Here is a 57,671-nt window from a genome sequence, read left to right as displayed (position 1 = left end):
ACGCCGATTGTCAGCGCCGTGGGCCATGAAACCGACGTGTCGATCAGCGACTTCGTGGCTGACGTGCGCGCGCCCACACCGTCTGCTGCCGCCGAGCTGCTGGCCCCTGACAACAGCGGCCTTCGGCAACGCCTGGATGGCCTGCAACGGCGCCTTCTGCTGCGCATCCAGAACCGCCTGACCCACGACCGCCTGCGCCTGGAGTCACTCACCCGGCGCCTGCGCCACCCAGGCGAGCGTTTGCGCCAGCAGGCTCAACGCCTGGACGACCTGGACATGCGCCTGCGTCGTGCGTTCATGCTCAACCTCAATCAGCGCCGCGAACGACTGGCACGCCTGGACGCCCGCCTGGCCGCACAGCATCCAGGGCGTAACCTGAAACTGCTGAACCAGCGCCTGGACAGCCTGGCCGAGCGCCTGCCACGGGCCATGCGCGAGGTGCTAAAGGACCGTCGCCAGCGGTTCCAGGCCCAGTTGCAGACACTGCAGGTGGTCAGTCCGCTGGCCACCCTGGCCCGCGGATACAGCATTTTGCTGGATGAACAAGGCCAGGCCATTCGCAGCGCCGAACAGACCCGCAACGGCCAACGCCTGACCGCCCGCCTGAACGAAGGCGAGCTGCTGGTGCGGGTCGAAGACAACCACCTGACCCCGGTCACCCTCTCACTACTGGACTGACACATGCCCCGCGTGCTCGCGCCCCTGCTTGCCCTTTCCCTGCTGCTGTTGGCCGGCGGCGCCCAGGCCAGCTACATCACCCGCACACTGAACAAACCGGTACCCGGCGGTGTGGCAGTCGTCGACCTGGGCCCCGCCACCAGCGCACCCAGCGCCCGTTTCGACGGCAAACCGGTGCTGGTGGTGAAGGAGCAGGACAACTGGCTGGCCATCGTCGGCATCCCGCTGACCCAGAAGCCCGGCACCGCAGTGCTGAACCAGGGCGGGCGCACCCTGCCTTTCAGCGTAGGCAGCAAGAAGTACCCTGAGCAGCGCATCACCCTGAAGAACACGCGCCAGGTCAACCCGAACCCCGCCGACCTCAAACGCATCGACCGCGAACTGGCCGAGCAGATCAAGGCCTACCGCAGCTTCAGCCCGAACCTGCCGAGCAACCTGATTCTCGATAAGCCAGTCAACGGCCCGCTTTCGAGCAAGTTCGGCGTGCGCCGCTTCTTCAACGGCGAAGAACGCAACCCGCATGCAGGGCTGGATTTTGCGGTGCCGGCAGGCACGCCGATCAAGACACCCGCCAATGGCAAAGTGATTCTGGTGGGGGATTATTTCTTCAACGGCCGCACGGTGTTCGTCGACCATGGGCAGGGCTTTATCAGCATGTTCTGCCACATGTCGAAAATCGATGTGCAGGTCGGCCAGCAACTGCGTCGTGGCGAGGTGGTCGGACGCGTGGGCTCGACCGGGCGGGCTACCGGGCCGCACATGCACTGGAACGTCAGCCTGAACGATGCGCGGGTGGACCCGGCGATTTTCATTGGCGCGTTCCAGCCCTGAAACTGCGGCGCCTGCTTCGCGGGCACGCCCGCTCCCACAGGTACAGCGAAGCCTTCAGACACAGCACAATACTTGTGGGAGCGGGCATGCCCGCGAAGAGGCCAGCACAGTCGACAGCAGTTCAACTGTGTTGCGCCATCGAAAAATACTGCGCAAACATCAATAAGCGCCCAGCAGATCCAAGCCATAAAATCTCGCCTAATCACTTTTTTTAAGCATTCCTCTCAATTTTTCCCGAACGCTTGCCATCCCCCACCCCACTGGTTAAGTTTGAAGGCATGAAAACCTTCAGCACCCTCATCCTGCTCCGACAACATCGCAGCCTCTGCCTGGTCAGCGCCCGACTACCAGACTGAATCGCGTCGCCTCGCCTCTTTATATCGTTATCGCTCGGCAGGCCCGATCTCGGCCGCACACAAAAGGATTGCTTCCATGACCATGCTCAAAGACCCTTCGAAGAAATACCGCGCTTTCCCGACCATCGACCTGCCTGACCGTACCTGGCCGTCGAAGACCATCACCCAGGCACCTATCTGGTGCAGTTCCGACCTGCGTGACGGCAACCAGTCGCTGATAGAGCCGATGGACTCGGAGAAGAAACTGCGCTTCTGGAAGACCTTGGTGCAGGTTGGCGTGAAGGAGATCGAAGCCTCGTTCCCGTCTGCCTCACAAACCGATTTCGACTTCGTGCGCACCCTGATCGAGGACGGCCACATCCCGGATGACACCACCATCCAGGTGCTCACCCAGGCACGTGAAGACCTGATTGCCCGTACTTTCGAATCGCTGCGCGGTGCAAAGAAGGCCATCGTCCACCTGTACAACGCCACCAGCCCGTCGTTCCGCCGCATCGTCTTCAATCAGGACAAGCAAGGCGTGAAGGAAATCGCGGTGAACGCGGCCAAGCTGTTCGTCAAGTACGCCGCCCAGCAGCCAGAAACCCAGTGGACCTTCCAGTACTCGCCAGAAACCTTCAGCGCCACTGAAATGGAGTTCGCCAAGGAGGTCTGCGACGCGGTCATCGAGGTGTGGAACCCTACCCCTGAACACAAGATCATCCTCAACCTGCCGGCCACCGTGGAAGTGTCCACGCCAAATATCTACGCCGACCAGATCGAGTGGTTCTGCCGCAATGTCAGCCGCCGCGACAGCGTGATCATCAGCCTGCACTGCCACAACGACCGTGGCACCGGCATCGCTGCCACCGAACTGGGCCTCATGGCCGGCGCCGACCGTGCCGAAGGCTGCCTGTTCGGCAACGGCGAGCGTACCGGTAACGTCGACCTGGTGACCTTGGCACTGAACCTCTACACCCAAGGCATCGACCCGTTGCTGGACTTCTCCGACATCGACGGCGTGCGCAAGGTGGTCGAAGAATGCAACCAGTTGCCGGTACATCCACGTCACCCGTATGTGGGCGACCTGGTCCATACCGCGTTCTCCGGCTCGCACCAGGACGCCATCCGCAAGGGCTTCGCCAAGCAGCAGGAAGGCGAATTGTGGGAAGTGCCATACCTGCCGATCGACCCGGCCGACATCGGCCGTAGCTACGAGGCGGTGATCCGCGTCAACAGCCAGTCGGGCAAAGGCGGCATTACCTACCTGCTCGAGCAGGAATACGGCATCAGCCTGCCGCGCCGCATGCAGATCGAATTCAGCCAGGTGGTGCAGGGTGAAACCGACCGTCTGGGCCTGGAAATGACCGCCCAGCAAATCTACAGCCTGTTGCACAAGGAATACCTCCAGGCCAACGCGCCATACGCACTGGTCAGCCATCGCCTGCAGGAAGAAAACGGCCACAGCGCCGTGGAAGTTGAGGTTGCCGGGGAAGGCGAAACCACCCTGCACTGGCGCGGCAAGGGCAACGGCGCCCTGGAAGCACTGGTGGCCGGCCTGCCGATTGCCGTGGAGATCATGGACTACAACGAGCATGCGATTGGCGCCGGCACCAACGCCAAGGCAGCTGCCTACATCGAGCTGCGCGTGGCCGGTGGCCGCCCGGTACATGGCGTGGGTATCGATGAGAACATCACCACGGCCAGCTTCAAGGCCCTGTTCAGTGCGCTGAACCGCTCGCTGAGCCAGCAGGAAGCCAAGGCGGCCTGAAGCCTGGAATGAGGGATGAGAAAGCCTGCATCGTTTGATGCGGGCTTTTTTGTGGGCCTGGACTGGCCTTTTCGCGGGTAAACCCGCTCCTACAACGGCCTTCGCCCAATCACCAATGTGTGTGTCCACCACCGCTCCTACGACGGCCTGTGTCCAACCTCCGGTGTATGTCCACCGCAGATCGGTGCGTAGGAGCGGGTTTACCCGCGAAAAGGCCAGCACAACCACTGCAAATACCCCAGGCAAAAAAAAGGGGCGCCGACCAAGCGCCCCACAAGCCGTAAAGCACACAACTGTTTCAGATGGCGTCCAGCAGCGCCATCGCCTCGGCACTGCACGCTTCGATACGCGCCCAGTCACCGTTCTTGATCCAGCTGCTATCGAGCATCCAGGTTCCCCCCACGCACATCACGTTTGGCAGAGCCATGTAGTTGCGCACGTTGGCCGGGTTCACACCGCCGGTGGGACAAAAACGAATATCGCCGAACGGGCCACCAAAGGCCTTGATCGCCGCTACGCCGCCGCTGATTTCCGCCGGGAACAACTTGAACCGGCGGTAGCCCAGGGCATAGCCCATCATGATTTCGGACGGCGTGCTGATACCCGGCAACAGCGGAATTTCACTGTCCACGCCAGCCTCGAGAATGTCCTGGGTAATGCCAGGGGTAACGACGAACTGCGCGCCCGCAGCTTCAACCGCCGCGAACATGCTGCGGTCGAGCACGGTACCGGCGCCGACACACAGCTCCGGGCGCTGCTCACGCAGCACCTGAATGGCCTTGAGGCCATGCTGTGAGCGCAGGGTCACTTCCAGGGTACGGATACCGCCAGCGGCCAGGGCGTCAGCCAGCGGCAGAATGTCTTCCTCACGAGCAATGGTGATTACCGGCAGGATGCGCGCCTTTTTGCAAATGGCGTCGATCCGCGCGGCTTTATCAGCCATCGAGAGCTTGGGCTGTGGGCGTTCAAGGGTGGTCATGACTGTGGATCCTTGGCTCATGGGCACCAGTAGATGTCCAGGGGGTCGTGAAGAAAAGCGCGAATCGGCATTTCAGTAAGGTCGTTGCCCGCCAGCGCGGCGCGCAGGGTAGCGAGTTTGCCCTGGCCTTGCACGGCCAGCGCGATGAAGGCCGCGCTGGCCAGCAGCGAACGGGTCATCGACAGGCGCTGGTGCGGCACGCTCGGTGCCAGTAGTGGCAGACAGCGGCGCGGGCCGGCCGGGTCCAGGCCTGCTTCCAGGTTGGGACTGGCGGGGAACAGCGAGGCGGTATGGCCATCATCGCCCATGCCCAGCACCAGCACGTCGATCAGCGGTAGCTCGGCCAAGGCCTGGTCAGCTTTGAGCGCAGCTGCATCAAGGTTCTCCGCCTGCTGGTACAGGCCAACGAAACGGGCCTTGGCCGCTTCGCCCTTCAACAGGTGGCGGGCCAGCAGGCCGGCATTGCTGTCGGCGTGCTCCACCGGCACCCAGCGCTCATCAGCCAGGCTGACGATGACCTTGGCCCAGTCCAGCTGCTCGCTGGCCAGCTTCTCCAGGAACGGCACCGGGCTGCGGCCGCCAGACAACACCACACAGGCCTGCCCCTTGGCAGCAATCGCGGCGCGCAGGCGCTCAGCCACATCATGAGCCAAGGACACGGACAGTGCCTTGGCATCCGCCAGTTCATGAGCCTTCACGGCCGCTGGCAGTTTCAATTCAGATATCCCCATACCACGCCCTCCCATCGCGTGTGATCAGTGCAATCGAGCTCATCGGCCCCCAGGAGCCCGCCGCGTATGGCTTGGGCGCATCGCCCGCATTACGCCAGCCGGCGATCAACTGGTCGCACCACTTCCAGGCGTACTCGATTTCGTCCTTGCGCACGAACAGGTTCTGGTTGCCGCGCATCACTTCGAGCAACAGCCGCTCGTAGGCATCCGGAATTCGTGCACTGCGCCAGGCATCGGAAAAATTCAGCTGCAATGGGCCACTGCGCAGTTGCATGCCCTTGTCCAGGCCCTGCTCCTTGGTCATCACCCGTAAAGAAATGCCTTCGTCCGGTTGCAGGCGGATGATCAGCTTGTTACCGATCTGCAAACGCTGTTCCGGGGCGAAGATGTAGTGCGGCGTTTCCTTGAAGTGAATGACGATCTGCGACAGTTTTTGCGGCATGCGCTTGCCGGTTCGCAGGTAGAACGGCACGCCCGACCAGCGCCAGTTACGGATGTCGGCGCGCAGGGCGACGAAGGTTTCGGTGTCACTCTGGGCGTTGGCGTTGTCTTCTTCCAGGTAACCCGGCACCGGTTTGCCTTCGCTGTAGCCGGCAATGTACTGGCCGCGCACCACACTGGTGCTCAAACCGTCACCAGTGATCGGTGCCAGGGCCTTGAGCACTTTCACCTTCTCGTCGCGGATGGCATCGGCGGACAGTTCGCTGGGCGGGTCCATGGCGATCAGGCACAGCAACTGCAGCAGGTGATTCTGGATCATGTCGCGCAGTTGGCCGGCCTTGTCGAAATAACCCCAACGGCCCTCGATACCGACCTTTTCCGCGACGGTAATCTCCACATGGGAGATGGAGTTCTGGTTCCACTGGGTTTCGAACAGGCTATTGGCAAAGCGCAGGGCAATCAGGTTCTGCACCGTCTCTTTGCCCAGGTAGTGGTCAATGCGGTAGACCCGGCTTTCAGGGAAGAACCGCGCCACGGCATCGTTGACCCGGCGCGAGGATTCCAGGTCGTGGCCAATAGGTTTCTCGAGCACTACCCGGGTGCGCGCAGCCAGCCCGACCTTGTCGAGGTTTTCGCAGATGGCCCCATACACCGCCGCCGCCGTGGCGAAGTAGGCGATCAGCGGCAGCTCGCCCGGCAGTTGCTCGGCCAGGGCCTGATAGCCCTCGGGCTGAAGGAAGTCCAGGTGCTGGTAATTCAGGCGGGCAAGGAAGCGCCCCAGCGCAGCAGGCTCGATATCTGCCTCGGGCACGTGCCGGCGCAGGTGGGCTTCGATGCTGTCCAGGTGCTCCTGCACACTGCCGACCTCACGGGCGAGGGCCAGCAGGCGGGTGTCCGGGTGCAGCAGGTTGGCCCGGTCGAGCTGGTAGAGCGCAGGAAACAGCTTGCGCAATGCCAGGTCGCCGAGGGCGCCAAACAGGGCAAAGGTGCAAGGTTCGACACTGATTGCGGCCATGATGTTGGTTCTTTCCTAAAGTTGGTCTAGGAATACCGCTTTCACACACGGTTTTCAAGGGATAATGTAGTAAAAACCACAACATTACACACAAGTGTTACAGACAAGTGGTACGCCAACCGCACCGACAGTACGATAGACGACCGTGCAAAAAGCCTGCTGCTCACACAGCCGGCTGTCTTCCCGACCCAAGGACACACCCATGGACCGCGTGCGAAACCTCCTGGAACAGATCCAGGGCCGCCTCGACGAGCTGAACAAGGCCGAACGCAAAGTCGCCGAAGTCATCCTGCTCAACCCGCAACAAGCCACCCGTTTCAGCATCGCTGCGCTGGCCCAGGCGGCCAAGGTCAGCGAACCGACCGTCAACCGCTTCTGCCGCTCGTTCGGCGTCAGCGGCTACCCCGAGCTCAAGCTGCAACTGGCGCAGAGCCTGGCCAGTGGTGCCGCCTATGTCAGCCGCGCGGTAGAGGCCGACGATGACCCGGCCGCCTACACCCAGAAGATCTTCGCCAGCGCCATCGCCTCGCTTGACAGCGCCTGCCAGCAACTGGACCCGCAGCAGGTCAGCCGCGCCGTGGACATGATGATCCAGGCCCGGCAGATCCACTTCTTCGGCCTCGGCGCCTCAGCCCCGGTGGCCCTGGATGCGCAGCACAAGTTCTTCCGCTTCAACCTGGCCGTGTCGGCCCACGCCGATGTGCTGATGCAGCGCATGCTGGCCTCGGTCGCCCACACCGGTGATCTGTTTGTGATCATTTCCTACACCGGGCGTACCCGCGAACTGGTCGACGTGGCGCGCCTGGCACGTGAAAACGGCGCTTCGGTGCTGGGCCTCACCGCCGCAGGCTCGCCACTGGCCAATGCCTGCAGCCTGAGCCTGCACATTCCGCTGCCGGAAGATACCGACATCTACATGCCAATGACCTCGCGGATCATCCAGCTGACCGTGCTCGATGTACTGGCCACCGGCATGACCTTGCGCCGCGGCGTGGACTTCCAGCCCCACCTGCGCAAGATCAAGGAAAGCCTCAACGCCAGCCGCTACCCGATCGAGGACGACGAACTCAACTGAGCCGGTGCGCCTGCAAACGCAGGTGCGCACGCTGCCCAGGCGCCAGGCTCAGGCCTTCGCCACTGCCGCTGGTCGCCTCGACGCAGACAAAACGCTGCGACTCGCGGCCAGTCACCCCCATCAGCGGGCGATTGCCAGGGTGCCAGACCACGGTGTCGTCGCTGTCACCGGTGTCGATGCACAGCTCGCGCTGCCAGGCCGGGTCCTGCAATTGCACCCGTGGCGTACCGGGGTAGACCTTCTGGCAGCCGCCCTTGAGCTTCAGCGCGCCATCTTCACGGCAAGCCTGGCGGTTGAGGCGGTCGTAGCCCTCAATATCTTCCAACCCAGACAGCGCTATCTCGGACACGTCACTGATGCGCCAGTACGCCAGCAGCGCATGGCTCAACTGGCAGGGTTCGCTGTCCTGATGTTCGGTGCTCAGGCTCAGCTCCATGCGGCTACCCAGCCGGGCATGCAGGTCGACCTGCCAGTCGCACAGGTCCAGCCGCCATTTCAGAGTCACGCCCTCCTCGTCCTCACGGCTGTCCACCAGCTTCCAGTCCAGCAACCGCGCCCAACCGTGTGCCGGCCACAGGTCTTCGCTGGGATGACGGCCATACCATGGCCAGCACACCGGCACACCACCGCGGATCGCCCCCACCTGCGGCCACTGTTCGGCGCACCACAGCCATGGCCGTTCACCCGCTGGTTGAAAGTGCAGCAACTGCGCGCCCTGGCGGCTGAACACCGCCTGGCAACGGGGGTGATCGATGATCAGGACATCGCGCTGCTGATAACGCTCCCACTCGAATGTCGGCCGGGGCCGCTGCGAGGAGAAGAAGCGATGTAGCGGATGTTCGGGCATGGTTCAGAGCTCTTGTTGTTTGAGATAGCGCTGTCTCGGCCTATCCCCAACACCCACTGCAGACCAGTGGGTGCCGGGGACCGAAAATGGATTGGCGTAAATTTACAACAAGTTGCCTCAGAATGACGACTGAATCTTCAAGCCAGCGACCAGCGCGTTATCCACCTCGTCCACCCCGCCAGGGCTCTTGATGTACTGCAGGTTGGGCCTCACGGTCAGCCAGTTGGTAACGTGGAAGCCATAGTAGAGCTCTGCGTTGTATTCGGTGCGCTGCAGCGGCACGAAACCAGGGTTGTCGTAATCGTTGATGCCGCTCTGTGCGTTAAGCAGTTCGGCACGCTTCTTCACGTCGTCATTCACATGAATACGCGCCACGCCGAAGCCGATGTCATCCTTGGGCCGGGCGTCGAAAGCGCCTTTGTAGACCAACCCCACCTGCTGGTAGTTGTCGACCACGTTGGTGGCCTTGTCGTGCACGGTGAAGTTGGCGAACAGGCTGAGGCCCCGGTTGACGTCGCCACCGTGGGCAGTGACCTGCTGCTGCGCCACCACCCACCATCCGTGCTTGCTGGAGTGCGACTTGAAGGCTTCACCTGTCAGCGCCTGCGGGTTGCCGTTGACGTCGTCGTACACATCGTCAGCCTTGGCCGTGCTGTAGTAGTAACCCAGGCGGTACTCGCCCGGCAGGCCATTGACCTTGGGCGACCACACCGCTTCCACCGGCAAGATCGCACCCTTGGTACCACTGCCGCTGAGCTTGAAGCCGTTGCCGGTTTCCAGGTTGGAAGGGTTCTGCTCGAAGGCCCCGACCTGCACGAAGAACGCCGGGGTGATGTTGTACTTCACCCGCAGCGCCCACTGGCTGACCGGCCAGTTGTACCAGATGCCGCCCACCCAGTTGCCCACCTGCGAGCCGCAGAAGGCCAGGTTCTGGAAGTCGCAAGGGAAGCTGTTGAAGTCCTCGCCCTCGCCAAAACGGCCAAATTTCACGTCCAGCGCGCCGTCGAAGTACTTCTGCTTGATCCACATCTGGGTCAGGCGCCAGGTCTGGCCACGGCCCCACACCTCCTGCACCGAGCTGAACTGCCCCGCGCGCGGGTCGCTGATGCGGTCGTTGGACAGGTTGCGGCCGCTTCGCTCGGTGATCGCCAATTTGAACTCGGCATCATGCCAGCCCAGTATCTTCTGCAAGTCCAGATGCGCGCCGAGGGCGAACTGGTCGCTGTAGCGTGCAGTCTTGTCGTCGTTGTAGCCGCCGTGCAGGTTGCCAGCCACCTCACCCACATAATCGAGCGTGAAGTCATAGCCCTTGTCCAGCAGCTCGGTCCGGGTGCCGCCCCAGTCGCCGGTCATCCATTTGGATTCACTGGAAAAAGCCTCGGCAGCCTGTGTACCGCTGCTGCCTACAAGTGCAAGCAAGGCCAGCGATCCCAGTGTCTTGATGCGTTTGCGCTGTTCCATCCCTTTGCGTCCTCTTTTTCTTATTGATGGTGTAGACGAGTCAACGGCCTTTGAAGTGAGCCACGTTGTCCTTTGTAGTTGCGCCAGTGCTGGCCAGGTGCAGGCGCTCGCCATTGGCAGCGTCGAACAGCAGCACCCGGGCCGGGTCGAATTGCAGGTTGAGGGTGTCACCCACCCGGCACGCCACATCTGGCGCCAGGCGGCAGCACACTTTGGTCTGGTTGAGCGTGACGAACACCAGCAGGTCCGGCCCGGTGGGCTCTGTCACCTGCACCTCGGCGCGGATAGCCGGCAAACCATTGCCGTCAGCAGCGCCCAGGGCGATCTGCTCAGGGCGGATGCCGAGGATGATCTCGCGCCCCTCAAGCGCGTCAGCAGCTTCCCCCAAGGGCAGTTCGCAGCGCGCCTGGCCGCTGTCGAGCAGCGCCAGCAAGCGGCCATCCTGCCTGGCCAGACGCACCGGAATGAAGTTCATTGGCGGCGAACCGATAAAGCTGGCCACGAACTGGTTGGCCGGGTCGTTGTAGATCTGCTGCGGGGTGCCGAACTGCTGGATGATGCCGTCCTTCATCACCGCCACCTTGTCGCCCAGGGTCATGGCCTCGATCTGGTCATGGGTGACGTACACCGTGGTGGTCTTCAGGCGCTGGTGCATCAACTTCATTTCAGTGCGCATTTCGACCCGCAGCTTGGCATCGAGGTTGGACAGGGGTTCATCGAACAGGTAGATCTTGGGTCGCCGCGCCAGCGCCCGGCCCATGGCCACACGCTGCTGCTGGCCGCCGGACAGCTGCGCCGGCTTGCGCGCCAGCAAGTGTTCGATCTGCAGCAACTTGGCTACCCGCGCCACTTCCTCGTCGATGGCGGCCTGGGGCAGCTTGCGGATCTTCAGGCCGAACTCGATGTTCTCGCGCACGCTCATGGTGGGGTACAGCGCATAGGACTGGAACACCATGGCGATATCGCGGTCCTTGGGGCTCATGCCACTGACGTCCTGCTCGTCGATGAGGATGGCGCCGCCGGTGATCTGCTCCAGGCCGGCGATACAGTTCATCAAGGTCGACTTGCCGCAGCCCGACGGGCCCACCAGGATCAGGAACTCGCCGTCCTTGATCGACAGCTGGATGTCCTTGAGGGTGTCCGGCAGGCCGCTGCCGTAGGTCTTGTTCACATTGCGAAGTTCGAGCGTTGCCATGGCTTACCCCTTGACCGCGCCGGCCGTCAGCCCGCGCACGAAATATTTGCCTGCCACCACGTAGACCAGCAGGGTTGGCAGGCCAGCGATCATTGCTGCCGCCATGTCGACGTTGTATTCCTTGGCCCCGGTGCTGGTATTGACCAGATTGTTCAGGGCTACGGTAATCGGTTGCGAGTCGCCGCTGGAGAACACCACGCCGAACAGGAAATCGTTCCAGATCTGGGTGAACTGCCAGATCAGGCAGACCATGATGATCGGCGTGGACATCGGCAGGATGATGCGGCGGAAGATGGTGAAGAACCCGGCACCGTCCAAGCGCGCGGCCTTGACCAATGCGTCGGGGATGCTCACGTAAAAGTTGCGGAAGAACAGCGTGGTGAAGGCCAGGCCGTAGACCACATGCACCAGCACCAGGCCGCCAGTGGTACTGGCCAGGCCAAGCTTGCCGAGGGTGAACGAGGCCGGCAGCAGCACGGTCTGGAACGGCAGGAAACAGCCGAACAGCAGCAGGCCGAAGAACAGTTGCGAACCTCGGAAGCGCCACATCGACAGCACATAGCCGTTCAGTGCACCAACAGCGGTGGAGATCAGTACCGCGGGCACGGTGATCATGATCGAGTTCCAGAAGTAACCGCTGACCGCTCCCCAGGCCTTGACCCAGCCTATGCCGGTAATCACTGCAGGCCAGCTCAGCAGGTTGCCGGTGGTGATGTCTTCGGGGGTCTTGAAGCTGGTCAGCAGCATCACCACCAGCGGTACCAGATACAGCAGCACGGCAATCAGCAATACGCCATGGATGACCATACGGCTGAGGCTGAGCACCGGCTTGTCGACAGGACTATGCATGGCGTTTGCTCCGCAGCTCCGAGTACAGGTAAGGCACGAGGATCGCCAGGATTGCCCCGAGCATCAGGATGGCGCTGGCCGAGCCCATGCCCATCTGGCCGCGGCTGAAGGTGAACGAGTACATGAACATTGCCGGCAAGTCGGAGGAGTAACCCGGGCCGCCGGCCGTCATTGCCGCCACCAGGTCGAAGCTCTTGATGGCGATGTGCGAAAGGATCATCAGCGCGCTGAAGAACACTGGGCGCAGGCTGGGCAGCACTACAGTCCAGTAGATGCGCGGCAAGCTGGCACCGTCGATCTGTGCGGCGCGGATGATCGACTGGTCAACGCCGCGCAGGCCGGCGAGGAACATCGCCATGATAAAGCCCGAGGCCTGCCACACGGCGGCGATCACCAGGCAGTACACGACCCGGTCAGGGTCGATCAGCCAGTCCAGGCGAAAACCCTCCCAGCCCCAGTCGCGCAGCAGCTTGTCCAGGCCCATGCCGGGGTTGAGCAGCCACTTCCAGGCCGTGCCGGTGACGATCATCGACAGTGCCATGGGGTACAGGTAAATGGTGCGAATGAAGCCCTCGCGACGGATACGCTGGTCCAGCAGCACCGCCAGCAACACACCGATGGCCAGGCTGATGGCGATGAACAGGCCGCCGAACAGAAGCAGGTTCTTGCTCGCCACCCACCAGCGGTCGTTGTCGAACAGACGGGCGTATTGCGCAAGGCCCGCCCACTTATAGGTGGGCAGAAAGGTCGAGGTGGTGAAGGACAGCACGAAGGTCCAGAGGATGTAGCCGTAGAAGCCCACCAGGACGATGAACATGCTGGGCGCCAGCACCAGCTTGGGCAGCCAGCGCTGAAGCGCGTCCAGGGGTGAGGCCCGCAATTGGGCGGTGGTCGTAGTCATGTATTGGATCCCGAGGTAGTGGCGGTGCTACGCACCGCTTCGCGGGCAAGCTCGCTCCCACAGGTCCGGCGTCATGACCAGGAACAGTGGGGAGCAGGGCCCATCTGGGAGCGGGCGTGCCCGCGAACAGCCGTTACTGGGCAGCCTTGATAGCCGCCGCCAGCTTCTTCGCCGCATCGGCCGGGTCGGCCTTGGGGTCGTTGATGTAGTTGGTCACCACATCGAAGAACGCGCCCTGCACGGCCAGCGTGGTGGCCATGTTGTGCGCCATGCTCGGTTGCAGGCCGCCCGTTTTTGCGTCGGCCAGGAAGTCCTTGGCGGAGGTTTGAGCACAGGCATCGAAACCATACTTGCCCATGTCGGCGAGCATGTCGTTACGCACAGGGATCGACCCTTTGTTGATGCTGAAGAGTTTCTGGAAGTCCTCCCCCAGCACTTTGCGCGCAATGTCCTGCTGCCCGGCAGAGGTGCCGGCGTTGTTCTGCTTGAACACCACCAACGAGTCGATGTTGTACAGGAAGGCCTTGTCAGTACCGGGGAACGGCACGCACTGGTAATCCTTGCCGGCGGTTTTCTTCGCCAGGGTCCATTCGCTCTTGGCCCAGTCGCCCATGATCTGCATGCCGGCCTTGCCGTTGATGACCTTGGCGGCTTCCAGGTTCCAGTCCTGGCCCTTGCCGTCCGGGTCCATGTAGGTGGCGACCTTCTTCAGCTCGGTCAGCGCCTTGACCATCTGCGGCCCGGTCAGCGTTGCGCTGTCGAGGTCGACCAAGGCCTTCTTGTAGCCATCGACGCCCATCACCGACAGCACCACGCTTTCGAACACGGTGCTGTCCTGCCAGGGTTGCCCACCATGGGCGAGCGGGATGAAACCGGCAGCCTTGAGCTTGTCGGCGGCGGCGTAGAATTCGTCGAGGGTGGTGGGCGCCTTGTCGATGCCGGCTTTTTTGAACACCTCGGGGTTGATCCACAGCCAGTTGATGCGGTGGATATTCACCGGTACGGCAACGTAGTCACCGTCGTACTTCACGGTGTCGGCCACTTTCTTGTCCAGCAGCGAGTCCCACTTTTCTTCCTTGGCCACATCCTTGAGCACATCGGCGTCGAGCAGGCCGGTGGCCGCCCAGTCCTGGATGTCCGGGCCTTTGATCTGCGCGACACCGGGCGGGTTGCCTGCGACGGCGCGGCTTTTCAGCACGGTCATGGCCGTGGCACCACCACCTCCGGCAACAGCGCCGTCCTTCCAGATGAAGCCGTCTTTTTCGACCTGGGCCTTGAGCACATCGACCGCCGCTTTTTCACCACCGGAGGTCCACCAGTGCACCACTTCGACGCTGCCTTTGGCGTCAGCAGCCTGGGCACCCAAGGGGATTAACGAGGCAAAGGAAATTGCGGCAGCGAGACGGAGCGTGGAATTCATCGGAGCACCTTTCTTGTTGTTATGCCGTGCAAGTCGATCGCTTGCGTTGCATGAAGTCTAAACAGCACGCCCGCCTCGTCAGGTAACGAAGCGATGCGTGAATGTCATCGTTTGGTTACATTGCCGGCCAGGTTGCTGGCCAGGCTGGGGGCCAGGGGCAAACCTGGCAGCAGCAGCGCCTGGTAGGCGTGATAGAGGTCGGGCTTGCCCGGCCAGAGGGTGCCGGCCGGCTGGTTGTGCGCATCGAGTTCGTGGTGCCAACTGCCGCCGACGGGGTCGATGAAATGGTTGGCGATAAAGCCCCAGCAGCAGCGGTACCACTGTTCGTAATGCGCCTCGCCGGTGCGTTGCAACAGGGCTGCCGCAGCGGCGCAGGCCTCGGCGTGCACCCAGTGCAGTCGTGCATGCACCACCGGGCGATCAGCCCAGTCCAGGGTGTAGACGAAACCCGGTTCGCCATCGACGCCCCAGGCCTGTTGGCAGGCTGTGTCGAACAATGCGCGGGCACACGCTTCCAGCCATTGCGGAGCATGCAGACCGGCCTGCTCGAGACCGGCCTCCAGATGCAACAGCAACCGTGCCCACTCCAGGGCATGCCCGGGTGTAGTGCCATAAGGCCGGAAGTGGTCGGCGGGGTGTTCGAGGTTGTAATCCGGCAGCGGCTGCCAATGGGCATCGAAATGTTCGATCACCCGATAACCATTGGCGGCGGCATGGGTACGGATGATGCGTTCGGCGATGCGCAGGGCGCGTTGCAGCCACAGGCTGTTGCCGGTGGCATCTGCCAAGGCCAGGAAGGCCTCGGTCGCGTGCATGTTGCTGTTGGCGCCCCGGTACGGCTCAGGGAGCTGCCAGGCGCGGGAGAAGGTTTCCCGCAGGGCACCTTCTTCTTCGCTCCAGAAATGCGCTTCGATCACCTGGATTGCGTCTGCCAATAGCGTGGTGGCATTGACAGCGCCCGCCACCACCGCCGAGCTGGCGGCCAGGGCGACGAAGGCATGCAGGTAGGCGGCCTTGCCGCTGTCTTCCTGGCCGCCGGGGTGGGCTAACCAGCCACCGTAGCTGGCGTCCTGCATAACCCCGCGCAGGGCAGCCACACCGTGTTCGGCATAGGCCAGGCTGCCGGGAATGCCCTGCAGATGGGCCAGGGCGAAGCAGTGGGTCATTCGCGCGGTATTCAAGGTTTCGGCGCAGGCGCCGGGAGTGAGCTGGCCTTTGGCATCCAGGTTGCCAAAGCCGTCGGGCAGTTTCGCGGCTTTGGCGAATGCCAGCAGGCGCTGCGCTTCGGCCAGGCGCCAGGCGGTGTGGGCCGGGGCATTGAGCCAGCTGTTAGCGGACAGGTTGAGGGAAATCATGGGCCAGCTTGATCCTTGCCAGTCGTTTGCAAATTCTAGCCAGCGGGGTCATGGCGGATGTCACGAAGGACGACGGGATTGTCACCGGGCAGTGACATTTTGGGTGCCTGTGCGGGCCTCTTCGCGGGTGAACCCGCTCCTACAACGACCGAGTCAGATTTGCGTCGTAGCAGCGGGTTCACCCGCGAAGAGGCCCGCACAGGCCCCCAAAAATTCAATCCATACCCCGCGGCAAATACAGGGTCACCCGCAGCCCTCCCTCCCGCAGGTTAAGCAAGCTCACCTCGCCCCCATGGCTATGGGCGATGTTGCGCGCAATGCCCAACCCCAGCCCATACCCCTGCTGCTGCCCGGCCAGACGGAAATGCGGCTCGAACACCTGTTCCAGCTGCTGTTGCGGCACCCCGGGCCCCTGGTCATCCACCTGCAGCACAAAACCCTCTGCCCCGTCGATGATGCGCAGCCGCGCCCGTTCGCCGTACTTGATGGCGTTGTCGATCAGGTTGCCGATGCAACGACGCAACGCCAGCGGCTTGCCCGGGTATGGCGCCAGCGCTTGGCCCTCGACGGTGATGCGACCATCGCCCAGGTAAGGCTCGGCCAGAATCTCCAGCACCTGGTTAAGGTCGACCGGCTCGATGTTTTCGTGGATGTCGGTGTCCTTTACGCACTGCAACGCGCCTTTGACCAGCAACTCCAGTTCGTCCAGGTCCTGGCTGAACTTGGCCTGCAGGCGCTCATCCTCCAGCAGTTCGACACGCAGGCGCAGGCGGGTGATAGGCGTGCGCAGGTCGTGGGAAATGGCGCTGAACAGCTGGCTGCGTTCGGTCAGGTAACGGCTGATACGCTCGCGCATGCTGTTGAATGCCCGGCTCACCTCGACCACTTCACTGCCGCCCGCTTCAGGCACTGGCGCCACATCGGCACCCAGCGACATCTCTCGGGCGGCCCGCGCCAGGCGCTTCAGTGGCCAGCTTTGCCAATGCACCAGCAAGCCGATGAACAGCAACAGCAAGGCCGTGGTCAGCACGATGAAGCCGATCTGCTGGCGCGGCAGGCGTTCGGCTTCCAGCCCCGTGTACGGTTCGGGCAACAGCGAGGCGATGTACAACCACTCGCCCTCGCCCAAGCGGATCTGCGTGACCAGTACCGGGGGTTTCAGCGGTTCCAGGGTCAGCGAATAATGGGCCCACGAGCGCGGTAGTTCGTCGAGTTTGAGGCCGCTGTTGAAGATGCGCAGATCGTCAGGCCCGACAAACTCCACGGAAATTTCCATCTGTGAACCCAGGCGCTCGTGCAGCACCTGCTGGAACACATCGATCACCGCCTGCTTGCGAGGGGTGACGGGCAGTGCCTGCATCTCTAGCGGCGTGGCGTTGAGCGAAACAAAGAAACGCGTGCCGCCCATGCTGCGCAATTGGTCGAGCACCAGCGGCCGATAGGCCACCGGCAGCGAGCGGAAGTAACTGACGCTGGCACTCATGGAATGGGCCAGGCTGCTGGCGCTGGCACGCAGCCCCTGAAGCTGGCTGGCGCGCAGCTGGGAAACCCAGATAATGCTGGACAAGCCCTGGGCCAGCAGGACAACCAGCAAGGTCAGCAGCAGCATGCGCCCCAGCAAGGAGCGCGGCAGCAGGCGCCAGGGCCGCTCAGGGCGCACAGCAGACATGCGCCGCCAACAAGTAGCCACTGCCACGCACGGTGCGGATCAGCCGGGGAGGTTTGTCGGTATCGCGCAGGCGCTGGCGCAGACGGCTGACCGCCATGTCGACGATACGGTCCAGCGGCATCGGTTCGCGGCCACGGGTAGCGTTGCCGATGGTGTCGCGGTCGAGGATTTGCTGCGGGTGATCGAGGAACAGTTTGAGCAGGGCAAAGTCGGCGCCAGAGAGGATCACCTCCTCTCCATCACGGTGGAACAGGCGGTGGCTGACCGTGTCCAGGCGCCAGTCGTCGAAGGCCAGCACGGCGCTACCCGGCGCCGTCTGGCCGAACTCGGTGCGGCGCAACAAAGCCTTGATTCGCGCTTGCAGTTCGCGGGGGCTGAACGGCTTGCCCAGATAGTCGTCAGCGCCCAGCTCCAGGCCGATGACACGGTCGGCCTCGTCCGAACTGGCGGTGAGCATGATGATAGGTACGCGCGCCTGGCGTGGGTGCTGGCGTACCCAGCGGCACAAGCTGAAGCCGTCCTCGTCGGGCAACATGACGTCAAGAATGACCAGGTCGCAGGGCGTGGTTTCCAGCGCGTGGCGAAAGCCCTTGCCGTCAGCCTCGGCATGCACCTGGAAGCCGGAGCGGCTCAGGTAGGTTTGCAGCAGTTCACGAATTTCCTGGTCGTCGTCGACCATCAGGATCGATTTGCCGGCAGTGCTCAAGGTGGTCCTTCCTCTTGTTGATTACAGGTCTTTTTGCCTGCTGTCGGGTATTGCCATCGGGGCCGCAAAGCGGCCCCCTCAGTGATCCAACGCCTGCTGCAACGCTACCCCTGCCCCCTCCAACCCGGAATATTCCGCCGTCACCAGCCACACCGGCACCCCGTTGAAATAGCCACTCATACACCCCTTGTCGGCAAAACTCGCGGCAAACCCGCTACGCAGGAACAGCTCGGCAAAGCGCGGAATCACACCGCCCACAATGTAAACCCCGCCTCGCGCGCCCAGCGTCAGCACATTGTTACCCGCCACTCGCCCAAGGAAACGACAGAATTGCTCGACCACCGCCAGCGCACGAGGCTCACCGCCCAGTGCGGCATCGGTGATATGCGCCGGGGTCTTGTGCCTGGGCGTGTCGCCGTCCAGCGCACAGATCGCCTGGTACAGCCGCACCAGGCCACCCCCACTGAGCACGGCCTCGGCGCTGACATGGCCGATCTGACTGTGGATCTGCTGGTGGATTGCCGCTTCGCGAGCATTGCCTACCGGCAGGTCAACATGCCCGCCTTCACCCGGCAGGGCCTTCCAGAGCTGTTCGCCCAGGCGCAGCAGCGAGCCCACACCCAGGCCAGTACCTGGCCCGATCACCAGTGCCGGCCTCGAGGGGTCGGCCTGGCCGGGGCACACCTCGCGGAACTCGCCTTCGCGCAGACGCGTCATGCCCAGCGCCATTGCGGTGAAATCATTGATCAGCAACAGTCGCTCGACCTGCAAGGTCTTGCAAAATGCCGTGCGGCTCAGGCGCCAGTGGTTGTTGGTGAAGCGAAATTCATCGCCATCGACCGGGCCGGCCACCGCCAGGCACACCGCCGCCAGGCCACCACGGGCGATACCTTGGGTTTCCAGGTAAGCCTCGATGGCCTGCTCCGGGTTGGTGTAGTCCGCAGTGGCGAAAACGTTTACCTCATGCAGCTGGTTGTCACGCCACAACGCAAAACGGGCATTGGTGCCGCCAATATCACCAACCAGCAGGTGCTTCATTTGAGGTGCTCCAGGGCCGAAGTAAAGGCACTGGCGCCCTGCTCTGCCGGGCTGAACGCCATGCGCATGAAGCCGAACAGCTCGCGCCCACAACCCAGGTCGTTGCCCTGGGGGGCCGGCGGCAGCTCACGGCTGGCCAGTTCTTCGGCCGACACCATGATCCGCAACGTGCCTTCGACTCCATCGACCCGCACGATATCACCATCGCGCACCCGCGCCAGCGGGCCGCCGTCGTATGCCTCCGGGCAAACGTGAATGGCCGCGGGGATCTTGCCCGAGGCACCGGACATGCGCCCGTCGGTGACCAACGCAACCTTGTAGCCACGGTCCTGCAATACACCGAGGAACGGGGTCAGCTTGTGCAGTTCCGGCATGCCATTGCAGCGCGGGCCCTGGAAGCGCACCACCGCGACAAAGTCACGCTCCAGCTCACCGGCCTTGAACGCGTCGGCCAGCGACTGCTGGTCCTGGAACACCCGCGCCGGGGCCTCGACCACTTGGTGCTCGGGGGCGACGGCAGAGACTTTCATCACGCCACGGCCCAGGTTGCCTTCCATCACCCGCAGGCCGCCTTCGGCCGAGAATGGTCGAGACACCGGGCGCAGGATGCTTTCGTCCAGGCTTTGTTGCGGCCCTTCGCGCCACACCAGCTTGCCATTGTCGAGGAAGGGTTCCTGGGTGTAGCGGCGCAGGCCATGGCCGGCCACGGTGTTGACATCTTCGTGCAGCAGGCCGGCGTCGAGCAGTTCACGAATCAGGAAAGCCATGCCGCCGGCAGCCTGGAAGTGATTGATGTCGGCCTTGCCGTTGGGGTAGACGTGCGACAGGGTCGGCACCACTTCGGAGAGGTCGGCCATGTCCTGCCAGGTCAGCTGGATACCCGCAGCCTGGGCGATCGCCGGGATGTGCAGGGTGTGGTTGGTCGAGCCGCCGGTAGCGTGCAGCGCGACGATGGAGTTGACCAGCGCCTTCTCGTCGACGATTTCGCCCAGCGGCATGAAACTGCCGCTGGCCTTGGTCATGCGCGTCACCTGCTGCGCAGCCTCGGCGGTGAGTGCATCACGCAGCGGCGTGTACGGGTTGACGAACGAGGCGCCCGGCAGGTGCAGCCCCATCACCTCCATCACCAACTGGTTGGTGTTGGCGGTGCCGTAGAAGGTGCAGGTGCCGGGGCTGTGGTAGGAATTCATCTCGGACTCCAACAGCTCTTCGCGGCTGGCCTTGCCTTCGGCATAGCGCTGGCGCACGTCGGCCTTCTGCTTGTTGGAGATGCCGGAAACCATTGGCCCACCCGGGACGAAGATGGTCGGCAGGTGGCCGAAGCGCAACGCGCCCATCATCAGGCCGGGGACGATCTTGTCGCAGATGCCCAGCATGAGTGCCGCGTCGAACATGTTGTGCGACAGCGCTACCGCCGTGGACATCGCGATCACTTCACGGCTGGCGATCGCCAGCTCCATGCCCGGCTCGCCCTGGGTCACCCCGTCGCACATGGCCGGCACGCCACCGGCGAACTGGCCGACCGAGCCGACCTCGCGCAGGGCCTGCTTGATCTGCTCGGGGAAGTGCAAGTAAGGCTGGTGGGCAGACAACATGTCGTTGTAGGCCGAGACGATGGCCACGTTGGCCGCGTTCATCAGGCGCAGAGTCTGCTTGTCTTCGCTGCCGCAACCGGCCACGCCGTGGGCGAAGTTGGCGCACTGCAGGCTGGCACGCATGGGGCCTTCACTGGCCGCGCCGCGAATCAGTTGCAGGTAGCGTTCGCGGGTGGCGCGGCTGCGTTCGACCAGCCGCTGGGTGACCTCAAGGATGCGCGGATGCATGTACTGGACTCCAGGCTAATTGTAAGGGCGGTTTACCGGGCATTTCCCCTCCAAACGATTGCGGCCTAGGCTCATGGTTAGGAGCCCGCTGCATCGGTGGAGGCACGTCGCCCAACCACTCGTTGTATATTTAAACAAAATACTGCCACTAAAAAGGCTTGTTTTCTATCATCCAGTGAATAATCTTGTAATTCCAACAACAAAACCGTTTCAGTGAAGCTCCTTTGTGCCACAGGTTTCACTCGAACTGCCAGAGGTACTGCCATGACCCTTCGCATCGCCATCAATGGATTCGGCCGAATCGGGCGCAACGTCCTGCGCGCACTGTATACCCAAGGCTACCGCCAGGACCTGCAGGTCGTCGCCATCAACGACCTGGGCGACAGCACCATGAATGCCCACCTGCTCAAGTACGACAGTGTCCACGGCACCTTCGACGCGACCGTCGAGGCCGACCACGAAAGCCTGACGGTCAACGGTGACCGTATCGCGGTCAGTGCCATTCGCAATCCGGCCGAACTGCCCTGGAAGGCCGAGGCGATCGACGTGGTGTTCGAGTGCACCGGGCTGTTCACCGACCGCGCCAAAGCCGCTGCGCACCTGGCCGCCGGGGCGGGCAAGGTGATTGTCTCGGCGCCGGCCAAGGGTGCCGATGCCACCGTGGTATACGGGGTCAACCACGACATCCTGCGCGCATCGCACCAGGTCATTTCCAATGCCTCCTGCACCACCAACTGCCTGGCGCCGATCGCCCAGGTGCTGCACCGGGAGTTCGGCATCGAGCAAGGCTTGATGACCACCATCCACGCCTACACCAACGACCAGGTGCTGACTGACGTTTACCACAGCGACCCGTACCGCGCGCGTTCAGCCACCCAGTCGATGATCCCGAGCAAGACCGGTGCCGCCGAGGCCGTGGGCCTGGTGCTGCCGGAGCTGGCCGGCAAGCTGACCGGCATGGCGGTGCGGGTGCCCGTCATCAACGTGTCGTTGGTGGACCTCACCGTCAACCTCAAGCGCGAGGCCACGGCCGAGCAAGTCAACCAGCTGTTTCTCGAGGCCAGCAAGCATTCCAAGGTATTGGGCTACAACGCCCTGCCATTGGTTTCCTGCGATTTCAACCACAACCCGCTGTCGTCGATCTTCGATGCCAACCATACCCGGGCCAACGGGCGGATGCTCAAGGTGCTGGCCTGGTATGACAACGAGTGGGGGTTCAGCAACCGGATGCTGGATAACTGCCTGGCGCTGCACCGGGCTGGCTGACGCGACCCGTGTGGGAGCGGCCTTGCGTCGCGAAAGGGCTGCAAAGCAGCCCCGGAATCTGAGCTTTGCTGCACATATCGCTGGGACCGCTTTGCGGTCCTTTCGCGACGCAAGGCCGCTCCCACAAAAAAGCAAACGACATCCAGCGACTACAATCTTTACCTTTTCCTGATAATTCCACACTTGACCTGCCGCACGGATGATAAGCATTATCATTAACCTTTCGTCGGCCAGGTCCCCCCGTGAGTCAGTCCCGGTTCAATTCCGTCTTCCTCGTTCAGCGCCTCACCCTGCTGCGTACCCTGCAGCGCATGGTCGGTAACCCCAGCACGGCCGAAGACCTGCTGCAGGAAACCTACCTGCGGGTGTCTCGCGCGCTGGGCGAGCGGCCCATCGAGCACATCGAGCCGTTCGTGTTTCAGACCGCGCGCAACCTGGCGCTGGACCACCTGCGTGCACGCCGGGTGCAGGCACGCATGCTGGTCGACGACGTGCCCGACGAAGTGCTGCACAGTGTCGCCGCGCCCGCCACCAGCAGCGAGGATGCCGCCCACGCCGAGCAGTTGCTCAAGCACCTCAGCGTCAGCCTCAATCAACTGAGCGAACGCCAACAACGCATTTTCATCCTCAGCCGCCTGCATGGCGCCACCTATCTGGAAATCGCCGAACAACTGAGTGTTTCGCCCAGCACGGTACAAAAGGAACTGAAACTGATCATGGCAATCTGCATGGGTGTTGCCGAACGACTCAAGTAACTGACCCCAGGCGAACGGCAACGCAAAGCCCTTGCCACACCCCGCCTTAGCCTTGATCATTCGCAAAAAAACCATTCAAGGATTCACCGTGACCGACAGCCCTGCCCCTCGCCCGTCACCTGCCAGGCCTGATGCCCGTGCTCGTGCCATGGACGAGGCGCTGGACTGGCTGGTGCGCCTGCAATGCGCAGATGCCGCAGACACCCAGGCCTTTGAAGCCTGGCTGAGCGCCGCGCCAGAAAACGCCGAGGCCTATGTCGAAGCCGAAGCGCTGTGGAACGGTACGCCGTTGCACAAGGTGGCCACGCACATGCACCAGCAGCAACGCCGCTCATGGCGCGGGCGCCTGCGCAGTCACTGGAAACCCCTGGCCACCGCAGCGCTGCTGCTGGTCGGGCTGTTCACCGTCGGTAACCTGCCCATGCGCCTGCAGGCCGACCACCTTACGGTGGTCGGCGAGCGCCAGCGCCTGCAACTGGAAGACGGCGCAAAAGTGCTGCTCAACACCAATTCGGCATTCGCCAGCGAACGCCAGGACGGCCGCCAGGTCGCCCGCCTGCTACAGGGCGAAGCTTACTTCCAGGTCCCCGAGGGCGCGCAGCTGCCGCTGGAGGTGGAAGCCGGGCCGTTGCGCGCACAGGTGCGCGACACCGACTTCGCCGTGCGCTACCTTGACGGCGAGGCCCAGGTACGGGTGCAACGCGGCGATGTCGACCTGCAGGGCGAGCGCGACCAGCGCATCCGCCTGAGTGCCGGCGACAGCATCAGCGTCGGCCCCCAGGGCTTTGGCCAGCGCCAGCGCCCCGACATGCACAAGGACCTGGCCTGGATCGACGGCCGCCTGGTGTTCGAGAACTGCCCGTTGAGCCAGGTGCTGGCCGAAGTGCAGCGCTACTACCCGGGCTGGATCATCAACCGCAATGCGCAGTTGGAGCACGTTGCCGTCACCGGTAACTACCGCCTCGACCAGCCACTGGAAACCCTGCGCGCACTGGCCCACATCACCTCGGCACAACTGCATGAGTACCCGGCGCTGGTCATCCTGAACTGACCCCTGAATTATTTTTACGCGATCGCACTCGCCCGCCCGTCTCGTTATAGCCAATGCAACTGATTCTTGTTTGAGAACGAGAACAGCCATCACCTATAACAGCCCGCGCGTCTGGGAGCGCTTCCGATGTCCACTGGTCCTACCCGCTCGTCCAACCTTCCCTGCCGTACAGGACAACTGTCCCTGTTGACCCTTGCCCTGCTCGCCAGCGGCGCCTGCAGCCTGCCGGCGCTGGCCGCCGAGCCGGCCCAGGCCAGCAGCCCGCGCATGGGCGACTACCGCTTCAGCATCGGCCAGCAGCCACTGGTGTCGGCGATCAACGCCTTCAGCCAGGTCACCGGCTGGCAGGTCGGCTTCAGCGCCGAGCTGGCCGACGGCGTGGCTTCGCCAGGCGTACAGGGTTCGCTGCCGCCAGATGCTGCCCTCAAGCGCCTGTTGCGGGGTACCGGGCTGAGTTTTCGCAAGATCAGCAACGGCAATGTGGTACTGGAGCGCCAAACCGCAAGCAACGTGATCGCCCTGCAGCAGGTGACCGTCAGCGCCACCCGCAGCGCACAGGACGTCAGCCAGGTGCCGAGCACTGTCAGCGTGCAGACCCGTGAGCAACTGGACCGGCAGAACGTGAACAATATCCAGGATCTGGTGCGCTACGAGCCGGGGGTTTCGGTATCCGGAACCGGCCAGCGCAGCGGGCTGAACGGCTACAACATCCGTGGTATCGACGGCGAGCGGATCCTCACCCAAGTCGACGGCGTGTCGATCCCCGACAGCTTCTTCTACGGCCCCTACGCCCAGACCCAGCGCAACTATGTCGACCCGGAAATCGTCAAGCGTGTGGAAATCCTCCGCGGCCCGGCCTCGGTGTTGTATGGCAGCAACGCCATCGGCGGTGCGGTGAGCTACTTCACCCTCGACCCGGACGACATCATCAAGCCCGGTAAAGACGTGGGTGCACGCCTGAAAACCGGCTACAGCTCGGCCGACGAAAGCTGGCTGACCTCCGCCACCGTCGCCGGCCGCCAGGGTGATTTCGACGGCCTGCTGCACCTGAGCCAGCGCAACGGCCACGAGACCGAAACCCACGGCAGCCATAGTGGCGACGGCCTGTCGCGCACCGAAGCCAACCCGATGGACGTGCGCACCACCAACGTGCTGGCCAAGCTTGGCTGGAACTACGCCGACGACGCGCGCCTGGGGTTCACCTACGAGCGCTACAAGGATGACCGCGACCAGAACATCCTCAGCGCGGTGGGTGGGCCGTTCATTCCGGGCTTCGGTGGCATGGGCTACTACAAGGCGCGTAATGGCAACGACACCATTACCCGCGAGCGCTTCGGCATTAACCATGAGTTCGGCCTGGACTCGCTGGTCGCCGACCACGTCAAGTGGAGCCTGAACTACCAGATTGCCAAGACCGACCAGCACACCGAGGAAGTTTACGTGCCGCCTGGCCGCCAGGTGCTGCGCACCCGCGATACCACCTACAAGGACCGCCAGTGGGTGTTCGACGCCCAGCTGGACAAGGCCTTCAGCATCGGTGCCACCGACCACCTGCTGACCTACGGCACCACGCTCAAGCACGAAAAGGTCACCGGTTCGCGCAGCGGTACCGGTACCTGCTTGACCATAGGATCCGGTTGTTCCGCCGCCGGCGCAGAACGCCCGGCAGACGGCCAGGTTCTGGTCAGCGACTTCCCGGACCCGACCGTAAATACCTACAGCCTGTTCGCGCAGGATGAAATCCGCTGGAACAACTGGACCTTCATGCCCGGCGCGCGCTACGACTACTCCCGTATGGAGCCCAAATTCACCGAGGAATTCTTGCGTGGTCTGGAGTCCAGCGGTACGGCGCCTACCTCCCAGGACGATTCGGACAAGAAGTGGCACCGCGTCTCGCCCAAGTTCGGCCTGACCTACGCCTTCAACGACAATTACACCTGGTACGGCCAGTATGCAGAGGGCTTCCGCACGCCGACCGCCAAAGCCATGTATGGTCGCTTCCAGAACCTGGACCAAGGCTACCGCGTGGAGGGCAACCCGAACCTTGAGCCTGAAAAGAGCAAAAGCTACGAAACCGGCCTGCGTGGCAACTTCGACGCCGGCAACTTCGACGTGGCAGTGTTCTACAACAAGTACCGTGATTTCATCGACGAAGATGCCGTGCAAAGTGCCAACCTGGAACAGACCTTCCAGGCCAACAACATCAAGCACGCCACGATCAAGGGTGCCGAATTCAAGGGCCGCCTGAACCTCGACCACTTCGGCGCACCGCAGGGCCTCTATACCCAAAGCTCGATTTCCTACACCTATGGTCGTAACGATGACACCGGTCAGCCGTTGAACAGTGTCAACCCGCTCAAGGGCGTATTCGGCCTGGGCTACGAGCAGCAGAACTACGGTGGCTTGCTGAGCTGGACGCTGGTCAAGCGCAAGACCCGTGTCGACGACAGCACCTTCTATTCGCCTGACGGTTCTACCTCGAAGTTCCGCACCCCGGGCTACGGTGTGCTGGACCTGACCGGTTACTACAAGGTCACCGACGACGTCACCATCAATGCCGGGCTGTACAACCTTACCGACAAGAAATACTGGCAGTGGGATTCGGTGCGCAGCTACGACGGCCAGGGTGAGGCGGCTGTGACCCAGCCAGCCAACATCGACCGCCTGACCATGCCGGGGCGCAACTTCGGTATCAATGTGGTTTGGGATATCTGAGGCGTTACGTCTGTACCGGCCTCTTTGCGGGCACGCCCGCGCCCACAGGTTCAACACAGGTCTTGGACCTGTGATGTTCCTGCAGGGGCGGGTTTACCCGCGAAGAGGCCGGTACTGGCAACACAAATACCGGCTTTTTTTACTGTCCCGCTCCCGCTGTTTCGTCTTGTATCTAGACGCCCTCTTTCCAAGGACTCCCCCATGACCGAACGCCCAGCCCTGCGCTCCCAGCGCTTGAACCAGATCACCCACGCCCCGCACGCCGAGCTGGATGCCCTGGTCAAATCCCACGCGCCTTTCGACAGCCGCGAAAGTTTCGCCCGCTTCGTCGTCGCACAGTACCTGTTCCAGTCCGAGCTGCAGGCCCTGTACAACGACCCTCAGCTGATCGCCATCGTCCCTGATCTGGCTGAGCGCTGCCGTGCCGAGCAGGCCCGCCTGGACCTCGCCGACCTCGACACCGAAGTACCGGCCGCCGTACCGGGTGCCGTGGGCAAGCCGAGCCTGGGCGAGGCAATGGGCTGGATCTTCGTCTCCGAAGGCTCCAAACTGGGCGCTGCGTTTCTGATCAAGCGTGCCGTGGCCCTGGAACTGTCCGACAGCTTCGGCGCCCGTCACCTGGGGGAGCCCGCCGGTGGCCGTGCCGAAGGCTGGAAGCAGTTCACCCGCATCCTCGATGGCCTGGCGCTCTCGCCTGAAGAGGAAGCGGCTGCCGAACGCGGTGCAGTGGCTGCCTTTGAGCGCTTCACCCAGTTGCTCAAGCACGCCTACGCTGCGGATGCCGCGCTGGTCTGATACGCCGTAGCCGGCCACCCCTCCGGTGGCCGAACCGTTTTATGCAGTGAGAACATGACCCTACCAGCCCGCTCGAAACTCGCCCGCCTGTTGTATGCAATCCTGGCTTACGTGAGCCTCGGGGTGGGCCTGGTCGCCATTGTGATTCCTGGCTTGCCGACCACCGAGTTCATCCTGCTGGCCGCCTGGGCCGCCACGCGCAGCTCACCGCGCCTGTCGGCATGGCTGGAGAACCACCGGCTGTTCGGGCCAATTCTGCATAACTGGCGCAACGGCAAGGTGATCCAGCGCCGCGCCAAGGTCAGCGCAACCATCAGCATGCTGCTGTGCGCGGGCTTGATGCTGACCTTTCTGGAACACCACTGGCCGGTATTCCTGGCAATCGCCGGCATGACCCTGGGCAACCTGTGGATCTGGTCACGCCCGGAACACGCCTGCCCTGCCCCGTCACAAGCTCAGCAGCCCTGAATACAAGGCGTAGGCCGCCAGCGCGGCACCCACCAGCACGGCGGCGAAAATCAGCTTTTCCCAGGCCGTGAACAACGTCTGCCCCTGCTCATGCTTGGCCCTCGCGAACAAGATGACGCCGGGGGCGTACAGCAGCGCCGAAAGCAGCAGGTACTTGAGCCCGCCGGCATACAGCAGCCACACGGCATACAGCAGGGCAACCAGCGCCACCAGCAAGTCCTTGCGCCGCAACCTCGGCTGCCCGGCATAGGTTTCTGCGCGCATCGCCAGCAACACGGCATACGCCGCAGACCACAGGTAGGGCACCAGGATCATCGACGAGGCCAGGTAGATCAGACTGGTGTACGTACCGGCGGAGAACAGCGTAATCAGCAGGAAACCCTGAATCATGCAGTTGGTCAGCCACAGGGCGTTAGCCGGCACATGGTTGGCGTTTTCCTTGGCCAGAAAGCGCGGCATGGTCTTGTCCCGCGCCGTGGCGTAAAGGATTTCGGCACACAGCAGCGCCCATGAAAGCAAAGCGCCAAGCAGCGAGACCGCCAGGCCGAGGCTGATCAGCAAGGCGCCCCAGGGACCGACGATATGCTCCAGCACCGAGGCCAGCGAGGGGTTCTGCAGCCCGGCCAGTTCCGGTTGGGTCATGATGCCCAGCGACAACACGTTGACCAGCACCAGCAGCGCCAGCACACCCAGAAAACCGATGACCGTGGCCTTGCCCACGTCTGACCGACGCTGGGCGCGCCCGGAATACACGCTGGCACCCTCTATGCCGATGAACACGAACACGGTCACCAGCATCATGTTGCGCACCTGCTCCAGCACGCTGCCGAATTGTGGGTTGCTCAAGCCCCAGATATCCCGGGTGAAGATATCGGCGCGGAAGGCAAATGCAGCGATCACCACGAAAATGAGCAAAGGCACCACTTTGGCGACGGTGGTGACCTGGTTGATGAAGGCCGCCTCCTTGATGCCGCGCAGTACCAGGAAGTGCACCGACCACAGCAGCAGCGAGGCACAACCGATGGCGATGGGTGTATTGCCTTCGCCAAACACCGGGAAGTAGAAACCCAGCGTGCTGAACAGCAGTACGAAGTAGCCGACGTTGCCCAACCAGGCGCTGATCCAATAGCCCCAAGCCGAGGAAAAGCCCATGTACTCGCCAAAGCCGGCCTTGGCGTAGGCATATACCCCCGAGTCCAGTTCCGGCTTGCGGTTGGCCAGGGTCTGGAACACGAAGGCCAGGGCCAACATGCCGACCGCGGTGATCCCCCAGCCGATCAGCACTGCACCCACATCGGCACGCGCGGCCATGTTCTGCGGCAGCGAGAAGATACCGCCGCCAATCATCGACCCGACCACCAGTGCGATCAGCGCGCCCAGGCGCAGCTTCTGTCCCGGTTCGCTCATGAGCCTCCCTTTCTTCGAGCCCTGTCATGCGTTTGAAACAGCCTTGCGGGCTATATGAATAGCGTTACTTATACTGAAGCTGTGCGTTCAACCTATATCACTCATAACTGCTTTGTCTATGTGCCTGCTCTCTCAAAACTAGCAGCAGTCCGGCAACTAGAAAAGAAACGGATAAAACTCGAAATTCTTGTGGAAAATTTGCGAAAGCGGCAAAAGCAGCTAGTTTCAAGCATCGCAGGCTGAACAGAGCGTTTGCTCTAGAAGGACATGGAGGTGCCAGTACGCAAGGCCTGCAGCTCAAGCTGTCGGCATTCTCCAGGAGCACCCGTGAAGGAAATTTCCTACCTTCACGTCGCCTTAAACTGACGCAAGTCAGGTCAAGGCAAAGGCGTCGGATCTATTCTGTCGTCAACTTTCTCCTGGCAGGAGTTGTTAAATGTCTGATTCATCCGGAAAACTAAAGCTCGGCGCGTTAGTTGCACTTGTCGTCGGCTCGATGATTGGCGGCGGTATCTTCTCGCTGCCACAAAACATGGCCGCCAGCGCAGGGGTTGGGGCCGTGCTGATCGGCTGGGGGATCACTGCCGTCGGCATGCTGACCCTGGCCTTCGTGTTCCAGACCCTGGCCAACCGCAAGCCCGACCTGGATGGCGGGGTGTATGCCTATGCCAAGGCTGGCTTCGGCGACTACATGGGCTTTTCCTCGGCCTGGGGCTACTGGATCAGTGCCTGGCTGGGCAACGTCGGCTACTTCGTGCTGCTGTTCAGCACCCTGGGTTACTTCTTCCCGATCTTCGGTGAAGGCAACACCCCAGCCGCCATCATTGGCGCATCGATCCTGTTGTGGGCGGTGCACTTCCTGGTACTGCGCGGCATCAAGGAAGCGGCGTTCATCAACCTGGTCACCACTGTGGCCAAAGTGGTGCCGCTGGTGCTGTTCGCCCTGATCTGCCTGTTCGCCTTCAGGCTCGACATCTTCACCGCCGATATCTGGGCCGTAGGCACGCCAGAGCTTGGCAGTGTCATGAACCAGGTGCGCAACATGATGCTGGTCACCGTGTGGGTGTTCATTGGCATCGAGGGCGCAAGCATCTTCTCGTCCCGTGCGGAAAAGCGCTCTGACGTGGGCAAGGCCACGGTTATCGGCTTCATTACCGTGCTGCTGTTCCTGGTGCTGGTCAACGTGCTGTCGCTGGGCATCATGACCCAACCGGAGCTGGCCAAACTGCAGAACCCGTCGATGGCTGCCGTGCTGGAACATGTGGTCGGCCACTGGGGCGCGGTGCTGATCAGCGTCGGCTTGATCATCTCGCTGCTGGGAGCCCTGTTGTCATGGGTGCTGCTGTGCGCCGAGATCATGTTCGCCGCCGCCAAGGACCACACCATGCCGGAGTTCCTGCGCCGCGAGAATGCCAACCAGGTACCGGCCAACGCCCTGTGGCTGACCAACGCCATGGTGCAGATCTTTCTGGTAATCACGCTGTTCTCAAGCAGCACCTACCTGTCCCTGATCTACCTGGCCACCTCGATGATCCTGGTGCCCTACCTGTGGTCGGCAGCCTATGCGTTCCTGCTGGCACTGCGCAGCGAAACCTACGAGCAGGCCCTGGCCGAACGCAAGAAGGACCTGATCATTGGTGGTATCGCCCTGCTGTACGCCATCTGGCTGCTGTACGCCGGCGGCGTGAAATACCTGCTGCTCTCTGCCCTGCTCTACGCACCTGGCGCCATCCTGTTCGCCAAGGCCAAGCGTGAGGTGGGCAAACCGGTCTTCACCAACGTGGAAAAACTGATCTTCGCAGCCGTGGTCATTGGCGCCCTGGTGGCAGCCTTTGGCCTGTATGACGGCTTCCTGACCCTTTGACCCACGTCTTCGCTCAATTGGAGGAATGAAACCATGTCCGCTGAAAAACAGAAGTACGGTGTCCACTCCGAAGCCGGCAAACTGCGCAAAGTGATGGTTTGCGCCCCAGGCCTGGCGCACAAGCGCCTGACGCCGAGCAACTGTGACGAACTGCTGTTCGACGACGTGATCTGGGTCGACCAGGCCAAGCGTGACCATTTCGACTTCGTCACCAAGATGCGCGAGCGTGGTGTGGATGTGCTGGAGATGCACAACCTGCTGACCGATATCGTGCAGAACAAAGAGGCCCTCAAGTGGATCCTCGACCGCAAGATCACCCCTGACACCGTCGGCGTAGGCCTGACCAACGAAGTGCGCAGCTGGCTCGAAGGCCTGGAGCCACGCCACCTGGCCGAATTCCTGATCGGCGGCGTGGCGGGCCAGGACCTGCCACAGAGCGAAGGCGCCGATGTCGTGAAGATGTACAACGACTACCTGGGCCACTCCAGCTTCATCCTGCCACCACTGCCCAACACCCAGTTCACACGCGACACCACTTGCTGGATCTACGGCGGCGTGACGTTGAACCCGATGTACTGGCCGGCGCGTCGCCAGGAAACGCTTTTGACCACCGCCATCTACAAGTTCCACAAGGAGTTCACCGAGGCCGACTTCCAGGTGTGGTATGGCGACCCGGACAAGGACCATGGCAATGCCACGCTCGAAGGCGGTGATGTGATGCCGATCGGCAATGGCATCGTGCTGATCGGCATGGGCGAGCGCACCTCACGCCAGGCCATCGGCCAGCTGGCGCAAAACCTGTTCGCCAAGGGCGCCGTCAAGGAAGTGATCGTCGCAGGCCTGCCAAAGTCCCGCGCCGCCATGCACCTGGACACTGTATTCAGCTTCTGCGACCGCGACCTGGTCACGGTCTTCCCGGAAGTGGTGAAAGAGATTGTGCCATTCATCATCCGCCCGGACGAAAGCAAGCCTTACGGCATGGATGTACGCCGCATCAACAAGTCGTTCATCGAAGTGGTGGGCGAGCAACTGGGCGTCCAGCTGCGCGTGGTCGAGACCGGCGGCAACAGCTTCGCCGCCGAGCGCGAACAGTGGGATGACGGTAACAACGTGGTGGCCATCGAGCCGGGCGTGGTCATTGGCTACGACCGCAACACCTACACCAACACCCTGCTGCGCAAGGCCGGCATCGAGGTCATCACCATCAGCGCCGGCGAACTGGGCCGGGGCCGTGGCGGCGGCCACTGCATGACCTGCCCTATCGTGCGCGACCCGATCGACTACTAACGACCATTACGCCCGGCCGCACCCATGAAGTGGCGGCCGGGACATCACCGAACTCAAGGAGAAACTGTCATGGCGTTCAACATTCACAACCGCAACTTGCTCAGCCTGGAACACCACACCACCCGTGAGTTGCGCTACCTGCTGGACCTGTCCCGCGACCTCAAGCGCGCCAAGTACACGGGCACCGAGCAGCAGCACCTGAAGGGCAACAACATCGCCCTGATCTTCGAAAAAACCTCCACCCGTACCCGTTGTGCCTTCGAAGTAGCAGCCTATGACCAAGGCGCCAACGTCACCTACATCGACCCCAACTCCTCGCAGATTGGCCACAAGGAAAGCATGAAGGACACCGCCCGTGTGCTCGGGCGCATGTATGACGCCATCGAGTACCGTGGCTTCAAGCAGGAAATCGTCGAAGAGTTGGCCAAGTTCGCCGGCGTACCGGTGTTCAACGGCCTGACCGACGAATACCACCCGACCCAGATGATCGCCGACGTGCTGACCATGCGTGAGCACAGCGACAAGCCACTGCACGACATCAGCTACGCCTACCTGGGCGATGCGCGCAACAACATGGGCAACTCGCTGCTGCTGATCGGCGCCAAGCTGGGCATGGATGTGCGCATCGCCGCGCCCAAGGCACTGTGGCCACATGACGACCTGGTCGAGCGCTGCAAGCAGTACGCTGAAGAAAGCGGCGCACGCATTACCCTCACCGAAGACCCGAAAGCCGCGGTCAAGGGTGTCGACTTTGTCCATACCGACGTGTGGGTATCGATGGGCGAGCCGATCGAAGCCTGGGGTGAGCGCATCAAGCAGCTCAAGCCTTATCAGGTGAATGCCGAACTGATGAAGTCCACCGGTAACCCGCGGACCAAGTTCATGCACTGCCTGCCGGCATTCCACAACTCCGAAACCAAGGTAGGCAAGCAGATCGCTGAACAATACCCGGACCTGGCCAACGGCATCGAAGTGACCGATGACGTGTTCGAGTCGCCAGCGTGCATCGCCTTCGAGCAGGCGGAAAACCGCATGCACACGATCAAGGCGATCCTGGTATCGACCCTGGCTGATCTGTAAGGGCTGTCTCGACAGCGCGGCCACCCCGCCCTTGTGTGTGTAGGAGCGGGTTCACCCGCGAAGGCGTCGGCAGCTCCAACAGCTTTACCTGGGCTGACGCATTCGCGGGTAAACCCGCTCCTACACCTGGGAGCGGTGCAGTCCGAGAGCAGCGTCCCCTCTTTCATCAAAGGACATTACCATGCGTATCGTTGTTGCATTGGGCGGCAACGCCCTGCTTCGTCGCGGCGAGCCCATGACCGCTGACAACCAGCGCGCCAATATCCGCACCGCCACCGAACAGATCGCAAAGATTCACCCTGGCAACGAGCTGGTCATCGCCCACGGCAACGGCCCGCAAGTGGGTCTGCTGTCGCTTCAGGCCCTGTCGTACAAGCCAGACGAGGCCTACCCGCTGGACGTGCTGGGTGCCGAGACCGAGGGCATGATCGGTTACATGATCGAACAGGAACTGGGCAACCTGCTGGCCTTCGAGGTGCCATTCGCCACCTTGCTCACCCAAGTGGAAGTGGATGCCAACGACCCGGCCTTCAAGGATCCGACCAAATTCATCGGCCCGGTCTACAGCAAGGAAGAGGCCGAGCGCCTGGCCAAGGAGAAGGGCTGGGTGGTCAAGGCCGACGGCGACAAGTACCGCCGCGTGGTAGCCAGCCCGAAACCCAAGCGCATCTTCGAAATTCGCCCGATCAAGTGGCTGCTGGAAAAAAGCAGCATCGTGATTTGCGCGGGCGGTGGCGGCATCCCCACCATGTACGATGAAAACCGCAAGCTCAAAGGCATCGAGGCGGTGATCGACAAAGACCTGTGCTCGGCGCTGCTGGCCGAGCAATTGGAAGCCGACCTTCTGATTATCGCCACTGACGTCGATGCAGCCTACATTGACTGGGGCAAACCGACGCAGAAGGCTATCGCCCAGGCCCACCCGGACGCGCTGGAAACGCTGGGGTTTGCCGCCGGCTCCATGGGGCCGAAGGTGCAGGCCGCCTGCGACTTTGCCCGCAACACCGGTAAGGTGGCGGTGATCAGTTCGCTGGAGAACATCGAAGACATCGTCAAAGGCACTGCCGGCACTCGGGTTTCCACCGCGAAGCCGGGGATCAGCTACCGTTGAATGCAGTCGGCGGGCTTACGCGGCCCGCCATTTTCGACCTTCCAAAGGAGATAGCCATGGCCCAGTATCACTCCGGTCATGTACACATCGAGCGCACTGCGCTGAACAACGCCGACCACAGCTATGACCTGAATATCGAGTACGAGGCCGTGTCGGACCCCAAGGAAGGCAGAGGTATTCAGTTCCACATGCATGGAAGCATTGAAGGCAAGCCAGTGGAAGAAAAGTTCTTCCTGGCCAAGGACCAGGTCCTGCCCAGCTTCCTCATGCTACTGACCCGCAAGGCGCAGTCGTATCTGGCGCCGCCGAAGAAATTCGAGACCCTGAGTTCGCCGCACAAGCTCTATGACCATATGTTCGCGGACATTCGCGAAAAGCTCGATGTGAAATCGGGCGACCCGATCAAACCTGAACATCTGGAGTGACCCTTTTCGCGAGCAAGCCTGCCCCTACAGCAGCAACCCTGTGGGAGCGGGCACGCCCGCGAATGCGCCACCGCCAACCTTGGGCCTGACACCCGTCTCAGGGCATACTGGCGGCCTCCATTGCCAACTGTTCGAACCCCATGCGCATCCACGTCAGCTTCATCGACCGCGTCGGCATCACCCAGGAAGTCCTCGCCCTGCTCGGTGCCCGCAACCTCAACCTGGACGCCGTGGAGATGGTCCCGCCGAACGTCTACATCGACGCCCCCACCCTCAGCCCCGCCGTACTTGAAGAACTGCACGACGCGCTGTTCGAAGTACACGGCGTGCAATCGGTGGACGTGGTCGACATCCTCCCCGGCCAGCGCCGCCACCTGCAACTCGATGCCCTGCTGGCCGCCATGAGCGACCCAGTGCTGGCGGTGGACAGCGCAGGCCTGGTGCTGTTGGCCAACCCGGCGCTGATCGAACTGTGCGGTCGCGAATCTGCCGGGCGCTCGGTGGGTGAGCTGTTTGGCGACCCCGCGCTGCTGCAAGCGCTGCTGGACAACAACTTCCACCTGCCCATGCGCGAAATGCAGCTGAACGGCCATAGCCTGCTGCTGGACGCCATGCCGATTACCAACGCCGGTGGCCTGCTGACGCTGTACCCCCCCTCGCGTATGGGCGAACGCCTGTCGGCCCTGCACCACGACCACGCTGAAGGCTTCGATGCCTTGCTGGGCGAGTCGCCGGCCATCCGCACCCTCAAAGCCCGTGCCTTACGCGTTGCTGCGCTCGATGCACCGCTGCTGGTGCACGGCGAGACCGGCACGGGCAAAGAACTGGTAGCCCGCGCCTGCCATGCCGTCAGCAGCCGTCACGCGGCCCCGTTCCTGGCCCTGAACTGCGCAGCGCTGCCCGAGAGCCTGGCCGAAAGCGAGCTGTTCGGCTACGCGCCCGGGGCCTTTACCGGCGCGCAACGAGGTGGCAAGCCTGGGCTGATGGAACTGGCCAACCAGGGCACCGTGTTTCTCGATGAAATTGGTGAAATGTCGCCATACCTGCAGGCCAAGCTGCTGCGTTTTCTCAGCGATGGCAGCTTCCGCCGGGTGGGTGGCGACCGCGAAGTGAAGGTGGATGTGCGCATCATCAGCGCCACCCACCGCGATCTGGAGCGCATGGTCGCCGAAGGCAGCTTCCGCGAAGACCTGTTCTACCGTCTGAACGTGCTTAACCTGGAGGTACCGCCGCTTCGCGACCGTGGCCAGGACATCCTGATGCTGGCGCACTTCTTCATGCAGCAGGCGTGCACGCAGATCCAGCGCCCAGCCTGTCGGCTGACCCCCTCCACTCATTCGGCACTGCTGGCCAACCCTTGGCCGGGCAATGTGCGCCAGTTGCAGAACGTGATCTTCCGCGCCGCGGCGATCTGCGAGGGCAACCTGGTGGATATCGGCGACCTGGACATCGCCGGCACCTCGGTGGCACGCGGGCAAGATGGCGAAGTGGCCAGCCTGGAACAGGCTGTAGGTGATTTCGAGCGCGAACTGTTACAGCGCTTATACGCCAGCTACCCGTCAACACGGCAACTGGCCGGGCGCTTGCAAACTTCGCACACGGCTATCGCGCAGAGGCTGCGTAAATATGGAATACCCGGGAAACCATAACGACTGTGGTCAAAACCCATAATTGAATCGGACTTTTCCTAGCCGCTCAGCCACATTTGACTGGAGTGCTCCCCGTAGAATGGCGACATTGTAATTTTGCTTGTCACCTTGAACGAAGAGTACCCTGATGTTCGAACTCGATTTTTACGGGACACTTGTAGCCGCCTCTTTGGTACTGCTACTGGGACGCGGCCTGGTCGCACGCATTGGTTTCCTGCGCGCATACAATATCCCGGAGCCTGTTGCAGGCGGCCTGGTCGTTGCCTTGTCACTCCTGGCATTGCGCAGTTTCGATGTACACGTCCAATTTGATACCTCGTTGCAAACACCGTTGATGCTGGCATTCTTCGCTACCATCGGCTTGAGTGCAGACTTCGCAAGCCTGAAGAAGGGTGGACGGGTGGTCGCCGTATTCCTTCTGGTGGTGACGGGTTTGCTAATGGTTCAGAACGCCATGGGCATCGGCCTGGCAACAGCATTGGGGCTCGACCCGCTGATGGGCCTGCTGGCCGGTTCGATCAGCTTGTCGGGTGGCCACGGCACAGGCGCTGCCTGGGGCGCGACTTTCACCGAGCGGTTCGGCCTGGCTTCGGCTTCGGAACTGGCAATGGCCTCTGCCACTTTCGGCCTGGTGTTGGGCGGTTTGATTGGTGGTCCAGTCGCCCGGTTGCTGATCAAACGGGTCGAAACGCCTGGGGTGCAAGAAGAAGCACCCCAGTTACCCAAGGGCTTTGAACAACCGGACAGAGAGCGCCTGATCACCTCGTTTTCATTTATAGAAACTCTGGCACTTATTGCTGTCAGCTTACTGACCGGTACATTACTTAATGGCTTGTTGAAAGGCACAGCATTCGAACTGCCGACATTTGTTTGCGTACTCTTCGTCGGCGTGCTGTTACGCAATGGGCTTCGGGCTTTAGGCGTTTACAAAGTATTCGAACGGGAAGTGTCGGTACTGGGCAATGTGAGTTTGTCCCTGTTTCTGGCCATTGCCTTGATGTCGCTCAAGTTGTGGGACCTGGCAGCCCTGGCATTACCCTTCTTTACTTTGTTGGCCGCACAGACACTGGTCATGGCGCTGTTCGCAATCTTCGTGACGTTCAAGGTAATGGGGCGCAACTACGATGCAGCAGTCCTGGCTGCCGGCCACTGTGGCTTCGGCCTGGGTGCTACACCGACAGCCATCGCCAACATGCAAGCGGTGACACAACGCTATGGGGCCTCGCACCTCGCCTTCCTGGTGGTGCCGATGGTGGGGGCGTTCTTCATCGACATCATCAATGTCATCGTGATCAAGCTGTACCTGGCATTGCCCTGGTTTGTTGCGGGTTAAACGAGGTCACTAGCCTTTGAAGACAGGGCAGGCAATCAGAACGTCGTTCTGAGTTGCGTGGGGCCTGCCGGCACAGCCTACCAACGCAGCATACGGGGGCCCCACCAGGCACCAAACACCGTCGGCACGAGCATGCCGAGGACATACCACACACCCCAGAACGGCACGCCCATTTCCGGGCAATGCAGGCAGTAGGCCACCGTTGCGCTCGAGCCCGCCAGCAGGCCACCGGCAGCACCTGCCAGCCGCAAGCGGGTGGGCGCCAGGCCTTTCAGCGCCCAGAACACGGTGACAAAGGCCGGCACCGACAACAACGCGATATTCAGTGCGCAGGTACGCCATGTGCGCCCGAACAACAGTTCGGCGCGCGCATCCACAGGCGCCCCGGCGATACTGACCGCCGCCCCGCACCAAACCAGCAGCAGTGGCAAGCCAAGCATTTTCCAGCCTGCAGCGCCCTTCCCTCCTGGCCTGGCCAAGCGGCTCGTCAACCACAGCCCGATCAACGCCAAGCTGGTTGGAAAGGCGACTTTGCCCCAGAACAGCGGGGTTTGTGCGACCTCTGTGATATCACTGCGTACACCGTAAAGGGTAATAGTCAGCAGCAGTGCTGCGGTCAGCCCGCCCAGCACAGCCACTGCCATCCGCCTGCTAACGGCGTGGCGCGGCACTGGCCCTTCGCCTGCGGCCAGCAAGGCAATCAAATCGTCAGTCTTCATGGTTGTTGGCTCCTCCAATCAGCCTGGATAGCGCTTTCAGACCTCGATGTATCCCAACCTTTACCGCTGAACTGGAAAGCCCGGTAAGTTGTGCCGTCTCTTCGACAGACAACCCCTCCAGCTTGACATGAACAATCGGCAGTCGTTGCCGCTCTGGCAGTTGCTTGAGCAACTTGGTCAGGTCTCGGCTGGCCTCGGTTGATTCAACCTCCGAGACGGCAAACAGTTGCGCATCATCATCCAGCACATCATGCCGGGCGTCGCGACGTGAAACACTTCGCAGATGATCCGCCAGCTTGTAACGGGCGATCGCCTGCACCCAAGCAGTCAAAGGCTGCTGCGGCAGGTAAGTGTGGCGCGCGTTATGTACCGCCAGCAGCACATCCTGCACCATGTCCTCTATCTCGGCCGGGCGCCTGCTCAGACGGCTGCGCAGAAACGCACGTACATGCAGCGCAAGCGTGCCAAGAAAATCCTGATAGGCCAGCTGGTCGCCTGTCAGCCCCCGAAGCAACAGTGCTTTCAATCGGGCCTCGCGAGCCTCGAGCTCATCCTGTGAGTTAGTTCGCTGCATGGGTCGCCTGGGTTACACCCTGAATACAATTGACTTGATTCATCCGCTCCCGGCGTGTGGCACGCAGGTGCTGCAAATATGCCATGCCCTTGGCCTCGACATCAGCTTGTGAAGACAGGCCCTGAAAAAATTCTCCCAAGGCTGTAACCCTTTTTACGCGAGGCACGAATTACTCCATGAGCCGCCGGTATAGACCACGGCCACACTCTCAGGAGATTGACCATGAAAACCCTCGCCCTCACCACCGCAGCGCTCGCGCTTGCCACGCTTGCAGGCGCCGCCATGGCGGCCGACAGCACGCAACCCGCAGGCAATGGCGCTGCCATGGAAAAATGCTACGGCGTCGCCATGGCAGGAAAGAACGATTGCAAGGCCGGCGCCGGCACCAGCTGCGCTGGCAGTGCGAAGAAGGACTACGACGGCATGCACTGGAAAAACGTCCCCGCCGGCACCTGCACATCGATCAAGACACCCGCCGGCATGGGCTCGCTGACACCTATCAAGTCTTGATCAGGGGAAACCGACCATGAACGCAGACGCACGAATGGGCGCCGGAGTCAGCCTGAAGGCCGAGCACTACGACCAGGCGCTGGCGTGCAATCTCGAAGGGCTCTGGTTTGAAGTTCACCCGGAGAACTACATGGTCGGAGGCCCTCGCCTTGCCTGGCTGAACCGAATCGCAGAACGGCACCCGGTTTCATTGCACGGTGTGGCACTTTCGCTTGCGGCTGACGCGGCCCCCGATCAGGACCATCTGCAGCGTCTGCGCGCACTGTGCGATCAGACCAAACCGGTACTTGTATCAGAGCACCTGGCCTGGTCAACCTGGCAGGGACACTACCATCCAGACCTGCTGCCATTTCCGCGCAGCAACGAAGCCCTGCGGCGCATCGCTGAAAACATCCAGCGATGCCAGGAGGTATTGGGCCGGCGGATATCCATCGAAAACCCCAGTCATTACTTGCAGCTGCAGGGCCATGACTGGGACGAGATCGACTTTCTTGACGAACTGACACGTCGCACCGGTTGTGGTCTGCTGCTGGACATCAACAACGTCTATGTGAGTGCTCACAATCTGGGGTTCTCGGCAACTGCCTACCTGGACCGCTTTCCAGCGCAAGCCATCACAGAAATTCATCTGGCCGGGCACAGCGACGATGACCAAGGCAGCCTGTTGATCGACTCTCATGATGCGCAGGTGGTCGAGCCTGTATGGGCGCTGTACCGCAAACTGGTTTCCCGTGTCGGCCCGCGCCCGACCCTCATTGAACGTGACGACAAGCTTCCCCCGTTCACCGAACTGCTTGCTGAACGGTCCATCGCACAGTCGATCATGACTCGCCCAGGTGTATTGCCATGAACCTTTCCCTTGGTCAGTTCCAGCAAGCGTTCATCGAGGCTCTCTATTCCCGTCCCGCTCCTCAGCTTTCGGGAGTGACCGAACAAGCGGCGTTCGCGGTTTATCGCAACACGGTGTTGGCCGGCTGCGTGGATGCGCTGCGCGCAAACTTTCCGAGCGTGTGCACACTCGTCGGGCGCGCCTGGATGGATGAGACCGCGGCAGTCTATGCGCGGCAATTCCCCCCCAGCGATCCCCGGCTGATCTGCTACGGCGCGACCTTCCCGGATTTCCTCGAAGACATTCAGTCACAGCACGCTGTGCCGTATTTGGCGGAAGTCGCCCGCCTGGACCTGCGTTGGACCGAAGCCTTCAGTGCGCCGTACGAAACGTGCCTGAACCTTGTCGAGCTGGCAGGCATGACCCCCAGCGATCTTGATCACGGTTGCTTGCACCCCCGTGCCAGTGCTCGCTGGTACTGGTGCGAGGCGCACCCTGTTTACAGCCTGTGGCGCTGCGCCCGCGAGCAGGTTGCCTGGCCCGATGACCAGCCATGGGTGGGCGAAGGGGTGCTGTTTGTCGGCTCCGCTGATGGCGTATGCCACCAACCACTGGGAAAAGGTGGCCATGCGTTTCTCAAGGCCTGTGCTGCCGGACAGTCGCTGATGCAGGCCTCGGACCTGGCGCGACACGCTGAAACCGACCTGGATTTCACCGAGATGCTCGGGCGCCTGATGACGGCCCAGGCTTTTCGCCCACTCGCTTTCACAGGAGAACACCATCATGGCTAGTGCCGATTTCACGCCCCCGGCCAGCAGCCTGCGGCGCGCCTGGAACCACGTTGCACAGAGCCTCGAGCGCCGTTTGAGCGATGACCTGTTGTGCCTGGTCGCCCGGTTCGGGATCGCCTCGATATTCTTTCTTTCCGGACGCACCAAAGTGGAGGGTTTCCTCACCCTTACACCCGGCACCTATGAGCTGTTCCGCACCGAGTACGCGCTGCCGCTACTCTCGCCCTGGCTTGCAGCGCACTTGGCCGCCTACGCTGAGCACTTGTTCCCGCTGTTGCTGGTGCTCGGGCTGATGACCCGGCTATCGGCGCTGGCACTGCTGGGCATGACTCTGGTGATCGAAGTGTTCGTCTACCCCGATGCGTGGCCCACCCACCTGACCTGGGCAGGGCTCTTGCTGCTCCTGGTTGCCCGAGGCGCCGGCGCGTTTTCGCTGGATCATCTGCTGAAAGTGAGATGACCGAAGGCCATTGGCACCTCGCCAGTCCAGGCACCACATGTATCGTTTTCGCTACGTCGTAGCGAAAACGATACACACCCTCCTCGCCGTGGGTGCACAAGGGTTTGATGCTCAAACCCTTTTCCTCCCATGAGTATCTGTAACGATATCATTCCACACGAAAAATACGGCCTTCACCTCTATTTACGTAACCCATTGATAAATAATAAGTTTTATTGGTTGGCCGCATTATTGCTAAGGGAATTCTACCCTAAGAGCGCGGCGCCACCGCGCCCCCAACGCCCTGCTTCCCGAGGATTCCCCATGAGCGAGTTGCGTTTCACTGAAGATCACGAATGGCTGCGCGTCGAAGCCGATGGCAGCGTCACCGTGGGCATCACCGCCTACGCCCAGAATGCCCTTGGCGACGTGGTTTTCGTGCAACTGCCAGAGTTGCAGCAGTATGAGAAAGGCAGCGAAGCGTCCACCGTCGAATCGGTCAAGGCCGCCAGCGGCGTGTACATGCCACTGACGGGTGAAGTGGTCGAGGTCAACGGCCAGCTCGAAGACAGCCCGGAACTGGTCAACGAAGACCCGATGGGCGAAGGCTGGTTCTTCCGCTTCATCCCTGCCGATGCAGAAGCGGTAACCGCTCTGCTCGACCAGGACGCCTACGATCGCCTGCTCAAAGCCAACGACGACGCCTGAGGAATCCCGCCATGACCATCAACCTCGGCACCGCCAACGAATTCATCGCCCGTCACATAGGCCCGCGCGCCGCTGACGAACAGGCCATGCTCACTGCACTGGGCTTCGACTCGCTGGACGCCATGACCGCTGCGGTCATCCCCGACAGCATCAAAGGTACCAGCGTGCTTGGCTCGCACGACGGCCAGAGCGAGGCCGACGCACTTGCCGCACTCAAGGCCATCGCCGGCAAGAACCAGCTGTTCAAAAGCTACATCGGCCAGGGCTACTACAACACCCACACTCCGGCGCCGATTCTGCGCAACCTGCTGGAAAACCCGGCCTGGTACACCGCCTACACCCCGTATCAGCCAGAAATTTCCCAGGGCCGCCTGGAAGCGCTGCTGAACTTCCAGACCCTGATCAGCGACCTCACCGGCCTGCCGATCGCCAACGCCTCCTTGCTCGACGAAGCCACTGCTGCGGCCGAGGCCATGACCTTCTGCAAGCGCCTGTCGAAGAACAAGTCCAGCCATGCCTTCTTCGCCTCCGTGCACTGTCACCCGCAAACCCTCGACGTGCTGCGCACCCGTGCCGAGCCGCTGGGTATCGAGGTTGTGGTTGGCGACGAACGCGAGCTGGGCGATGTCAGCGCCTTCTTCGGCGCCCTGCTGCAATACCCGGCCAGCAACGGTGAAGTGTTCGACTACCGCGAGGTCGTACAGCGCTTCCATGCTGCCAACGCCCTGGTCGCCGTAGCGGCAGACCTGCTGGCCCTGACCCTGCTGACCCCACCGGGCGAATTCGACGCCGACGTGGCCATCGGCAGCGCCCAGCGCTTCGGCGTGCCACTGGGCTTCGGTGGCCCGCACGCGGCTTACTTCGCCACCCGCGACGCGTTCAAACGCGACATGCCTGGCCGCCTGGTCGGCGTGTCGATCGACCGCTTCGGCAAAACCGCCCTGCGTCTGGCCATGCAGACCCGCGAGCAGCACATTCGCCGCGAAAAGGCCACCAGCAACATCTGCACCGCCCAGGTGCTGCTGGCCAACATCGCCAGCATGTTCGCCGTGTACCACGGCCCTGCCGGCCTCAAGCGCATTGCCGAGCGCACCCACGCCCTGACCGCGATCCTCGCCGCCGGCCTGAAGGCGCTGGGCGTACAAGTGGTGGGCGCCAGCGCCTTCGATACCCTGACCCTGGCCACCGGCACTGCCACCGCCAGCCTGCATGACAAGGCACGCGCCCAGGGCATCAACCTGCGCCAGATCGATGCCGCCCATGTGGGCCTGTCTCTGGACGAAACCAGCACTCAGGCTGACGTCGAGTCGCTGTGGCAGCTGTTGGGTGGCGAGCAGGCACAGCCTGACTTCACCGCACTGGCCGCCAGCACCGGTTCCCTGCTGCCTGCTGCCCTGCTGCGCCAGTCGGCCATTCTCGAACACCCGGTGTTCAACCGCTACCACAGCGAAACCGAGCTGATGCGCTACCTGCGCCGCCTGGCCGACAAGGACCTGGCGCTGGACCGCAGCATGATCCCGCTGGGCTCGTGCACCATGAAGCTGAACGCCGCGAGCGAAATGATCCCGGTCACCTGGGCCGAGTTCGGCAACCTGCACCCATTCGCCCCGGCCGAGCAGAGCCAGGGCTACCTGCAGATGACCACCGAACTGGAGGCCATGCTGTGCGCGGCCACTGGCTATGATGCCGTGTCGCTGCAGCCCAACGCCGGCTCGCAGGGCGAATACGCCGGGCTGTTGGCGATCCGCGCCTACCACCGCAGCCGTGGTGAAGGCCACCGCGATATCTGCCTGATCCCATCGTCGGCCCATGGCACCAACCCGGCCACCGCACACATGGCTGGCATGCGTGTCGTGGTTACCGCCTGTGACGCCCGTGGCAACGTCGATGTCGAGGACCTGCGCGCCAAAGCCATCGAGCACCGCGAGCGCCTGGCTGCAATCATGATCACCTACCCGTCGACCCACGGCGTGTTCGAGGAAGCGATCGGCGAAATCTGCGCGATCATCCACGACAACGGTGGCCAGGTGTATATCGATGGCGCCAACATGAACGCCATGGTCGGACTGTGCGCACCCGGCAAGTTCGGCGGCGACGTTTCCCACCTGAACCTGCACAAGACCTTCTGCATCCCGCACGGTGGTGGTGGCCCGGGCGTTGGCCCGATTGGCGTCAAGTCGCACCTGGCGCCGTTCCTGCCAGGCCATGCCCAGCTGGAAAACACCCAGGGCGCGGTATGCGCTGCGCCCTTCGGTAGCGCCAGCATCCTGCCAATCACATGGATGTATATCCGCATGATGGGCGGTGCCGGCCTCAAACGTGCCTCGCAGATGGCAATCCTCAACGCCAACTACATCGCCCGCCGCCTGGAAGAGCACTATCCTGTTCTGTATACCGGCGGTAACGGCCTGGTGGCTCACGAGTGCATTCTCGACCTGCGCCCACTGAAGGACACCAGCGGCATCAGTGTCGACGACGTGGCCAAGCGGTTGATCGACTTCGGCTTCCACGCTCCGACCATGTCCTTCCCGGTGGCTGGCACGCTGATGATCGAACCGACCGAGAGTGAGTCCAAAGAAGAACTGGACCGCTTCTGCAACGCCATGATCCAGATCCGCGAAGAAATCCGCGCGGTGGAGAACGGTAGCCTGGACAAGGACGACAACCCGCTGAAAAACGCACCGCATACTGCGGCTGAGTTGGTTGGCGAATGGACCCATGGCTACAGCCGCGAGCAGGCGGTATACCCCCTGGCGAGCCTGGTGGAAGGCAAGTACTGGCCGCCGGTCGGCCGGGTCGACAACGTGTTCGGCGACCGCAACCTGGTGTGCGCCTGCCCGTCGATCGAGAGCTATCAGGACGTCTGATAGCCCCACCCCGCCACCTGGCTTGGGTGGCGGGCTCTGTGTAGGAGCGGGTTCACCCGCGAATGCGATGGTGGCTATACCGCCGCATTCGCGGGTAAACCGCTCCTACAGGGCTCAACGTCCGCCCAACAAACTGGCAGGAGGTCAACATGTCACTGAGCGTCTTCGACCTGTTCAAGATCGGCATCGGTCCCTCCAGCTCCCACACGGTCGGCCCGATGCGCGCCGCTGCGCGGTTTGCCGAAGGGCTGCGCCGTGACGGCCTGCTGGCCCGCACCGCCAGCGTCAAAGCCGAGCTGTATGGCTCACTGGGCGCCACAGGCAAAGGCCACGGCAGTGACAAAGCCGTGCTGCTGGGCCTTGAAGGCGAACACCCGGACATTATCGACACCGACAGCATTCCCGCCCGCCTTCAGGTCATCCGCGACAGCGGACGCATCAACCTGCTGGGCGAGCAAAGCATTGCGTTCATCGAAAAGCAGCACCTGGCGATGATCCGCAAGCCGTTGGACTACCACCCCAATGGCATGATCTTCCGCGCGTTCGACGACGCAGGCCTGCAAATCCGAAGCCGCGAGTACTACTCGGTTGGCGGTGGTTTCGTGGTCGACGAGGACGCTGCCGGCCACGACCGCATCGTCGAGGACACAACGGTGCTGGCCTATCCGTTCAAGACCGCCAAGGCGCTCCTCGGCCACTGCACCGCGCATGACCTGTCGGTGAGCCAGGTGATGCTGGCCAACGAGTCCGCCTGGCGCCCTGAAGCAGAAACCCGAGCCGGGCTGCTGCGCATCTGGCAGGTGATGCAAGATTGCGTCACGGCAGGTTGCCAGCATGAGGGCATATTGCCAGGAGGGCTCAAGGTCAAACGCCGCGCGCCGGCCCTGTACCGCCAACTGAGCGGCCACCCGGAAGCCAGCCTGCGTGACGCCCTGTCTGTGCTCGACTGGGTCAACCTCTACGCCTTGGCGGTGAACGAGGAAAACGCCAATGGCGGTCGTGTGGTCACCGCCCCTACCAACGGCGCAGCGGGCATCGTCCCGGCAGTCCTTCACTACTACATGCGCTTCGTCCCCGGTGCCAGCGAGGACGGGGTGGTGCGCTTTCTGCTCACTGCCGCAGCCATCGGCATCCTGTACAAGGAAAACGCCTCCATCTCCGGGGCCGAAGTGGGCTGCCAGGGCGAGGTCGGCGTCGCCTGCTCGATGGCCGCCGGGGCGCTGTGCGAAGTGATGGGCGGCAGCGTGCAGCAGGTGGAGAACGCCGCCGAAATAGGCATGGAACACAACCTGGGCCTGACCTGCGACCCGATCGGCGGCCTCGTGCAGGTGCCCTGTATCGAGCGCAATGCGATGGGCTCGGTGAAGGCCATCAACGCGGTCCGCATGGCCCTGCGCGGCGACGGGCAGCACTACGTGTCGCTGGACAAGGTCATCCGCACCATGCGCCAGACCGGCGCCGACATGAAAAGCAAATACAAAGAGACCGCCCGTGGCGGCCTGGCCGTCAACATCATCGAATGTTGACCCGACAACAACACCAAGGAGTCACCGATGTCCGAAACACTGCTCAAGACCCCACTGCACGCCCTGCACCTGGAACTGGGTGCGCGCATGGTGCCGTTCGCCGGCTACGACATGCCGGTGCAGTACCCGCTGGGCGTGCTCAAGGAGCACCTGCACACCCGCGAGCAGGCCGGCCTGTTCGACGTCTCGCACATGGGCCAGATCATTCTGCGAGGCGCTGACGCCGCCAAGGCGCTGGAAAGCCTGGTACCGGTGGACATCATCGACCTGCCGGTGGGCATGCAGCGCTATGCCATGTTCACCAATGATCAAGGCGGCATTCTCGATGACCTGATGGTGGCCAACCTGGGCGACGACACCCTGTTCCTGGTGGTCAACGCTGCCTGCAAGGACCAGGACCTGGCTCACCTGCAATCCCACATTGGCAACCGTTGCGAGGTGCAGCCGCTGTTCGAGGAGCGTGCCCTGCTCGCCCTGCAAGGCCCGGCTGCAGTCAAGGTGCTGGAACGCCTGGCCCCAGAAGTGGCCGGCATGACCTTCATGCAGTTCCGCCGAGTAACACTGCTGGAGGTGGACTGCTTCGTCAGCCGCTCGGGCTACACCGGCGAAGACGGCTACGAGATCTCGGTACCGGTCAACGCTGCCGACGCCCTGGCTCGCCGCCTGCTGGCCGAGCCGGAAGTACAGCCGATCGGCTTGGGCGCACGCGACTCGCTGCGCCTGGAAGCTGGCCTGTGCCTGTATGGCCATGACATGAACAGCGAGACTACGCCGATCGAAGCCAGCCTGCTGTGGGCGATTTCCAAAGTGCGCCGTGCCGATGGTGCACGCGCAGCGGGTTTCCCGGGCGCCGAGGCGATCTTCACCCAACAGCGCGATGGCGTGGCGCGCAAACGTGTCGGCCTGTTGCCGCAAGAGCGCACGCCAGTACGTGAGGGTGCGGATATAGTAGATGCCAACGACAAACCGGTAGGCAAAGTGTGCAGCGGCGGATTTGGCCCGACACTCGGCGCACCGGTTGCAATGGGTTATATCGATAGTGAACATAGCGCCCTCGACACGCCACTTTTTGCTGTCGTGCGCGGCAAGAAGGTGGCCTTGAAAGTCAGTAAAATGCCTTTCGTGACACCACGTTACTACCGTGGCTGAAACGGCTTTGTGAAGGTTTTGGGCAGCGTAGACATATTCGTTTTCGAACCTGCACAATAACTTTTGAACATGGCGCCAGGCCAGGCGCCATGCCGTTTCCGACAAATCGGTCGGTTATCGGCAAGCCGCCAGTTTTCCATACGACCAAGGGCTTGTTTTTCGCTCGGGAGTTGGCGTAGAGTCACTGCACTGTGTTTGCATGGGTCGCAACAGTTCGTGACCTGGGCCAGTAGCCGAGATTTGCTACAACCCGTTCGACGTCTCTTACTTCCTGCAACCCAGCCCAGTAATCTTTCGCTTACAAAAAAGTGCGAAAGTAACTGTCATCAAAATTTAAGTTTCATAGGAAATAAGACAATGGCTGAGCGTCAGAAGGGTACCGTCAAGTGGTTCAATGACGAAAAAGGTTACGGCTTCATCACCCCAGAAAGCGGTCCGGATCTCTTCGTTCACTTCCGCGCTATTGAAGGCAACGGCTTCAAGAGCCTGAAAGAAGGCCAGCAAGTCACCTTCGAAGCAGTCCAGGGCCAGAAAGGCATGCAGGCTGACAAGGTTCAACCTGTCTGATCCAGCGCCAGACTTTGAAAAGCCCCTGCCAAGTGCAGGGGCTTTTTTTTGCCCGTAGAATAGTGGGCTCGTCTTTTGGAGCGTCCTGCATGTCCAAGCCTCTACTCACTCCCCAGGGAGATTTTCCGCCGGTCGGCCTGGGCCGGCGCCTGGCAGCGATGTTCTATGACTTTTTACTGTGCACCGCACTGCTGATCGTGACCGCCGGCGCCTACAAGATGATTCAGATGTCGATCATCGGCGAAGCACGCATGCGCGAGCTGACCGAGGCCGGCGCACTGGATGGCGACCCATTGCTGTCTACGGTATTGCTGTTTGCCCTGTTCGGCTTCTTTGCCAAGTTCTGGACCCACGGCGGGCAGACGCTGGGTATGCAGGTATGGGGCGTTCGGGTGCAGAATGCCGATGGCTCGGCCATCAGCCTGTGGCAGGCGCTGTTGCGGTTCGTCGTGTCGATCGCCTCATGGCTGTGCCTGGGGCTGGGTTTTTTCTGGGTGCTGATCGACAAGCGCAAGCGTGGTTGGCATGACATCTATTCGGAAAGCCAGCTGGTGCGAGTGCCTAAACAGAAGAAATGAGCCAGAGGATTGGAGTTGCCGGTTCGGGCCGTTTCCTGATGCCTGCGCGATACCTGTAGGAGCGGGTTTACCCGCGAAGAGGCCGGGCCAGATTAACACCCATGAAAAAGCCGACCCTGAGGTCGGCTTTCTTGTGCAGCTCAGGCTATTAACCTGCCCGGCGCAACAACCACACACCGGCCAAGGCACAGATGCCCGCTGGTATCACCACCGCCAGCAGTGGCGGGAAGCCGAATACCTGGCTCGACGGCCCAAGCAGGTCCTGGCCAATGCGAAACACGAAGCCCACCAGTACACCCGTGAACACGCGCTGACCAAGGGTTACCGAACGCAGCGGGCCAAAGATGAACGAGATCGCCATCAGCACCAGGGCCGCCGTTACCATCGGCTGCAGCACCTTGGTCCAGAACGCCAGCCAGTAGCGGGAGTTGTTCAGCCCCTGATCAGACAAGTAGTGGATGTAATCCCACAACCCGGTAATCGAAAGCGACTCCGGCGCGAGGATCACGGTATTGAGCAGTTCTGGCGTGAGCGAAACATCCCAGCGCTCCTCCGGCGCGTTGACCACCTCGGTGTGGTCGCCGCGGAAGTAGGTGGTACGCACATCGGCGAGCAGCCAGTGGTCGTTCTGGTACTGCGCACGGCGGGCAAAGCTCGAGGTGACAATCTTGCGCTCGCTGTCGAAGCGGTAGCGGGTCACGCCCAGCAGCAGGCCATCGGGCTGTACGGCGTTGATGTGCACGTACTCCTCGCCCTGGCGGTGCCACATGCCACGTTTTGAGCTTTGTGCTTCACCACCACCCTGGGCCAGGGAACGGTCGGCCTGGGCCTTGTTCTCGGTCACCGGTGCCACATATTCGCCAATCAGCAGCCCCACCAGCATCAGCACCAGCATCGGCTTCATCACCGCCCAGACGATACGGCCGATGGACACGCCGGCCGCACGCATGATGGTCAGCTCGCTGCTGCTGGCCAGACTGCCCAGGCCGATCAGGCAACCGATCAGGGCGGCCATTGGCAGCATTTCATACAGCCGCCGAGGTGCGGTAAGCAGGACGAAGTTGCCCGCTTCCATCACCGTGTAGGTGTCACTCAGGTCGCCCATTTCATCGATGAAGGCGAAAAGCGAAGCCAGGCCGAGGATGATCCCCAGCACCGCCAGGATGGCCAGCAGCACGCTCTGGCCGATGTAGCGATCGAGCTTAGCCATGGGCCACCTCCGCACGGCGGGCGGCACGTTTCAGGCGCAGCGGCTCCCAGTACATCAGGCCAAGGCCGATCAGCAGGAACAGGCCGTGGACCCACCACATGCCCAGGGCGATCGGCAGTTTGCCCTTCTCGAGGGCGCCGCGTACGGAAATCAGCATTGTCAGGTAGGCCATGTACAGAAGAATTGCCGGCAGCAGCTTGAGGAAGCGGCCCTGGCGCGGGTTGACCCGCGACAGTGGCACCGCCAGCAGGGTGACGACGAACACCAGGATCGGCAGCGACAGCCGCCATTGCAGCTCGGCGCGCTCACGCAGGCCCTCCTTGCCGATCAGTTCGGAGGTGGGAAGCGCTTCGCGCTCGGTCACTTCCTCGGCGACTTCCGGCTTGGGCAGCAGCACACCGTAGGTGTCGTACTTGATGGCGCGATAGTCGGCCTGGCCCGGGTTGCCGTCGTAGCGGTAACCGTTTTCCAGCACCAGGTAGCGGTTGCCGTCGGCCTGGATTTCCTGGTGGCCTTTCTCGGCGACCAACACCGACGGGGCGCGATCCTTGGTCTTGTCCTGGTTGAAGCGCTTCTCGGAGATGAACACCCCGCCCAGGTTGATGCGGTCATCCGACAGTTGCTCGGTATAGGTTACCCGCGAGCCATCACGCAAGGTCTGGAAGCGGCCCGGGACCAAGGTGTCGAACTCGGTCAGGGCATCCTGCTGGCTGATGATCTGCTGCACCTGGGCAACGCCCAGGGGGGCCAGGCTCAGGCTCAGCCAGGCCACCAGCAGGGCAACCAGGGCAGCCGGCGCCATGGTCATGCCCAGCAGGCGCTGCTGGCTCATGCCAGTGGCCGACAGCACGGTCATCTCGCTTTCCAGGTACAGGCGCCCGTAAGCCAGGAGGATGCCGAGGAACAGCCCCAGAGGCAGGATCAGTTGCAGGAAGCCTGGCAAGCGGAAGCCCATGATCAGGAACAACACGCCAGGGTCGAGCACGCCCTGGGCAGCCTGGGCCAGGTACTTGATGAAGCGCCCGCTCATGATGATCACCAACAGCACAGCGCTGACGGCGCTCAAGGTGACCAGGACCTCGCGGGACAGATAACGAAAGACGATCAAACCAGACACTCCTGGGTTGTCAGGGCGGACTGCCATGCAATGGCGCCAAACAATGACTTAGTACATCCAAGACCAATGCCGGTTCGCCAAAGGCGAACCTCCATGTAAAGTGCGCGCATTATCCTGTGATTGACCGCCCCTGTCACTTGGCCGCGTACGAAGGCGCACATCGGGGTTGTCAGCACGCTTGCCACAGGCTCAAACTGGCAGCTTTTCCGCTGGTGCGCGACGACGCGGCCAGGCCCGTCCAGAGCGCTGGAACACACAGCGCCATTCGTATCGATCATTCGGGGATCCTGACATGGAACTGGTTGTAAAAAGCGTAGCTGCTGCATCTGTAAAAACCGCCACCCTGGTCCTTCCAATCGGTGAAAAACGCAAGCTCGGCGCTGTTGCCCAGGCTGTCGACCAGGCCTGCGAAGGCGCCATCAGCGCCGTGCTCAAACGCGGCGACCTGGCCGGCAAACCGGGCCAGACCCTGCTGCTACAGAACCTTCCGGGCCTGAAGGCCGAGCGCGTGCTGCTGGTGGGCAGCGGCAAGGAAGAAGCCCTTGGCGACCGCGCCTGGCGCAAACTGGTGGCCAGTGTCGCTGGCGTGCTCAAGGGCCTGAACGGCGCTGACGCAGTACTGGCCCTAGACGATATCGCGGTCAGCAACCGCGACGCCCATTACGGCAAGTACCGCCTGCTGGCCGAAACCCTGCTGGACGGCGAATATGTGTTCGACCGTTTCAAAAGCCAGAAAGCCGAGCCGCGTGCGCTGAAAAAGGTCACCCTGCTGGCCGACAAAGCCGGCCAGGCCGAAGTCGAGCGTGCGGTCAAGCATGCCAGCGCCATCGCCAGCGGTATGGCCTTCACCCGCGACCTCGGCAACCTGCCGCCCAACCTTTGCCACCCAAGCTTCCTGGCCGAACAGGCGAAAGAGCTGGGCAAGGCGCACAAGGCCCTCAAGGTTGAAGTACTGGACGAGAAAAAGATCAAGGACCTGGGCATGGGCGCGTTCTACGCCGTGGGCCAGGGCAGCGACCAGCCGCCACGCCTGATCGTGCTCAATTACCAGGGCGGCAAAAAGGCCGACAAGCCATTCGTGCTGGTGGGTAAAGGCATTACCTTCGACACCGGCGGCATCAGCCTCAAGCCAGGCGCCGGCATGGATGAAATGAAGTACGACATGTGCGGCGCCGCCAGCGTGTTCGGCACCCTGCGTGCAGTGCTCGAGCTGCAACTGCCGATCAACCTGGTGTGCCTGCTGGCCTGCGCCGAGAACATGCCAAGCGGCGGTGCCACCCGCCCAGGTGACATCGTCACCACCATGAGCGGCCAGACCGTGGAAATCCTCAACACCGACGCTGAAGGCCGTCTGGTGCTGTGCGACACCCTGACCTACGCCGAGCGCTTCAAGCCGCAGGCGGTCATCGACATCGCCACCCTGACCGGCGCATGCATCGTCGCCCTGGGCAGCCACACCTCCGGCCTGATGGGCAATAACGACGACCTGGTCGGGCAGTTGCTCGATGCCGGCAAGCGCGCCGACGACCGTGCCTGGCAATTGCCGCTGTTCGAGGAATACCAGGAGCAACTGGACAGCCCGTTCGCCGACATGGGCAACATCGGTGGGCCGAAGGCCGGTACGATCACCGCGGGTTGCTTCCTGTCGCGCTTCGCCAAAGCGTACAACTGGGCGCACATGGACATTGCCGGTACCGCCTGGGTCAGTGGCGGCAAGGACAAAGGCGCCACTGGCCGCCCGGTACCTCTGCTGACCCAGTACCTGCTGGACCGCGCTGGCGCCTGAAGCCGTGAAGCCGGTGGTGCCTTGCGCGCCACCGGCCGGCGATTTCCACCATGAGCAAAGTCGACTTCTACATTCTGCCCACCGACTCGCTGTCGGCGCGGCTCGATTTCGCCTGCAAGCTGTGCGAGAAGGCCTGGCGCCTCGGCCACCGGGTCTATCTGCACTGCCAGGATGCAGAACAGCGCATTGAACTGGACCAACGCTTGTGGCGCTTCAAGGGCGAGGCCTTCGTGCCCCACGACCTCGCCGAGGTGCATGCCGATGCTGACGTGGTTCTGGGCCTGACTGACAACGCCGGCGAGCACCACGGTCTGCTGATCAACCTCGGCGCCAGCGTGCCGGGCTTTGTCGGGCAGTTCGAGCGGGTGGCCGAAATCGTTGTTGAAGAGCCGGCTATCCGCCAATCAGCCCGTGAACGATTCCGTTTCTACCGTGAACAGGGCTATGCTCTGCAAGACCACCGCTTACAGCGACTTTGACGACGATGGACAAGCCCTCCCCTTTGCCCGATTCCGCCCATCTGCTCGATGACCTCGAGTCGATCCGTCAGCTGCTTGGCGACGCCGACCTGCAACCGCCACTGCTCACCGAGACGGTAGAGCAGATTCCGTTGCTGCTGGACGAAGCCGCCAGCGACCCCGCGGCACCCACCGAACCGGTAGCTGCCGAACCTGAGGACGACCCGCAGACCCGCCGCCAGGACACCCTGCTGCACCTGGAAAGCGAGCTGCGCGCCGCAGCACAGATGATCATGCAGGACGTGATCAACGACTTTACCCCGCATATCGAGAACGAAATCAAGCGCCGGCTGGATGCGCGGATCGAGCGGCTGATCAAGCGTTCCGAGTAGAACCGGCAACGGTGTCGCCTGCTTCGCGGGCGCGCCCGCTCCCACAGGTTCGAAGCCTGCGCTTTGCCCGCGAAGCAGGCGACTCTGTTCCGACAGTTGTCAGCAGCTTGTCGCCTGCGGCCCCCAGCTTGGTTATACTTCCCGGCTTTCCCGAATAAATGCACAGGGTCCCGCCGCGCATGGATAAGACCTACCAGCCGCACGCAATCGAAACTTCCTGGTACAACACCTGGGAGTCCGAGAACTATTTCGCTCCACAAGGTGCAGGCGAGTCCTACACCATCATGATCCCGCCGCCGAACGTAACCGGCAGCCTGCACATGGGCCACGGGTTCAACAACGCGATCATGGACGCCCTGATCCGTTTCCGCCGCATGCAAGGCCGCGACACCCTGTGGCAGCCGGGTACCGATCACGCGGGTATCGCCACGCAGATGCTGGTCGAGCGCCAACTTGAAGCCAAAGGCCAGAACCGTCATGACCTGGGCCGCGAAAAGTTCCTGGAAAAAGTCTGGGAATGGAAGGATCAGTCCGGTGGCAACATCAGCCGCCAGATTCGCCGCCTGGGCTCGTCGGTAGACTGGAGCCGCGAACGCTTCACCATGGACGACGGCCTCTCCGAAGCGGTAAAGGAAGCGTTCGTGCGCCTGCATGAAGACGGCCTTATCTACCGCGGCAAGCGCCTGGTCAACTGGGACACCAAGCTGCACACGGCCATCTCCGACCTCGAAGTGGAAAACCACGACGAGAAAGGCCACCTGTGGAACCTGCGCTACCCGCTGGCCGACGGCGCCAAGACCGCCGAAGGCCAGGACTACCTGGTAGTTGCCACCACGCGCCCGGAAACCCTGCTGGGTGACGCTGCCGTGGCCGTCAACCCGAACGACGAACGCTATCAGGCACTGATTGGCAAATTCGTCGAACTGCCATTGGTCGGCCGCCGCATCCCGATCATCGCCGATGACTACTGCGACCCCGAGTTCGGTACCGGTTGCGTGAAGATCACCCCGGCCCACGACTTCAACGACTACGAAGTCGGCAAGCGTCACAACCTGCCGCTGCTGAACATCTTCGACAAGAACGCCTTCGTGCTGGCCAGCGCCCAGGCCTTCAACCTCGACGGCAGCGTTAACGAGCAGGTCGACACCCAACTGCCGGCCCAGTACGCCAACCTTGACCGCTTTGTCGCGCGCAAGCAGATCGTCGCCGACCTGGACGCCCAGGGCCTGCTGGTCAGCATCGACGACCACGCCCTGAAAGTGCCGAAAGGCGACCGCTCCGGCACGGTCATCGAGCCGTGGCTGACCGACCAGTGGTACGTTTCCACCAAGCCGCTGGCAGAGCCTGCCATCGCCGCCGTAGAAGATGGCCGCATCCAGTTCGTGCCCAAGCAATACGAGAACATGTACTTCTCCTGGATGCGCGATATCCAGGACTGGTGCATCAGCCGCCAACTGTGGTGGGGCCACCGCATTCCAGCGTGGTACGACGAGGCCGGCCAGGTCTACGTTGGCCGCAACGAGGAAGAAGTGCGCGCCAAGCACAAGCTGGGCGCCGACGTGGTCCTGCGTCAGGATGACGACGTACTCGACACCTGGTTCAGCTCGGGCCTGTGGACATTCTCCACCTTGGGCTGGCCGGAACAGACCGAATTCCTCAAGAAGTTCCACTCCACCGACGTGCTGGTGACTGGCTTCGACATCATCTTCTTCTGGGTTGCGCGCATGATCATGCTGACCATGCACCTGATCAAGAACGAAGACGGCACCCCGCAGGTACCGTTCAAGACCGTATACGTACACGGCCTGGTACGAGACGGCCAGGGCCAGAAGATGTCCAAGTCCAAAGGCAACGTGCTGGACCCGCTGGACATCGTCGACGGTATTACCCTCGACGCCCTGCTGGAAAAACGCACCAGCGGCATGATGCAGCCCAAGCTTGCCGAGAAGATCGCCAAGCAGACCAAGGCCGAGTTCCCCGAAGGTATTGCCAGCTACGGCACCGACGCCCTGCGCTTCACCTTCTGCTCGCTGGCTTCGACAGGCCGCGACATCAAGTTCGACATGGGCCGCGTCGAAGGCTACCGCAACTTCTGCAACAAGATCTGGAACGCTGCCCGCTACGTCCTGGACAAGGGCGAAGACTGCGGCCAGAACGGCGAAGCTTACGAGCTGTCGCTGGCCGACCGCTGGATCATCTCGCAGCTTCAGCGTACCGAAGCTGAAGTAACCCGCCAGCTGGAGCAGTTCCGCTTCGACCTGGCCAGCCAGGCGCTGTACGAGTTCATCTGGAACCAGTACTGCGACTGGTACCTGGAGCTGTCCAAACCAGTACTGTGGGACGAAAATGCCCCGGTAGAGCGCGCCCGCGGCACTCGCCGCACTTTGGTGCGCGTACTGGAAGTGGCACTGCGTCTTGCACATCCGTTCATGCCGTTCATCACCGAAGAAATCTGGCAGCGCATCGCGCCGCTGGCCGGCATCGACGGCAAGACCATCATGCTGCAGCCATGGCCAGTGGCCAACGAAGCACGCATTGACGCCGCTGCCGAAGGCGACATCGAGTGGCTGAAAGAGTTGATGGTCGGCCTGCGCAATATCCGCGCCGAAATGAACATCGGCCCGGGCAAGCCGCTGCCGCTGTTCCTGAAGAACGCCAACGCCGACGACCAGCGCCGCCTGCAGGAAAACGAAGCGCTGCTGAAGAAGCTGGCCAAGGTCGAGTCGTTCACCGTACTGGGTGATGCCGACGAAGCGCCGCTGTCCGCTACCGCCCTGGTCGGTGACCTGCAGGTGCTGGTGCCAATGGCCGGGCTGATCGACAAGGATGCCGAGCTGGCGCGCCTGAACAAGGAAATCCAGCGTCTGCAAGGTGAAGTGCAACGTGTTGGCGGCAAGCTGTCCAACGCAGCCTTCGTCGACAAGGCCCCGCCTGCGGTGATCGAGAAGGAACGCGCCAAGCTGGCCGAGTCCGAACAGGCCCTGGCCAACTTCACCGAGCAGCATGCGCGGATTGCAGCGCTGTAATCACTAGAGAGACCGTTGGGGTCGCTGCACGGCCCTTTCGCGACACAAGGCCGCTCCCACAGGACGGCGCCAACCTTCAAGGCGCCACCACCCTGTGGG

General features: G+C 62.3%; 50 protein-coding genes (1 of these 50 running past the window's edge). 31 read left to right on the top strand and 19 right to left on the bottom strand.

The features are described 5' to 3' along the window. The 3 genes from xseA to leuA form a co-directional block, all read left to right on the top strand. Positions 1 to 678: the final stretch of an exodeoxyribonuclease VII large subunit gene (xseA, locus tag QYE47_RS20410; protein WP_026031907.1), read on the top strand. The gene continues 702 nt to the left of window position 1, outside the view; 678 of the gene's 1,380 nt are visible here — the last part of the coding sequence; its start codon lies beyond the left edge, outside the window; its stop codon occupies positions 676 to 678. A gap of 3 nt (positions 679 to 681) precedes the next feature. Then, positions 682 to 1,509 (top strand): M23 family metallopeptidase, encoded by an 828-nt coding sequence (locus QYE47_RS20405; protein ID WP_014589871.1) that lies wholly within the window; start codon positions 682 to 684, stop codon positions 1,507 to 1,509. Positions 1,510 to 1,941: 432 nt separating this feature from the next. After that, a complete protein-coding gene (gene leuA, locus QYE47_RS20400; protein ID WP_070383507.1) occupies positions 1,942 to 3,615 on the top strand; it encodes a 2-isopropylmalate synthase in 1,674 nt (557 codons plus the stop codon). A 298-nt stretch (positions 3,616 to 3,913) separates the two neighbouring features. Here leuA and QYE47_RS20395 read toward each other — a convergent pair whose 3' ends face one another. The 3 genes from QYE47_RS20395 to zwf are packed head-to-tail and all read right to left on the bottom strand — an operon-like array spanning position 3,914 to position 6,781. Continuing rightward, a complete protein-coding gene (locus QYE47_RS20395) occupies positions 3,914 to 4,594 on the bottom strand; it encodes a bifunctional 4-hydroxy-2-oxoglutarate aldolase/2-dehydro-3-deoxy-phosphogluconate aldolase (protein ID WP_014589869.1) in 681 nt (226 codons plus the stop codon). A 17-nt stretch (positions 4,595 to 4,611) separates the two neighbouring features. Then, complete coding sequence (pgl, locus tag QYE47_RS20390; protein ID WP_019438114.1) at positions 4,612 to 5,325, bottom strand: 6-phosphogluconolactonase; 714 nt, start codon at positions 5,323 to 5,325, stop codon at positions 4,612 to 4,614. Continuing rightward, the gene (gene zwf / locus QYE47_RS20385) at positions 5,312 to 6,781 is read right to left on the bottom strand and encodes a glucose-6-phosphate dehydrogenase (protein ID WP_070383506.1); all 1,470 of its coding nucleotides are present in this window, start codon (positions 6,779 to 6,781) and stop codon (positions 5,312 to 5,314) included. Before zwf ends, pgl begins: the two co-directional genes overlap by 14 nt. A gap of 211 nt (positions 6,782 to 6,992) precedes the next feature. Between zwf and hexR the strand changes: the two genes are divergently transcribed. Then, complete coding sequence (gene hexR, locus QYE47_RS20380; protein WP_172830949.1) at positions 6,993 to 7,856, top strand: DNA-binding transcriptional regulator HexR; 864 nt, start codon at positions 6,993 to 6,995, stop codon at positions 7,854 to 7,856. Here the strand turns inward: hexR and QYE47_RS20375 are convergent. From QYE47_RS20375 to edd, 11 genes are all read right to left on the bottom strand, one after another. Beyond that, positions 7,849 to 8,703, bottom strand: a complete 855-nt coding sequence (locus QYE47_RS20375) for a D-hexose-6-phosphate mutarotase (RefSeq protein WP_003255044.1) — start codon at positions 8,701 to 8,703, stop codon at positions 7,849 to 7,851. The genes hexR and QYE47_RS20375 overlap by 8 nt on opposite strands. 117 nt (positions 8,704 to 8,820) lie before the next feature. Further along, the gene (locus QYE47_RS20370; protein WP_004575641.1) at positions 8,821 to 10,164 is read right to left on the bottom strand and encodes a carbohydrate porin; all 1,344 of its coding nucleotides are present in this window, start codon (positions 10,162 to 10,164) and stop codon (positions 8,821 to 8,823) included. A 40-nt stretch (positions 10,165 to 10,204) separates the two neighbouring features. Next, positions 10,205 to 11,359, bottom strand: a complete 1,155-nt coding sequence (locus QYE47_RS20365) for an ABC transporter ATP-binding protein (RefSeq protein WP_014589866.1) — start codon at positions 11,357 to 11,359, stop codon at positions 10,205 to 10,207. Between the two features lie 3 nt (positions 11,360 to 11,362). Then, positions 11,363 to 12,208 (bottom strand): carbohydrate ABC transporter permease, encoded by an 846-nt coding sequence (locus QYE47_RS20360; protein WP_070383505.1) that lies wholly within the window; start codon positions 12,206 to 12,208, stop codon positions 11,363 to 11,365. Beyond that, complete coding sequence (locus QYE47_RS20355; RefSeq protein ID WP_009683405.1) at positions 12,201 to 13,109, bottom strand: carbohydrate ABC transporter permease; 909 nt, start codon at positions 13,107 to 13,109, stop codon at positions 12,201 to 12,203. The genes QYE47_RS20360 and QYE47_RS20355 overlap by 8 nt, the downstream gene beginning before the upstream one ends. Positions 13,110 to 13,242: 133 nt before the next feature. After that, positions 13,243 to 14,529 (bottom strand): ABC transporter substrate-binding protein, encoded by a 1,287-nt coding sequence (locus tag QYE47_RS20350; protein ID WP_014589864.1) that lies wholly within the window; start codon positions 14,527 to 14,529, stop codon positions 13,243 to 13,245. A 104-nt stretch (positions 14,530 to 14,633) separates the two neighbouring features. Next, positions 14,634 to 15,884, bottom strand: a complete 1,251-nt coding sequence (locus tag QYE47_RS20345) for an AGE family epimerase/isomerase (RefSeq protein ID WP_014589863.1) — start codon at positions 15,882 to 15,884, stop codon at positions 14,634 to 14,636. A 214-nt stretch (positions 15,885 to 16,098) separates the two neighbouring features. Then, entirely contained in the window at positions 16,099 to 17,553 is a 1,455-nt protein-coding gene (locus QYE47_RS20340) for an ATP-binding protein (RefSeq protein WP_014589862.1), read from the bottom strand. Continuing rightward, positions 17,534 to 18,259, bottom strand: coding sequence for a two-component system response regulator GltR (gene gltR, locus QYE47_RS20335; RefSeq protein ID WP_014589861.1), 726 nt, complete (start codon positions 18,257 to 18,259; stop codon positions 17,534 to 17,536). The genes QYE47_RS20340 and gltR overlap by 20 nt, the downstream gene beginning before the upstream one ends. A gap of 78 nt (positions 18,260 to 18,337) precedes the next feature. Beyond that, positions 18,338 to 19,297, bottom strand: coding sequence for a glucokinase (locus QYE47_RS20330; protein WP_014589860.1), 960 nt, complete (start codon positions 19,295 to 19,297; stop codon positions 18,338 to 18,340). After that, a complete protein-coding gene (gene edd, locus QYE47_RS20325) occupies positions 19,294 to 21,120 on the bottom strand; it encodes a phosphogluconate dehydratase (RefSeq protein ID WP_014589859.1) in 1,827 nt (608 codons plus the stop codon). The genes QYE47_RS20330 and edd overlap by 4 nt, the downstream gene beginning before the upstream one ends. 264 nt (positions 21,121 to 21,384) lie before the next feature. On the opposite strand from edd, the gene gap reads away from it, so the two are divergent. The 6 genes from gap to QYE47_RS20295 all read left to right on the top strand — a co-directional run bounded on the left by gap (position 21,385) and on the right by QYE47_RS20295 (position 28,170). After that, positions 21,385 to 22,386, top strand: coding sequence for a type I glyceraldehyde-3-phosphate dehydrogenase (gene gap, locus QYE47_RS20320; RefSeq protein ID WP_014589858.1), 1,002 nt, complete (start codon positions 21,385 to 21,387; stop codon positions 22,384 to 22,386). 242 nt (positions 22,387 to 22,628) lie between these two features. After that, positions 22,629 to 23,141 carry a sigma-70 family RNA polymerase sigma factor gene (locus tag QYE47_RS20315; protein WP_003255059.1) on the top strand — a complete coding sequence of 171 codons (513 nt, stop codon included), beginning with the start codon at positions 22,629 to 22,631 and terminating at the stop codon, positions 23,139 to 23,141. Positions 23,142 to 23,229: 88 nt separating this feature from the next. Beyond that, positions 23,230 to 24,192, top strand: a complete 963-nt coding sequence (locus QYE47_RS20310; protein WP_041166852.1) for a FecR domain-containing protein — start codon at positions 23,230 to 23,232, stop codon at positions 24,190 to 24,192. Between the two features lie 126 nt (positions 24,193 to 24,318). Further along, positions 24,319 to 26,907, top strand: a complete 2,589-nt coding sequence (locus QYE47_RS20305) for a TonB-dependent receptor (RefSeq protein ID WP_041166851.1) — start codon at positions 24,319 to 24,321, stop codon at positions 26,905 to 26,907. A gap of 201 nt (positions 26,908 to 27,108) precedes the next feature. Continuing rightward, a complete protein-coding gene (locus QYE47_RS20300; protein ID WP_014589855.1) occupies positions 27,109 to 27,702 on the top strand; it encodes a biliverdin-producing heme oxygenase in 594 nt (197 codons plus the stop codon). Positions 27,703 to 27,756: 54 nt separating this feature from the next. Then, positions 27,757 to 28,170, top strand: coding sequence for a YbaN family protein (locus QYE47_RS20295; protein WP_014589854.1), 414 nt, complete (start codon positions 27,757 to 27,759; stop codon positions 28,168 to 28,170). On the opposite strand, the gene arcD (QYE47_RS20290) is transcribed toward QYE47_RS20295, so the two are convergent. After that, positions 28,150 to 29,577 carry an arginine-ornithine antiporter gene (gene arcD / locus QYE47_RS20290; protein ID WP_003255067.1) on the bottom strand — a complete coding sequence of 476 codons (1,428 nt, stop codon included), beginning with the start codon at positions 29,575 to 29,577 and terminating at the stop codon, positions 28,150 to 28,152. The genes QYE47_RS20295 and arcD (QYE47_RS20290) overlap by 21 nt on opposite strands. Positions 29,578 to 30,013: 436 nt before the next feature. Here arcD (QYE47_RS20290) and arcD (QYE47_RS20285) point away from each other — a divergent pair, with 436 nt between their 5' ends. The 7 genes from arcD (QYE47_RS20285) (at position 30,014) to gltS (ending at position 38,326) form a co-directional block, all read left to right on the top strand. Further along, on the top strand, positions 30,014 to 31,441 hold the full coding sequence (gene arcD, locus QYE47_RS20285) for an arginine-ornithine antiporter (protein WP_014589853.1): 1,428 nt from the start codon (positions 30,014 to 30,016) through the stop codon (positions 31,439 to 31,441). A gap of 33 nt (positions 31,442 to 31,474) precedes the next feature. Continuing rightward, positions 31,475 to 32,728 (top strand): arginine deiminase, encoded by a 1,254-nt coding sequence (gene arcA, locus QYE47_RS20280; RefSeq protein ID WP_014589852.1) that lies wholly within the window; start codon positions 31,475 to 31,477, stop codon positions 32,726 to 32,728. Positions 32,729 to 32,797: 69 nt separating this feature from the next. Beyond that, positions 32,798 to 33,808, top strand: a complete 1,011-nt coding sequence (locus QYE47_RS20275) for an ornithine carbamoyltransferase (RefSeq protein ID WP_010952185.1) — start codon at positions 32,798 to 32,800, stop codon at positions 33,806 to 33,808. A gap of 181 nt (positions 33,809 to 33,989) precedes the next feature. Then, positions 33,990 to 34,919: a carbamate kinase gene (gene arcC, locus QYE47_RS20270; protein ID WP_014589851.1), complete on the top strand. Its 930-nt coding sequence runs from the start codon at positions 33,990 to 33,992 to the stop codon at positions 34,917 to 34,919. A 56-nt stretch (positions 34,920 to 34,975) separates the two neighbouring features. Continuing rightward, positions 34,976 to 35,344, top strand: coding sequence for a DUF5064 family protein (locus QYE47_RS20265; protein WP_014589850.1), 369 nt, complete (start codon positions 34,976 to 34,978; stop codon positions 35,342 to 35,344). A gap of 140 nt (positions 35,345 to 35,484) precedes the next feature. Beyond that, positions 35,485 to 36,993 (top strand): sigma-54-dependent transcriptional regulator, encoded by a 1,509-nt coding sequence (locus QYE47_RS20260; RefSeq protein ID WP_003255078.1) that lies wholly within the window; start codon positions 35,485 to 35,487, stop codon positions 36,991 to 36,993. Positions 36,994 to 37,120: 127 nt separating this feature from the next. Then, positions 37,121 to 38,326 (top strand): sodium/glutamate symporter, encoded by a 1,206-nt coding sequence (gene gltS / locus QYE47_RS20255; protein ID WP_014589849.1) that lies wholly within the window; start codon positions 37,121 to 37,123, stop codon positions 38,324 to 38,326. A gap of 77 nt (positions 38,327 to 38,403) precedes the next feature. Here the strand turns inward: gltS and QYE47_RS20250 are convergent, their stop codons facing one another. Continuing rightward, entirely contained in the window at positions 38,404 to 39,045 is a 642-nt protein-coding gene (locus QYE47_RS20250; protein WP_014589848.1) for a DUF1109 domain-containing protein, read from the bottom strand. Then, the gene (locus tag QYE47_RS20245) at positions 39,035 to 39,619 is read right to left on the bottom strand and encodes a sigma-70 family RNA polymerase sigma factor (protein WP_014589847.1); all 585 of its coding nucleotides are present in this window, start codon (positions 39,617 to 39,619) and stop codon (positions 39,035 to 39,037) included. The genes QYE47_RS20250 and QYE47_RS20245 overlap by 11 nt, the downstream gene beginning before the upstream one ends. Before the next feature lie 222 nt (positions 39,620 to 39,841). On the opposite strand from QYE47_RS20245, the gene QYE47_RS20240 reads away from it, so the two are divergent. The 10 genes from QYE47_RS20240 to QYE47_RS20195 all read left to right on the top strand — a co-directional run bounded on the left by QYE47_RS20240 (position 39,842) and on the right by QYE47_RS20195 (position 49,583). Further along, a complete protein-coding gene (locus QYE47_RS20240; RefSeq protein WP_010952179.1) occupies positions 39,842 to 40,129 on the top strand; it encodes a DUF2282 domain-containing protein in 288 nt (95 codons plus the stop codon). A gap of 16 nt (positions 40,130 to 40,145) precedes the next feature. After that, complete coding sequence (locus QYE47_RS20235; protein WP_023389722.1) at positions 40,146 to 40,979, top strand: DUF692 domain-containing protein; 834 nt, start codon at positions 40,146 to 40,148, stop codon at positions 40,977 to 40,979. Further along, positions 40,976 to 41,749: a putative DNA-binding domain-containing protein gene (locus QYE47_RS20230; protein WP_014589845.1), complete on the top strand. Its 774-nt coding sequence runs from the start codon at positions 40,976 to 40,978 to the stop codon at positions 41,747 to 41,749. Before QYE47_RS20235 ends, QYE47_RS20230 begins: the two co-directional genes overlap by 4 nt. Then, positions 41,742 to 42,209 (top strand): DoxX family protein, encoded by a 468-nt coding sequence (locus QYE47_RS20225; protein WP_014589844.1) that lies wholly within the window; start codon positions 41,742 to 41,744, stop codon positions 42,207 to 42,209. The genes QYE47_RS20230 and QYE47_RS20225 overlap by 8 nt, the downstream gene beginning before the upstream one ends. Positions 42,210 to 42,512: 303 nt before the next feature. Next, positions 42,513 to 42,896, top strand: coding sequence for a glycine cleavage system protein GcvH (gcvH, locus tag QYE47_RS20220; protein WP_003255087.1), 384 nt, complete (start codon positions 42,513 to 42,515; stop codon positions 42,894 to 42,896). An 11-nt stretch (positions 42,897 to 42,907) separates the two neighbouring features. Continuing rightward, positions 42,908 to 45,763, top strand: coding sequence for an aminomethyl-transferring glycine dehydrogenase (gene gcvP / locus QYE47_RS20215; RefSeq protein WP_014589843.1), 2,856 nt, complete (start codon positions 42,908 to 42,910; stop codon positions 45,761 to 45,763). Positions 45,764 to 45,912: 149 nt separating this feature from the next. Next, positions 45,913 to 47,289, top strand: coding sequence for an L-serine ammonia-lyase (locus QYE47_RS20210; RefSeq protein ID WP_070383504.1), 1,377 nt, complete (start codon positions 45,913 to 45,915; stop codon positions 47,287 to 47,289). 27 nt (positions 47,290 to 47,316) lie between these two features. Further along, positions 47,317 to 48,438, top strand: coding sequence for a glycine cleavage system aminomethyltransferase GcvT (gene gcvT, locus QYE47_RS20205; RefSeq protein WP_070383503.1), 1,122 nt, complete (start codon positions 47,317 to 47,319; stop codon positions 48,436 to 48,438). Between the two features lie 357 nt (positions 48,439 to 48,795). Continuing rightward, positions 48,796 to 49,005, top strand: coding sequence for a cold-shock protein (locus tag QYE47_RS20200; protein WP_014589840.1), 210 nt, complete (start codon positions 48,796 to 48,798; stop codon positions 49,003 to 49,005). A gap of 89 nt (positions 49,006 to 49,094) precedes the next feature. Next, positions 49,095 to 49,583 carry an RDD family protein gene (locus QYE47_RS20195; protein WP_003255094.1) on the top strand — a complete coding sequence of 163 codons (489 nt, stop codon included), beginning with the start codon at positions 49,095 to 49,097 and terminating at the stop codon, positions 49,581 to 49,583. A gap of 148 nt (positions 49,584 to 49,731) precedes the next feature. Here the strand turns inward: QYE47_RS20195 and lptG are convergent, their stop codons facing one another. Both lptG and lptF read right to left on the bottom strand, forming a co-directional pair. Continuing rightward, the gene (gene lptG, locus QYE47_RS20190; RefSeq protein WP_010952171.1) at positions 49,732 to 50,793 is read right to left on the bottom strand and encodes an LPS export ABC transporter permease LptG; all 1,062 of its coding nucleotides are present in this window, start codon (positions 50,791 to 50,793) and stop codon (positions 49,732 to 49,734) included. Further along, positions 50,786 to 51,901, bottom strand: a complete 1,116-nt coding sequence (gene lptF / locus QYE47_RS20185; RefSeq protein ID WP_004575655.1) for an LPS export ABC transporter permease LptF — start codon at positions 51,899 to 51,901, stop codon at positions 50,786 to 50,788. The genes lptG and lptF overlap by 8 nt, the downstream gene beginning before the upstream one ends. A 301-nt stretch (positions 51,902 to 52,202) precedes the next feature. Here lptF and QYE47_RS20180 point away from each other — a divergent pair, with 301 nt between their 5' ends. The 4 genes from QYE47_RS20180 to QYE47_RS20165 all read left to right on the top strand — a co-directional run bounded on the left by QYE47_RS20180 (position 52,203) and on the right by QYE47_RS20165 (position 57,572). Further along, on the top strand, positions 52,203 to 53,696 hold the full coding sequence (locus QYE47_RS20180) for a leucyl aminopeptidase (RefSeq protein WP_019437022.1): 1,494 nt from the start codon (positions 52,203 to 52,205) through the stop codon (positions 53,694 to 53,696). A gap of 50 nt (positions 53,697 to 53,746) precedes the next feature. Further along, complete coding sequence (locus tag QYE47_RS20175) at positions 53,747 to 54,175, top strand: DNA polymerase III subunit chi (protein WP_014589838.1); 429 nt, start codon at positions 53,747 to 53,749, stop codon at positions 54,173 to 54,175. A 5-nt stretch (positions 54,176 to 54,180) separates the two neighbouring features. Continuing rightward, positions 54,181 to 54,546: a hypothetical protein gene (locus QYE47_RS20170; RefSeq protein ID WP_019437023.1), complete on the top strand. Its 366-nt coding sequence runs from the start codon at positions 54,181 to 54,183 to the stop codon at positions 54,544 to 54,546. A gap of 179 nt (positions 54,547 to 54,725) precedes the next feature. Beyond that, complete coding sequence (locus QYE47_RS20165; RefSeq protein ID WP_003255103.1) at positions 54,726 to 57,572, top strand: valine--tRNA ligase; 2,847 nt, start codon at positions 54,726 to 54,728, stop codon at positions 57,570 to 57,572. Positions 57,573 to 57,671 lie beyond the last annotated feature (99 nt).

The organism is Pseudomonas sp. 2,4-D, assembly GCF_030418155.1.
GTDB classification, from domain to species: Bacteria; Pseudomonadota; Gammaproteobacteria; order Pseudomonadales; family Pseudomonadaceae; genus Aquipseudomonas; species Aquipseudomonas alloputida.
Note: the sequence above shows the minus strand (reverse complement) of the source record. Positions and strands in the feature narration are given on the sequence as shown.

Coding starts and splice junctions, on each gene's coding strand:
- QYE47_RS20405 (WP_014589871.1), top strand. CDS start 682: ATGCCCCGCGTGCTCGCGCCCCTGCTTGCCCTTTCCCTGCTGCTGTTG.
- leuA (WP_070383507.1), top strand. CDS start 1,942: ATGACCATGCTCAAAGACCCTTCGAAGAAATACCGCGCTTTCCCGACC.
- QYE47_RS20395 (WP_014589869.1), bottom strand. CDS start 4,594: ATGACCACCCTTGAACGCCCACAGCCCAAGCTCTCGATGGCTGATAAA.
- pgl (WP_019438114.1), bottom strand. CDS start 5,325: ATGGGGATATCTGAATTGAAACTGCCAGCGGCCGTGAAGGCTCATGAA.
- zwf (WP_070383506.1), bottom strand. CDS start 6,781: ATGGCCGCAATCAGTGTCGAACCTTGCACCTTTGCCCTGTTTGGCGCC.
- QYE47_RS20375 (WP_003255044.1), bottom strand. CDS start 8,703: ATGCCCGAACATCCGCTACATCGCTTCTTCTCCTCGCAGCGGCCCCGG.
- QYE47_RS20370 (WP_004575641.1), bottom strand. CDS start 10,164: ATGGAACAGCGCAAACGCATCAAGACACTGGGATCGCTGGCCTTGCTT.
- QYE47_RS20365 (WP_014589866.1), bottom strand. CDS start 11,359: ATGGCAACGCTCGAACTTCGCAATGTGAACAAGACCTACGGCAGCGGC.
- QYE47_RS20360 (WP_070383505.1), bottom strand. CDS start 12,208: ATGCATAGTCCTGTCGACAAGCCGGTGCTCAGCCTCAGCCGTATGGTC.
- QYE47_RS20355 (WP_009683405.1), bottom strand. CDS start 13,109: ATGACTACGACCACCGCCCAATTGCGGGCCTCACCCCTGGACGCGCTT.
- QYE47_RS20350 (WP_014589864.1), bottom strand. CDS start 14,529: ATGAATTCCACGCTCCGTCTCGCTGCCGCAATTTCCTTTGCCTCGTTA.
- QYE47_RS20345 (WP_014589863.1), bottom strand. CDS start 15,884: ATGATTTCCCTCAACCTGTCCGCTAACAGCTGGCTCAATGCCCCGGCC.
- QYE47_RS20340 (WP_014589862.1), bottom strand. CDS start 17,553: ATGTCTGCTGTGCGCCCTGAGCGGCCCTGGCGCCTGCTGCCGCGCTCC.
- QYE47_RS20330 (WP_014589860.1), bottom strand. CDS start 19,297: ATGAAGCACCTGCTGGTTGGTGATATTGGCGGCACCAATGCCCGTTTT.
- edd (WP_014589859.1), bottom strand. CDS start 21,120: ATGCATCCGCGCATCCTTGAGGTCACCCAGCGGCTGGTCGAACGCAGC.
- gap (WP_014589858.1), top strand. CDS start 21,385: ATGACCCTTCGCATCGCCATCAATGGATTCGGCCGAATCGGGCGCAAC.
- QYE47_RS20305 (WP_041166851.1), top strand. CDS start 24,319: ATGTCCACTGGTCCTACCCGCTCGTCCAACCTTCCCTGCCGTACAGGA.
- QYE47_RS20300 (WP_014589855.1), top strand. CDS start 27,109: ATGACCGAACGCCCAGCCCTGCGCTCCCAGCGCTTGAACCAGATCACC.
- QYE47_RS20295 (WP_014589854.1), top strand. CDS start 27,757: ATGACCCTACCAGCCCGCTCGAAACTCGCCCGCCTGTTGTATGCAATC.
- arcD (WP_003255067.1), bottom strand. CDS start 29,577: ATGAGCGAACCGGGACAGAAGCTGCGCCTGGGCGCGCTGATCGCACTG.
- arcD (WP_014589853.1), top strand. CDS start 30,014: ATGTCTGATTCATCCGGAAAACTAAAGCTCGGCGCGTTAGTTGCACTT.
- arcA (WP_014589852.1), top strand. CDS start 31,475: ATGTCCGCTGAAAAACAGAAGTACGGTGTCCACTCCGAAGCCGGCAAA.
- QYE47_RS20275 (WP_010952185.1), top strand. CDS start 32,798: ATGGCGTTCAACATTCACAACCGCAACTTGCTCAGCCTGGAACACCAC.
- arcC (WP_014589851.1), top strand. CDS start 33,990: ATGCGTATCGTTGTTGCATTGGGCGGCAACGCCCTGCTTCGTCGCGGC.
- QYE47_RS20265 (WP_014589850.1), top strand. CDS start 34,976: ATGGCCCAGTATCACTCCGGTCATGTACACATCGAGCGCACTGCGCTG.
- QYE47_RS20260 (WP_003255078.1), top strand. CDS start 35,485: ATGCGCATCCACGTCAGCTTCATCGACCGCGTCGGCATCACCCAGGAA.
- gltS (WP_014589849.1), top strand. CDS start 37,121: ATGTTCGAACTCGATTTTTACGGGACACTTGTAGCCGCCTCTTTGGTA.
- QYE47_RS20250 (WP_014589848.1), bottom strand. CDS start 39,045: ATGAAGACTGACGATTTGATTGCCTTGCTGGCCGCAGGCGAAGGGCCA.
- QYE47_RS20245 (WP_014589847.1), bottom strand. CDS start 39,619: ATGCAGCGAACTAACTCACAGGATGAGCTCGAGGCTCGCGAGGCCCGA.
- QYE47_RS20240 (WP_010952179.1), top strand. CDS start 39,842: ATGAAAACCCTCGCCCTCACCACCGCAGCGCTCGCGCTTGCCACGCTT.
- QYE47_RS20235 (WP_023389722.1), top strand. CDS start 40,146: ATGAACGCAGACGCACGAATGGGCGCCGGAGTCAGCCTGAAGGCCGAG.
- QYE47_RS20230 (WP_014589845.1), top strand. CDS start 40,976: ATGAACCTTTCCCTTGGTCAGTTCCAGCAAGCGTTCATCGAGGCTCTC.
- QYE47_RS20225 (WP_014589844.1), top strand. CDS start 41,742: ATGGCTAGTGCCGATTTCACGCCCCCGGCCAGCAGCCTGCGGCGCGCC.
- gcvH (WP_003255087.1), top strand. CDS start 42,513: ATGAGCGAGTTGCGTTTCACTGAAGATCACGAATGGCTGCGCGTCGAA.
- gcvP (WP_014589843.1), top strand. CDS start 42,908: ATGACCATCAACCTCGGCACCGCCAACGAATTCATCGCCCGTCACATA.
- QYE47_RS20210 (WP_070383504.1), top strand. CDS start 45,913: ATGTCACTGAGCGTCTTCGACCTGTTCAAGATCGGCATCGGTCCCTCC.
- gcvT (WP_070383503.1), top strand. CDS start 47,317: ATGTCCGAAACACTGCTCAAGACCCCACTGCACGCCCTGCACCTGGAA.
- QYE47_RS20200 (WP_014589840.1), top strand. CDS start 48,796: ATGGCTGAGCGTCAGAAGGGTACCGTCAAGTGGTTCAATGACGAAAAA.
- QYE47_RS20195 (WP_003255094.1), top strand. CDS start 49,095: ATGTCCAAGCCTCTACTCACTCCCCAGGGAGATTTTCCGCCGGTCGGC.
- lptG (WP_010952171.1), bottom strand. CDS start 50,793: ATGGCTAAGCTCGATCGCTACATCGGCCAGAGCGTGCTGCTGGCCATC.
- QYE47_RS20180 (WP_019437022.1), top strand. CDS start 52,203: ATGGAACTGGTTGTAAAAAGCGTAGCTGCTGCATCTGTAAAAACCGCC.
- QYE47_RS20175 (WP_014589838.1), top strand. CDS start 53,747: ATGAGCAAAGTCGACTTCTACATTCTGCCCACCGACTCGCTGTCGGCG.
- QYE47_RS20170 (WP_019437023.1), top strand. CDS start 54,181: ATGGACAAGCCCTCCCCTTTGCCCGATTCCGCCCATCTGCTCGATGAC.
- QYE47_RS20165 (WP_003255103.1), top strand. CDS start 54,726: ATGGATAAGACCTACCAGCCGCACGCAATCGAAACTTCCTGGTACAAC.